General features: G+C 54.8%; 65 protein-coding genes, 1 tRNA gene and 1 pseudogene (2 of these 67 cut by a window edge). 17 read left to right on the top strand and 50 right to left on the bottom strand.

All coding sequences use genetic code 11. The features are described 5' to 3' along the window. Window positions 1-1106 carry the beginning of a phenylalanine--tRNA ligase subunit beta gene (locus IPJ96_12200; GenBank protein ID MBK7911090.1) on the bottom strand. 1333 nt of this gene lie to the left of the window's left edge, so 1106 of the gene's 2439 nt are visible here — the first part of the coding sequence; the start codon lies at window positions 1104-1106; the stop codon falls past the left edge of the window. 49 nt (window positions 1107-1155) lie between these two features. Further along, window positions 1156-3258 (bottom strand): ATP-dependent DNA helicase RecG, encoded by a 2103-nt coding sequence (recG, locus tag IPJ96_12205; GenBank protein MBK7911091.1) that lies wholly within the window; start codon window positions 3256-3258, stop codon window positions 1156-1158. Between the two features lie 117 nt (window positions 3259-3375). On the opposite strand from recG, the gene IPJ96_12210 reads away from it, so the two are divergent. The 3 genes from IPJ96_12210 to IPJ96_12220 all read left to right on the top strand — a co-directional run bounded on the left by IPJ96_12210 (window position 3376) and on the right by IPJ96_12220 (window position 9259). Next, a complete protein-coding gene (locus IPJ96_12210; protein ID MBK7911092.1) occupies window positions 3376-4107 on the top strand; it encodes a rhomboid family intramembrane serine protease in 732 nt (243 codons plus the stop codon). Between the two features lie 141 nt (window positions 4108-4248). After that, window positions 4249-7782 carry a T9SS type A sorting domain-containing protein gene (locus IPJ96_12215; GenBank protein MBK7911093.1) on the top strand — a complete coding sequence of 1178 codons (3534 nt, stop codon included), beginning with the start codon at window positions 4249-4251 and terminating at the stop codon, window positions 7780-7782. A gap of 76 nt (window positions 7783-7858) precedes the next feature. Beyond that, window positions 7859-9259 (top strand): T9SS type A sorting domain-containing protein, encoded by a 1401-nt coding sequence (locus IPJ96_12220; protein ID MBK7911094.1) that lies wholly within the window; start codon window positions 7859-7861, stop codon window positions 9257-9259. A 52-nt stretch (window positions 9260-9311) separates the two neighbouring features. On the opposite strand, the gene IPJ96_12225 is transcribed toward IPJ96_12220, so the two are convergent. Beyond that, window positions 9312-10607, bottom strand: coding sequence for a pyruvate dehydrogenase complex dihydrolipoamide acetyltransferase (locus tag IPJ96_12225; protein ID MBK7911095.1), 1296 nt, complete (start codon window positions 10605-10607; stop codon window positions 9312-9314). A gap of 52 nt (window positions 10608-10659) precedes the next feature. After that, window positions 10660-11655: a pyruvate dehydrogenase (acetyl-transferring) E1 component subunit alpha gene (pdhA, locus tag IPJ96_12230; protein MBK7911096.1), complete on the bottom strand. Its 996-nt coding sequence runs from the start codon at window positions 11653-11655 to the stop codon at window positions 10660-10662. A gap of 161 nt (window positions 11656-11816) precedes the next feature. On the opposite strand from pdhA, the gene IPJ96_12235 reads away from it, so the two are divergent. From IPJ96_12235 to IPJ96_12280, 10 genes and pseudogenes are all read left to right on the top strand, one after another. After that, the gene (locus tag IPJ96_12235; protein MBK7911097.1) at window positions 11817-12950 is read left to right on the top strand and encodes a DegT/DnrJ/EryC1/StrS family aminotransferase; all 1134 of its coding nucleotides are present in this window, start codon (window positions 11817-11819) and stop codon (window positions 12948-12950) included. 37 nt (window positions 12951-12987) lie between these two features. Beyond that, entirely contained in the window at window positions 12988-14298 is a 1311-nt protein-coding gene (locus IPJ96_12240; protein MBK7911098.1) for a UDP-glucose/GDP-mannose dehydrogenase family protein, read from the top strand. A gap of 10 nt (window positions 14299-14308) precedes the next feature. Further along, on the top strand, window positions 14309-15277 hold the full coding sequence (locus tag IPJ96_12245) for an SDR family oxidoreductase (GenBank protein MBK7911099.1): 969 nt from the start codon (window positions 14309-14311) through the stop codon (window positions 15275-15277). A gap of 74 nt (window positions 15278-15351) precedes the next feature. Next, window positions 15352-15930: an N-acetyltransferase gene (locus tag IPJ96_12250; protein ID MBK7911100.1), complete on the top strand. Its 579-nt coding sequence runs from the start codon at window positions 15352-15354 to the stop codon at window positions 15928-15930. 2 nt (window positions 15931-15932) lie between these two features. Then, the gene (locus IPJ96_12255) at window positions 15933-16970 is read left to right on the top strand and encodes a Gfo/Idh/MocA family oxidoreductase (GenBank protein MBK7911101.1); all 1038 of its coding nucleotides are present in this window, start codon (window positions 15933-15935) and stop codon (window positions 16968-16970) included. A gap of 34 nt (window positions 16971-17004) precedes the next feature. Continuing rightward, window positions 17005-18294: a nucleotide sugar dehydrogenase gene (locus tag IPJ96_12260; protein ID MBK7911102.1), complete on the top strand. Its 1290-nt coding sequence runs from the start codon at window positions 17005-17007 to the stop codon at window positions 18292-18294. Window position 18295: 1 nt separating this feature from the next. After that, window positions 18296-19327, top strand: coding sequence for a UDP-glucose 4-epimerase GalE (galE, locus tag IPJ96_12265; GenBank protein ID MBK7911103.1), 1032 nt, complete (start codon window positions 18296-18298; stop codon window positions 19325-19327). Further along, window positions 19324-20398: pseudogene (rfbB, locus tag IPJ96_12270) on the top strand (dTDP-glucose 4,6-dehydratase). The gene galE and the pseudogene rfbB overlap by 4 nt, the downstream one beginning before the upstream one ends. 23 nt (window positions 20399-20421) lie before the next feature. Next, on the top strand, window positions 20422-21414 hold the full coding sequence (locus IPJ96_12275) for an SDR family oxidoreductase (GenBank protein MBK7911104.1): 993 nt from the start codon (window positions 20422-20424) through the stop codon (window positions 21412-21414). A 68-nt stretch (window positions 21415-21482) separates the two neighbouring features. Further along, window positions 21483-22166 carry a capsular biosynthesis protein gene (locus tag IPJ96_12280; protein MBK7911105.1) on the top strand — a complete coding sequence of 228 codons (684 nt, stop codon included), beginning with the start codon at window positions 21483-21485 and terminating at the stop codon, window positions 22164-22166. Window positions 22167-22171: 5 nt separating this feature from the next. On the opposite strand, the gene IPJ96_12285 is transcribed toward IPJ96_12280, so the two are convergent. From IPJ96_12285 to IPJ96_12480, 40 genes are all read right to left on the bottom strand, one after another. After that, window positions 22172-22789 carry a hypothetical protein gene (locus IPJ96_12285; GenBank protein MBK7911106.1) on the bottom strand — a complete coding sequence of 206 codons (618 nt, stop codon included), beginning with the start codon at window positions 22787-22789 and terminating at the stop codon, window positions 22172-22174. A gap of 1 nt (window position 22790) precedes the next feature. Further along, complete coding sequence (locus IPJ96_12290; protein ID MBK7911107.1) at window positions 22791-23417, bottom strand: DUF4136 domain-containing protein; 627 nt, start codon at window positions 23415-23417, stop codon at window positions 22791-22793. Between the two features lie 20 nt (window positions 23418-23437). Next, on the bottom strand, window positions 23438-24553 hold the full coding sequence (carA, locus tag IPJ96_12295) for a glutamine-hydrolyzing carbamoyl-phosphate synthase small subunit (protein MBK7911108.1): 1116 nt from the start codon (window positions 24551-24553) through the stop codon (window positions 23438-23440). Between the two features lie 110 nt (window positions 24554-24663). After that, window positions 24664-25212: a 50S ribosomal protein L17 gene (gene rplQ, locus IPJ96_12300; GenBank protein ID MBK7911109.1), complete on the bottom strand. Its 549-nt coding sequence runs from the start codon at window positions 25210-25212 to the stop codon at window positions 24664-24666. A 57-nt stretch (window positions 25213-25269) separates the two neighbouring features. After that, window positions 25270-26271, bottom strand: coding sequence for a DNA-directed RNA polymerase subunit alpha (locus IPJ96_12305; protein ID MBK7911110.1), 1002 nt, complete (start codon window positions 26269-26271; stop codon window positions 25270-25272). Between the two features lie 64 nt (window positions 26272-26335). After that, the gene (gene rpsD, locus IPJ96_12310; GenBank protein MBK7911111.1) at window positions 26336-26941 is read right to left on the bottom strand and encodes a 30S ribosomal protein S4; all 606 of its coding nucleotides are present in this window, start codon (window positions 26939-26941) and stop codon (window positions 26336-26338) included. A 44-nt stretch (window positions 26942-26985) separates the two neighbouring features. Beyond that, window positions 26986-27393, bottom strand: a complete 408-nt coding sequence (gene rpsK / locus IPJ96_12315; protein ID MBK7911112.1) for a 30S ribosomal protein S11 — start codon at window positions 27391-27393, stop codon at window positions 26986-26988. A 9-nt stretch (window positions 27394-27402) separates the two neighbouring features. Continuing rightward, window positions 27403-27780, bottom strand: a complete 378-nt coding sequence (gene rpsM / locus IPJ96_12320) for a 30S ribosomal protein S13 (GenBank protein ID MBK7911113.1) — start codon at window positions 27778-27780, stop codon at window positions 27403-27405. Between the two features lie 36 nt (window positions 27781-27816). Beyond that, window positions 27817-27933, bottom strand: a complete 117-nt coding sequence (gene rpmJ / locus IPJ96_12325) for a 50S ribosomal protein L36 (GenBank protein ID MBK7911114.1) — start codon at window positions 27931-27933, stop codon at window positions 27817-27819. 39 nt (window positions 27934-27972) lie between these two features. After that, a complete protein-coding gene (gene infA / locus IPJ96_12330; GenBank protein ID MBK7911115.1) occupies window positions 27973-28194 on the bottom strand; it encodes a translation initiation factor IF-1 in 222 nt (73 codons plus the stop codon). A 4-nt stretch (window positions 28195-28198) separates the two neighbouring features. After that, window positions 28199-28996 carry a type I methionyl aminopeptidase gene (gene map / locus IPJ96_12335; GenBank protein ID MBK7911116.1) on the bottom strand — a complete coding sequence of 266 codons (798 nt, stop codon included), beginning with the start codon at window positions 28994-28996 and terminating at the stop codon, window positions 28199-28201. Window positions 28997-29046: 50 nt separating this feature from the next. Further along, window positions 29047-30405: a preprotein translocase subunit SecY gene (secY, locus tag IPJ96_12340; protein ID MBK7911117.1), complete on the bottom strand. Its 1359-nt coding sequence runs from the start codon at window positions 30403-30405 to the stop codon at window positions 29047-29049. Then, a complete protein-coding gene (rplO, locus tag IPJ96_12345) occupies window positions 30402-30854 on the bottom strand; it encodes a 50S ribosomal protein L15 (GenBank protein ID MBK7911118.1) in 453 nt (150 codons plus the stop codon). The genes secY and rplO overlap by 4 nt, the downstream gene beginning before the upstream one ends. A gap of 29 nt (window positions 30855-30883) precedes the next feature. Continuing rightward, complete coding sequence (gene rpmD, locus IPJ96_12350) at window positions 30884-31063, bottom strand: 50S ribosomal protein L30 (protein MBK7911119.1); 180 nt, start codon at window positions 31061-31063, stop codon at window positions 30884-30886. A 20-nt stretch (window positions 31064-31083) separates the two neighbouring features. Continuing rightward, a complete protein-coding gene (gene rpsE, locus IPJ96_12355) occupies window positions 31084-31602 on the bottom strand; it encodes a 30S ribosomal protein S5 (protein ID MBK7911120.1) in 519 nt (172 codons plus the stop codon). 33 nt (window positions 31603-31635) lie between these two features. Further along, window positions 31636-31989, bottom strand: coding sequence for a 50S ribosomal protein L18 (locus IPJ96_12360; GenBank protein ID MBK7911121.1), 354 nt, complete (start codon window positions 31987-31989; stop codon window positions 31636-31638). Between the two features lie 8 nt (window positions 31990-31997). Then, window positions 31998-32552, bottom strand: coding sequence for a 50S ribosomal protein L6 (gene rplF / locus IPJ96_12365; protein ID MBK7911122.1), 555 nt, complete (start codon window positions 32550-32552; stop codon window positions 31998-32000). A gap of 21 nt (window positions 32553-32573) precedes the next feature. Then, the gene (gene rpsH / locus IPJ96_12370) at window positions 32574-32969 is read right to left on the bottom strand and encodes a 30S ribosomal protein S8 (GenBank protein MBK7911123.1); all 396 of its coding nucleotides are present in this window, start codon (window positions 32967-32969) and stop codon (window positions 32574-32576) included. 41 nt (window positions 32970-33010) lie between these two features. Continuing rightward, a complete protein-coding gene (gene rpsN / locus IPJ96_12375) occupies window positions 33011-33280 on the bottom strand; it encodes a 30S ribosomal protein S14 (protein ID MBK7911124.1) in 270 nt (89 codons plus the stop codon). A 33-nt stretch (window positions 33281-33313) separates the two neighbouring features. Then, window positions 33314-33865: a 50S ribosomal protein L5 gene (rplE, locus tag IPJ96_12380; GenBank protein ID MBK7911125.1), complete on the bottom strand. Its 552-nt coding sequence runs from the start codon at window positions 33863-33865 to the stop codon at window positions 33314-33316. After that, window positions 33862-34170 (bottom strand): 50S ribosomal protein L24, encoded by a 309-nt coding sequence (gene rplX / locus IPJ96_12385; protein ID MBK7911126.1) that lies wholly within the window; start codon window positions 34168-34170, stop codon window positions 33862-33864. The genes rplE and rplX overlap by 4 nt, the downstream gene beginning before the upstream one ends. 55 nt (window positions 34171-34225) lie before the next feature. Continuing rightward, window positions 34226-34594: a 50S ribosomal protein L14 gene (rplN, locus tag IPJ96_12390; GenBank protein MBK7911127.1), complete on the bottom strand. Its 369-nt coding sequence runs from the start codon at window positions 34592-34594 to the stop codon at window positions 34226-34228. Window positions 34595-34639: 45 nt separating this feature from the next. Beyond that, window positions 34640-34912: a 30S ribosomal protein S17 gene (rpsQ, locus tag IPJ96_12395; GenBank protein ID MBK7911128.1), complete on the bottom strand. Its 273-nt coding sequence runs from the start codon at window positions 34910-34912 to the stop codon at window positions 34640-34642. A gap of 18 nt (window positions 34913-34930) precedes the next feature. Next, the gene (gene rpmC, locus IPJ96_12400) at window positions 34931-35134 is read right to left on the bottom strand and encodes a 50S ribosomal protein L29 (GenBank protein MBK7911129.1); all 204 of its coding nucleotides are present in this window, start codon (window positions 35132-35134) and stop codon (window positions 34931-34933) included. Between the two features lie 31 nt (window positions 35135-35165). Beyond that, a complete protein-coding gene (gene rplP, locus IPJ96_12405; protein MBK7911130.1) occupies window positions 35166-35585 on the bottom strand; it encodes a 50S ribosomal protein L16 in 420 nt (139 codons plus the stop codon). Window positions 35586-35626: 41 nt separating this feature from the next. Then, the gene (gene rpsC, locus IPJ96_12410) at window positions 35627-36418 is read right to left on the bottom strand and encodes a 30S ribosomal protein S3 (GenBank protein ID MBK7911131.1); all 792 of its coding nucleotides are present in this window, start codon (window positions 36416-36418) and stop codon (window positions 35627-35629) included. Between the two features lie 61 nt (window positions 36419-36479). Beyond that, complete coding sequence (rplV, locus tag IPJ96_12415) at window positions 36480-36914, bottom strand: 50S ribosomal protein L22 (protein ID MBK7911132.1); 435 nt, start codon at window positions 36912-36914, stop codon at window positions 36480-36482. A 26-nt stretch (window positions 36915-36940) separates the two neighbouring features. Beyond that, entirely contained in the window at window positions 36941-37219 is a 279-nt protein-coding gene (gene rpsS, locus IPJ96_12420) for a 30S ribosomal protein S19 (protein MBK7911133.1), read from the bottom strand. A gap of 58 nt (window positions 37220-37277) precedes the next feature. Further along, on the bottom strand, window positions 37278-38102 hold the full coding sequence (rplB, locus tag IPJ96_12425; protein MBK7911134.1) for a 50S ribosomal protein L2: 825 nt from the start codon (window positions 38100-38102) through the stop codon (window positions 37278-37280). Window positions 38103-38128: 26 nt separating this feature from the next. Further along, window positions 38129-38419, bottom strand: a complete 291-nt coding sequence (gene rplW / locus IPJ96_12430; GenBank protein ID MBK7911135.1) for a 50S ribosomal protein L23 — start codon at window positions 38417-38419, stop codon at window positions 38129-38131. Then, complete coding sequence (gene rplD, locus IPJ96_12435) at window positions 38416-39045, bottom strand: 50S ribosomal protein L4 (GenBank protein MBK7911136.1); 630 nt, start codon at window positions 39043-39045, stop codon at window positions 38416-38418. The genes rplW and rplD overlap by 4 nt, the downstream gene beginning before the upstream one ends. A gap of 1 nt (window position 39046) precedes the next feature. Continuing rightward, window positions 39047-39664, bottom strand: a complete 618-nt coding sequence (gene rplC / locus IPJ96_12440) for a 50S ribosomal protein L3 (GenBank protein ID MBK7911137.1) — start codon at window positions 39662-39664, stop codon at window positions 39047-39049. A 63-nt stretch (window positions 39665-39727) separates the two neighbouring features. Further along, on the bottom strand, window positions 39728-40036 hold the full coding sequence (rpsJ, locus tag IPJ96_12445; protein ID MBK7911138.1) for a 30S ribosomal protein S10: 309 nt from the start codon (window positions 40034-40036) through the stop codon (window positions 39728-39730). A 42-nt stretch (window positions 40037-40078) separates the two neighbouring features. Further along, the gene (gene fusA, locus IPJ96_12450) at window positions 40079-42208 is read right to left on the bottom strand and encodes an elongation factor G (protein MBK7911139.1); all 2130 of its coding nucleotides are present in this window, start codon (window positions 42206-42208) and stop codon (window positions 40079-40081) included. A gap of 210 nt (window positions 42209-42418) precedes the next feature. Then, window positions 42419-42886, bottom strand: a complete 468-nt coding sequence (gene rpsG, locus IPJ96_12455; GenBank protein ID MBK7911140.1) for a 30S ribosomal protein S7 — start codon at window positions 42884-42886, stop codon at window positions 42419-42421. Window positions 42887-42922: 36 nt separating this feature from the next. Then, window positions 42923-43321: a 30S ribosomal protein S12 gene (locus IPJ96_12460; protein ID MBK7911141.1), complete on the bottom strand. Its 399-nt coding sequence runs from the start codon at window positions 43319-43321 to the stop codon at window positions 42923-42925. 256 nt (window positions 43322-43577) lie between these two features. Then, window positions 43578-44819: an ATP-dependent Clp protease ATP-binding subunit ClpX gene (gene clpX, locus IPJ96_12465; GenBank protein ID MBK7911142.1), complete on the bottom strand. Its 1242-nt coding sequence runs from the start codon at window positions 44817-44819 to the stop codon at window positions 43578-43580. A gap of 107 nt (window positions 44820-44926) precedes the next feature. Then, window positions 44927-45604, bottom strand: coding sequence for an ATP-dependent Clp endopeptidase proteolytic subunit ClpP (clpP, locus tag IPJ96_12470; protein MBK7911143.1), 678 nt, complete (start codon window positions 45602-45604; stop codon window positions 44927-44929). A 225-nt stretch (window positions 45605-45829) separates the two neighbouring features. After that, entirely contained in the window at window positions 45830-47203 is a 1374-nt protein-coding gene (gene tig, locus IPJ96_12475) for a trigger factor (GenBank protein MBK7911144.1), read from the bottom strand. A gap of 36 nt (window positions 47204-47239) precedes the next feature. Next, window positions 47240-47321, bottom strand: a tRNA-Leu gene (locus IPJ96_12480). A 203-nt stretch (window positions 47322-47524) separates the two neighbouring features. Between IPJ96_12480 and IPJ96_12485 the strand changes: the two genes are divergently transcribed. From IPJ96_12485 to IPJ96_12495, 3 genes are read left to right on the top strand one after another with little or no spacing between them, the layout of a single operon-like run. Further along, window positions 47525-48100, top strand: coding sequence for a sigma-70 family RNA polymerase sigma factor (locus IPJ96_12485; GenBank protein MBK7911145.1), 576 nt, complete (start codon window positions 47525-47527; stop codon window positions 48098-48100). Continuing rightward, the gene (locus IPJ96_12490; GenBank protein MBK7911146.1) at window positions 48087-48431 is read left to right on the top strand and encodes a hypothetical protein; all 345 of its coding nucleotides are present in this window, start codon (window positions 48087-48089) and stop codon (window positions 48429-48431) included. Before IPJ96_12485 ends, IPJ96_12490 begins: the two co-directional genes overlap by 14 nt. Window positions 48432-48484: 53 nt before the next feature. After that, a complete protein-coding gene (locus IPJ96_12495; GenBank protein ID MBK7911147.1) occupies window positions 48485-49384 on the top strand; it encodes a flavin reductase family protein in 900 nt (299 codons plus the stop codon). Between the two features lie 4 nt (window positions 49385-49388). Here the strand turns inward: IPJ96_12495 and IPJ96_12500 are convergent, their stop codons facing one another. Continuing rightward, entirely contained in the window at window positions 49389-50066 is a 678-nt protein-coding gene (locus IPJ96_12500) for a TetR family transcriptional regulator (GenBank protein MBK7911148.1), read from the bottom strand. A 369-nt stretch (window positions 50067-50435) separates the two neighbouring features. On the opposite strand from IPJ96_12500, the gene IPJ96_12505 reads away from it, so the two are divergent. Further along, window positions 50436-51152 carry a DUF4476 domain-containing protein gene (locus tag IPJ96_12505; protein ID MBK7911149.1) on the top strand — a complete coding sequence of 239 codons (717 nt, stop codon included), beginning with the start codon at window positions 50436-50438 and terminating at the stop codon, window positions 51150-51152. Window positions 51153-51289: 137 nt separating this feature from the next. Here the strand turns inward: IPJ96_12505 and IPJ96_12510 are convergent, their stop codons facing one another. The 5 genes from IPJ96_12510 to IPJ96_12530 all read right to left on the bottom strand — a co-directional run. After that, on the bottom strand, window positions 51290-52048 hold the full coding sequence (locus IPJ96_12510; protein MBK7911150.1) for a deoxynucleoside kinase: 759 nt from the start codon (window positions 52046-52048) through the stop codon (window positions 51290-51292). A 40-nt stretch (window positions 52049-52088) separates the two neighbouring features. After that, complete coding sequence (locus IPJ96_12515) at window positions 52089-52883, bottom strand: hypothetical protein (GenBank protein ID MBK7911151.1); 795 nt, start codon at window positions 52881-52883, stop codon at window positions 52089-52091. Next, a complete protein-coding gene (locus tag IPJ96_12520) occupies window positions 52880-54415 on the bottom strand; it encodes a GH3 auxin-responsive promoter family protein (protein ID MBK7911152.1) in 1536 nt (511 codons plus the stop codon). Before IPJ96_12520 ends, IPJ96_12515 begins: the two co-directional genes overlap by 4 nt. A 26-nt stretch (window positions 54416-54441) precedes the next feature. Next, entirely contained in the window at window positions 54442-55329 is an 888-nt protein-coding gene (fabD, locus tag IPJ96_12525) for an ACP S-malonyltransferase (protein ID MBK7911153.1), read from the bottom strand. A gap of 127 nt (window positions 55330-55456) precedes the next feature. Then, window positions 55457-56108 carry the 3' portion of a Bax inhibitor-1/YccA family protein gene (locus IPJ96_12530; GenBank protein MBK7911154.1) on the bottom strand. The gene runs 80 nt beyond the window's last position, so the window shows 652 of its 732 coding nt (coding positions 81-732); the start codon falls outside the window, past its right edge; the stop codon is at window positions 55457-55459.

The raw sequence follows: 56108 nt of genomic DNA on the forward strand, positions 1-56108 counted from the left end.
TTCAGGCCGTGCTCCTTCGCCGTCTTCCGCACGCTGCCCGGCGCGAAGTAGGCGCTCTCGAGGAATACGTTCGTAGTCTTTTCGCTGATCCCCGAATGCAATCCACCGAACACCCCGGCCATGCAGAGGGGCTTTTCGGTATCGCAGATCATGAGGTTGTCGGTGCTCAGCGTGCGCTCCACGCCGTCGAGGGTGACGAACTTCTCGCCGGCATTCGCCCTGCGTACGACGATCGTGCCGCCCCGGATCGTATCGGCATCGAAGGCGTGCAGGGGCTGACCGCATTCGTGCAAAACGAAATTGGTCACGTCCACCACGTTGTTGATGGGTCCCACGCCGATCGCCTTCAGGCGCGTCTTCAGCCAGTCGGGCGATTCGGTCACGGTGACGCCTTCGATGGTCAGTCCGCTGTAGCGCGGACAAGCCGCCGCGTCGCGTACGTCCACGCGGATCGGTCCGGCGGCCGCCACCTGCGGGAAGCCGTCGTGCGAAGGCAACTCGACTGCCAGTTCGAGGCCGGGATGCTCCGTGCGCAGTACCGCCGCGAGGTCGCGGGCCACGCCGATGTGCGAAGCGGCATCGACACGGTTCGGTGTCAGGCCGATCTCGAACACGACGTCGTCGGTCACCCCGAAGTATTCGCGTACGCTCTTGCCCACCGGCGTATCGGCGGGCAACACGAGGATGCCCGCATGCGAGGCGCCCATCCCGATCTCGTCCTCCGCGCAGATCATCCCTTCGGACACTTCTCCGCGGATCTTGGATTTCTTAATCTCGAACGGCTCGCCCGAGAGCGGATACACGGTGGCACCCACGATCGCGACGATCACTTTTTGTCCGGCCGCCACGTTGGGCGCGCCGCAGACGATGGACAGGGGCGTTTCGCCGCCGACGTCCACCGTGGTCAGGCTCAGCTTGTCGGCGTTGGGATGCCGGACGCAGGTCTTCACCTCGCCCACCACCAGGCCGCGCAGGCCGCCCTTGACCGATTCCACGGTTTCGACGCCCTCGACTTCGAGCCCGCAAAAGGTCAGGTGACGGGCAACGGTATCGGCGGGTAAATCGATGTTAAGGTAGCTTTTCAGCCAGTTGTACGAGATCTTCATAAACCGTGGATTCGCGGCCAAAGATACGATTCCGCCCCGAAGGCCGGGCTCAACTGATCCGGCCCCAGTTGCCCGATCGCTTGCGGATCGCGTCGAGCTGCCGGTGCACGACCGCGTGCTCCGGTTTTTCCAGGTGCGGGTCCTGCTCGAGCAGTTTAAGCGCCGCTTCCCGCGCCACCTGCAGGATCTGCTGGTCCTTCGCCAGGTCGGCAAGCTTGAGGTCCACGATGCCGCTCTGCCGGGTGCCTTCCGCGTCGCCCGGACCGCGCAACTGCAGGTCCGTTTCTGCGATCCGGAAACCGTCGTTCGTCTCGACCATGGTCTTGAGCCGCAGGCGCGCGTCGTTGCCCAGCTTGGGGCCGGTCATCAGGATGCAGTACGACTGATCGGCCCCGCGTCCGACCCGGCCGCGCAACTGGTGCAACTGCGAAAGGCCGAAGCGCTCGGCGTTCTCGATGACCATCACCGAAGCGTTGGGCACGTTGACGCCGACCTCGATCACCGTCGTGGCGACCATGATGTGGGTCTCGCCTTTCACGAAGCGCTGCATCTCGAAATCCTTGTCGGCGTTCTTCTGCTTGCCGTGTACGATGGACACGCGGTACTGGGGCGCGGGGAAGTCCCGGCAGATGGCGTTATACCCGTCCTCCAGGTTCTTCATGTCCGACTTTTCCGATTCTTTGATGAGCGGATAGACGATGTACACTTGTCGCCCAAGCGCGATCTCCTTTTTCAAAAAGTTCCAGACCTGCAGGCGGTGCGCGTCGGTGCGGTGAACGGTGCTGATGGGTTTTCGTCCGGGCGGGAGTTCGTCGATCACGGAGACGTCGAGGTCGCCGTAGATGGTCATCGCCAGCGTGCGCGGGATCGGCGTGGCGGTCATGACCAGGATGTGCGGGGGCGTGTCGCTCTTAGCCCAGAGACGGGCGCGCTGCTCGACACCGAAGCGGTGCTGTTCATCGATGACCACGAAGCCCAACGCCTTGAACTGCACCGGGTCTTCGATCAGGGCGTGCGTACCGATCAGGATCTTGATGCTGCCGTCCTGCAGTCCCTCGTGGATCTTCCTCCGCGCGGCCGTCTTGGTGGAGCCGGTCAGCAAGGCTACGGGCACATCGAGCTCGCCGAGCATCTTGCTGATCGTCTCGGCATGCTGGTTGGCCAGGATCTCCGTTGGCGCCATGAGGCAGGCCTGGAAGCCGTTGTCGATCGCCAGCAGCATCGACATGAGCGCGACCACCGTCTTCCCCGAGCCGACATCGCCCTGCAACAGGCGGTTCATCTGCCTGCCACTGCCGCAGTCGGTGCGGATTTCCTTGATGACGCGCTTTTGCGCGTTGGTCAGCGGGAACGGCAGGCATTCCTTGAAGAAGCGGTTGAAATAGTCGCCGACCGTGGAGAAGACGCGGCCACGAAATTTCTCGAGCCGGGCCTGCTTCATGCTGAGCAGGCGGAGCTGGATATAAAACAGCTCCTCGAACTTGAGCCGGAACTCGGCTTTCTTTTGCGCCTCCGGTGAATCGGGAAAGTGGATCGCGGCAAAGGCGTCGCGGCGGTTCATCAGCCTAAGCGACTGCACCGAATTATCCGGAAGCGTCTCGGAAAACCGGGGCGGCAGTTGGATCTGCAATTGCTTCTGCAGTCGCAGGATGCCGCGGCTGTCGAGTCCTCGGGTCTTGAGCTTTTCGGTCGTGGCGTAGATGGCCTGCAGGCTGCTGGCGAGCGCGGGGTTGACTTCGGCGGCAAGTTCCAGCTCGGGATGCACGACGCTGATCGCGCCGTTCCATTCACTCGGTTTTCCGAAGAGGATGTACTCCTGGTTCAGTTGCAGCGTCGATTGGAGCCACTTCAATCCCTGAAACCAACGGAGCTCAATGCTGCCGGTGCCATCGTCGAAACGGCCGGCCATGAACTTCTTGCGCTTATCGCCTTTGACGACAAGCGAGACGATCCTGCCCCGAACCTGGATGTAGGGCAGGTCGGCGTTCAACTCGCGGATCGAATAGAACCGCGTGCGGTCGACGTACCGGAACGGGAAATGGAAGAGCAGGTCGCCGAAGGTGAAAATCCCCAATTCCTTCTTGAGCAGGTCGCCGCGTTGCGGCCCCACGCCTTTGAGGTATTCGATGGGTTGTGAGAAGAAATCCTGCACCACGGACAAAGGTAATCCGCGGAAACGCTACGACACATCCAATGCATGCGGAGTTTTATCGGTACTTTTGAGGAAATGATGCCGGAGCAATTACCGAACGTTGACGGGACTTTTCCGATGCCGGGTCCTCCGCCTCCCCCCGTCCGGAGCGAGGTGAACTGGAAGCAGGCCGTTGCTCCTCCCCTGGTGTTTGTTGTCGTACTCTGGATCATCGAGCTGATCACCGACCTCCGGTGGATCAGCCGTCCGGTCGAATGGGGCATCCTTCCGCGCAGCCTCGAAGGGCTGGTAGGGATCCTGACCGCTCCGTTCATCCATGCCGATACCGATCACTTGCTCGCCAACACCCTGCCCTTGCTGGTGGTCGGCACAGGCTTGTTCTACTTTTACCGTGAGCTGGCGTTCCGGGTGATCTCGCTGGTTTGGACGTTCTCCGGCGCCTGGGTGTGGATGATTGCCCGGGGCGAATACCACATCGGCGCGAGCGGACTCATTTACGGTTTTGTCACCTTCCTGTTCCTCAGCGGCGTGTTGCGGCGCGACACCCGGTTGATGGCGATCTCGCTGCTGGTCGTTTTCCTCTACGGCAGCATGGTGTGGGGCATCCTGCCGATCGACCAGCGCATTTCCTGGGAGTCGCACCTGCTTGGCTCGGTGGCCGGCATCATCGCCGCGCTGTACTTTCGGAAGGACGGTCCGCAAAAGCCCAAACCCCAATGGCAACTGGACGAAGAACAGGGTTTGACACCGGAAGCCGAGGCGGAACAAGTTGCAGCGGAACAGCAACCTGACCGCCCTACTTTTCGTTACGACTACCGCCCGTCCGATGAGACGGAGGAACGGGATTAAATCCCTCTGAAAATCCGGGGTTATCAACACACTTTTTGTCGAAAGATTGCACCTGTTTTAACCCGGCCTCCGAACGGTGCGGGGTACCTTTACCCGGTTAGCTCACAAGAATCAAACTTCAACCCTCCAATAATCCAATCCATGAGACAAAACTTGACAAGGATTTCAGCTTTCCTGCTGTTGCTCCTGACGGTGTTCGCATCATCACAGCGGGCATCCGCGCAAGGTGACGCGGGCGTGATCGACATCACAGCGCCCTCGGCCAGCCTTTGCGCGGGAGCGAATGATGTGAAAGCCGTCGTGACGAACTACGGCGCCGGACCGATCACCCTGATGACGATCGGCTGGAGCGTGAATGGCGTTGCGCAGACACCGTTCAACTACACGAACACCCTGCTGCCGGGCGACAACGACACGGTCACCGTAGGCTCGTTCAACTTCCCCGGCGGCTCGACCTTCACGATCGATGCCTTTACGGCCGATCCGAACGGTTTGCCGGACACCGACGCCTCGAACGACTCCTTGTCGAAGAGCGGCTTCACCTCCGCCCTCTCGGGAACCTACACCATCGGCGGTACGACACCCGACTTCGCACGCTTCACCGACGCGGTGACGGCGCTGACGACTTACGGCGTTTGTGGCCCGGTGACGTTCAACATCCGTCCGGGTGTGGACACGATGCAGACCGTGATTCCGGAGATCGCCGGCGCTGACTCGACGAACAACATCCGCTTCCAGAGCGAATCGGGTGACAGCTCCTCCGTGGTACTGACCTACCCGACACAGCCGTCCTTCACCCCGACCAACTACCTGATCCAACTGGATGGCGCTGACTACCTGACCTTCCACCAGCTCACGCTTCAGCGTACCGGCATTGAGCCGTACGGCCGCATCCTCGAATTCCGCAACACCGCTACGCACATCACGGTCTCGAACTGTCACCTGATCGGTTCGACCACCACGGCGGTAACGAATTCACTCGCGGCGCTTGTTTACTCCTCGGCCGGAACTTCCTCCAACGACTCCTCGAACGTCTTTACCAACAGCCGCTTCGAGCGAGGCACGCTGGGTATTTACATGAACGGCATCAACACCCTTCAGCTCGAGCAGGACATCCACATCACGAACAACACCTTCGTTGACCAGTATTCGAAGGGTATCCAGATGAGCAACATCGGTGTTGCCATCATCCGCAACAACGACATCACCACGAACTCGACCTACAGCGGTTATGCCGGTATGTACCTCGATCGTTGCCAGCGCAACCACGTGATCTCGCACAACACGATCATCGGCGTTCCCGGTACCGGTCTTTACATGATCGACTGTACCGGTCTGGCCGGCATCCGCGGCATCATCGCCAACAACTTCATCACCGTGACCGACTCGGCCGGTATCTCGATGATCAACGGCGACTATCAGGACATCGTGTACAACTCCGTACTCGTGACCGGCCCGATCAGCTCCTATTCGGCCATCTTCATGCGCGGCTCGGGCCTGGGCAAGACCGTTAAGAACAACATCTTCGCCAACATCGGCAGCGGTTATGCTTATGTCGTGACCGACTCTGCCGTCTTCGGCATCGAAGCTTCCGACTACAACGACCTTTACTCGAACGGCACCAACGTCGGTAACTACGACGGCACCATCGCCGCCGATCTGGCTGCCTGGGTTGCGGCTTCCTTGAAAGACTCCAACTCCGTGAGCGGCGATCCACGCTTCATCTCGAACTCCGATCTGCACGCAACGGCTGGTATCTGCGACAACGCCGGTCAGCCCCGCGCCAACGTCACCGACGACATCGACGGGGAGACCCGCAGCCTGACTACCCCGGATATCGGCGCCGACGAATTCGTGGCCGTACGTCGTGACCTGGGTGCGGTAGCCTTAATAGCTCCTGCCAACGGCGACTGCGGTTCTTCGAACGCGGTCATCACGGTACTGGTCACCAACTACGGCGACATCGCCGAAAGCAACTTTGACGTTACCACCGACCTCTCCGGCGGCGGCAGCGGTTCACTGACCGAGACCTACACCGGCACGCTGAATGCCGGCGATACCGACACCCTCTTCTACACCGGTACCCTCAACACCTCCGCCGGTGGCGCGATGACCTTTACCATCTCGACCAACCTTTCGGGCGATGACGACACCAGCAACGATACAGTAGTGGTGAACATCACCCTGAACGCGGAACCGGCTGCACCTACCGCGAGCGGCGACAGCATCTGCGCCGGCGAGACCGCCAGCCTGACCGCTACGGGAACCGGAACCCTGAACTGGTACGACGCAGTAACCGGCGGCACCCTGCTGGGAACCGGAAGCCCCTTCGCGGTCACGCCTTCCGCTACCACTACGTACTATGTGAGCGATAGCGACGGCACTTGCGAAAGCTCCCGCACCGCTGCTACGGTTACGGTACTCCCGGCACCGAGCGTAACCCTGGGCAATGACACTTCCATCATCGATGGCGACACCTTTACCTTCGATGCCGGCCCCGGCTTCTTCTCCTACCAGTGGAACACCGGAGCAACAACCCAGACCATCACGGTAGGCACCGAGGGCTGCTATACCGTCACCGTCACCAATACTTCCGGTTGTACCGCTTCGGATGAGGTTTGTCTGGACGTGGTATTCCCGACCGATGTGGCCATTACTTCCATCATCTCCCCGGCTGACGGCGATTGCGAAAACGCCAGCGCCAACGTGGAGATCGAAGTATCCAACCTCGGCACCAACGACGTTTCGAACGTTGACGTGACGGTCGATATCACCGGATTCGCATCGGGAACCTTCACGGCCAACATCGCCGGACCGATCGTTGCCGGCACCTCGCAAACCATCGTGCTGGGTACCATCAACACCCTTGGCGGTGGCACGTTGGACATCACGGCCTACCACAGCTTCAATGCCGACCAGGACGCCAGCAATGATACCCTGCGCGCTTCGAACGATATCGTGGTGGTTCCTCCTCCCCCGACCGGTCTCGGCGGCTCGCGCTGCGGTCCTGGCCCGATCGTGATTACCGCGATCGCTTCCGATACGGTTTACTGGTACGATGCTCCGACCGGCGGTAATCTGTTGTTTGTCGGCAACACCTTCAGCATTCCGTTCCTCTCCGCTACCACGACCTACTATGCACAGACCGGCAATGTTTGTCCGAGCCAGTCGCGTACGCCGGTAATCGCCACGATCACCCCGCTTCCGCTGGTCGACCTCGGCCCGGATGTAATTGCCAACGACAGCACCATCCTCGACGCGGGTGCAGGCTTCGTCATTTACTCCTGGAGCACGAGCGAAACGACTCAGACCATCACGGTCTACAGCACGGGTCAGTATATCGTGACCGTACAGGACAATAACGGTTGCTTCAACTCCGACACGATCGAAGTCACGATCTTCACCGGTATCGAAGCCACCGCCTACCGTGGCGTACAGTTGTTCCCGAACCCTGCTGCCGACCGCATCACGCTCGACGGCATGACGGGCAACGACAACGATCTGACGGTGCGCTTCCTCGATATCCGCGGACAAGTGGTGCGTACCGATCGCTTCCGCAATGCTTCCAACCGCATCAGCCGCACCTACGACATTGAAACGCTCGCTCCGGGTGTTTACTTCGTCGAAATGTCGGGCGATTCCGGTCGTCGCGTATTCCGCCTGATCGTGGAATAATCCAATAGCGATAAAGTATGTTAAAGAAGGCCCGTCCATTGGACGGGCCTTTTACTTTTACGGAAAATCCTCTGCCATGAAACATCTTCTCCTCTGCCTGCTGCTCGTTGCAAGCGTTCTGCCCGCCCGATCACAATGGATCGGCGCGGTGGAAGACACCATCACCCATAACGCCCTGCGCGAAGAGACGCGTCGACAATCGCTCGCCATCGACGACAACAACACGATTCATCTACTATACGTACGCGACACAGGCGGCGCCTGGGAACTGGTCTATCACAAACGTCCCAATAACAGTGCCTGGGGACCGGAAGAATCGGTCACCACCGCTACGGTTGCTAACGCAGCCTTGGCGGTGGACCGCGCAAGTGGTCATGCCTATGCCGTATGGGAACAACCAGGAATTACGGGTACCGATATCCTGTTGGGAGAAGAAACGGGGGGTGTTTGGTCCAACCAACCGGTGACCTTTGGCCTGCATCAGAACATGGATCCAGCCATCTCCGTGGATGGACAGGGTAAGGTGCATGTTGCCTGGGTCCGGCAAGATTCAAACGGCGACTATTACATTGCTTATGCCACAAACCGAAGCGGCTTTTGGGAAGAATCGATCCTCAGCGCCAGTACACTCGGACCGTTCGGCAGTGGCGCAACGCCCGCCATCGTTGCCGATCAGATCGGTCGGGTACACATCGCGTACCGCGGAGGAAACTTCGGCACCTACCGCATCCATGTGGCCTATAACACCGCCCCGGGCGACACCAACTGGCAGTACCGCATTCTCACCACACCGAACGCCGAGGACCTGAGTTGCAGCCTGGCGATCGACCGCGATACGACCATTCACCTGTTGTCAAGCGGCAACGACGGCTTCGGGTTTCCAACGCATGCACATTATATGACCAAGGCTGCCGGTGCGCCCAGTTTCAATCCGGCAACTCCGGTAGCGACCGGCTTCAGTGCCGGGGTTGGCGATTTGTTTGTGACCCCGACCGGTGACGCGCATGCGGTGCTCGACGAGATCTCCGGCAACATCTACACCGGCAATGTACTCTACGCCAATGCCGCAGGAGGCTGGAATGCCTCCTATCTTCTGCAGAACGCCGGCAACTATGGCTGCAACCTCGTGCTTGATGAACAAGGATTCGGGTACTGTGCCGTGTACGCGGGCAATACCTTTAACGATCAGGAAATCGTGGTGTATGGACGAAACTTCGGTACCGGCATCAAGGATCCGGACGACCTCGGCACACGACTACAGGCCAGCCTGACTCACGGAGAGCTGAAAATCCGGTTGGAACAAGGCACCTTAAGCCGCGTCAGCCTCATCGGCCTGAATGGACAGCGAATTTTCACGGAGGACACAAGTCCAGACGCATCCTTTAGCAAATCACTCCCAGAGCTTGCAAGCGGGGTGTACATGATCGAAGTCCGGGTCGACAATCAGACTATCCGACGAAAACTGATCAACGAATAAAAAAAGAGCCGGTCAAATCGACCGGCTCTTTCGTTTCAACGCGTGGGTTTGATCAGATGGAGGCTTGTCCGAGCAGCACGACCGGATTCTCCATCAGGCCTTTGAACGTACGCAGGAAGTCGGAACCCGTAGCACCGTCGACTACACGGTGGTCACAACTGAGAGTGACCTTCATGACATTGCCCGGAACGACCGCTCCGTTCTTGACAACCGGCACCTGGCTGATACCACCCACCGCCAGGATGCAGGCATCCGGGGGATTGATGATGGCGGTAAACTCCTCGATGCCGAACATCCCGAGGTTGGAGATGGTAAAGGTGCTTCCTTCCCAATCCGCGGGCTGCAGTTTCTTCTCCTTGGCGCGTTGCGCATAGGCTTTCACTTCCGTGTTGATCTGGCGGAGCGTCTTGCTGTCGGCAAAACGAACAACCGGTACCAGTAGGCCTTCCTCGACGGCAACGGCAACACCGATATTCACATGATGATTGATCCGGATGGTATCGCCCAGCCAGGAAGAATTGACTTTCGGGTGCTGGCGCAAGGCCGCTGCCGCAGCCTTGATGACGAAATCGTTGAACGATACCTTCGAGCCGGTTACCGCATTGATGCTCTCGCGTGCGGAGATCGCGGCATCCATGTCGATGGAAATCGTGAGATAGAAATGCGGGGCAGTGAACTTGCTTTCACCGAGACGACGTGCGATCGTCTTCCGCATTTGCGAAACAGCGATCTCTTCGAAACTTTCCTGTGTCAATGCTCCGACAGCGGCAGCGCCGCTGGCAACGAACGGTCCCGGCTTGAACCAGTCGATGTCGCGCTTGACAATGCGGCCGTGTTCGCCGGATCCCTGCACCTGGGAAAGGTCGATACCACGCTCATTCGCCAGTCGCTTCGCAAGCGGAGAAACTTTCATGCGCTGGTCGCCATTCGAGCTTGCGGCAACAGGAGCAACCGGACGTGCCGGTTGCGGAGCAGGTGCGGGTGCCGGTGTGCTGACAGGAGCCGGTTTCGGCGCAGGAGCGGCGGCGGCAGGAGCAGCCGGTTGGGCTACCGGAGCCTTGACGACCGCTTTGGCCGCTTCGGCATCGAGCAGTGATTGGTATTCTTCGCCCGCTTTGCCCAGTACGGCAAGTACGCTATCGACCGGTGCGGCCTTCCCTTCGGAAACGCCCTGGTACAATAACACACCTTCCTGGTAAGACTCGAATTCCATCGTAGCCTTATCGGTCTCAATCTCGGCAACCACGTCGCCGGGTTTAATGGAATCCCCTACTTTTTTAAGCCACTTGGCGACCACGCCTTCGGTCATCGTGTCGCTCATCTTGGGCATCCGTACGATCTCTGCCATCGTTTGCTTTAGCTTGCTGGTGGTCATTCGTCAGTAACGAACGACACGTGAATCATTCTTTGATATAAGGATAATCAGCCTGAACGTAAACGTCCGTATACAATTCCGCCGGGTCCGGCCAGGGCGATTCCTCCGCAAATTTTACCGAATCCTCTACCGTATCGCGCACGCGGGTGTTGATCGTTTCGATCTCCGCTTCGGTCGCGTACTTCTTGGAACGGATCGTGATCAACACCTGTTCGATCGGATCTTTCGCCTTGTACTCTTCTACCTCTTCCTTCGTCCGGTACTTGGCGGGATCGCTCATCGAATGACCCTTGTAACGGTAGGTATTGATCTCAAGCAGGTAAGGACCCTTTCCTGAACGCGCGTGATTCACGGCGCGTTCCATGGCTTCGTGAACCGCTTCCACACTCATTCCGTCGACCGGCTCGGAGGGCATATCGTACGAAAGACCGAGCTTATACAGTTCCTGCACGTTGCTGGTCCGTTCGACGGACGTACCCATCGCGTAGTTGTTGTTCTCGATAATATACACGACCGGAAGCAACCAGGTCATGGCCATGTTGAAGGCTTCGTGCAAGGCACCCTGGCGCGTGGCGCCGTCGCCCATATAGCAAACGGTGACGTTTTTCGTTCCCAGGTATTTTTCTGCGAAAGCGATACCGGCGCCCAGCGGGATCTGTCCGCCCACGATGCCGTGTCCACCGAAGAAACGGTTCTTGGCGTCGAACATGTGCATGGAGCCGCCCTTCCCTTTGGAACATCCGGTGGCCTTGCCGTACAGTTCGGCCATGACCGCCCGTGCACTCGTGCCTTTGCCCAGTGCATGCGCATGGTCGCGGTAGGCGGTGATCATGTTATCGTCGGGTTGCAGCACACTCATCGCACCCGCTACCACGGCTTCCTGCCCGATGTAGAGGTGACAGAATCCTTTGATCTTCTGCATGCCGTACAGTTGTCCTGCACGCTCCTCGAATCGTCTCATGAGCAACAGCTCTTCGTACCACTTCAGGTATTGCTCTTTGGTGAATTTGCTTTTCGCCATAATCGGGTCTGGACAGTCGGCAAAGATAATCGGAAATCAAACTAAAAAGCGGCCTTTCTCCATTCGAAAAAGCGTGCAACTTGAATGTTAACTCTTGACATTCAACATAATACAGGGAGGGCCGAACATTCCGTATATTCGGCCTCCTTTTATATCGGCGAATGAAAAAAATTCAAATGGTCGACCTGATCGGCCAATACGAGAAGATCCAACAGGAGATCGATAAAGCGGTGCTGGATGTCATCCGTTCCTCGGCATACATCAACGGGCCGGAGGTAAAGGCGTTCCAGGCTGAGCTGGAACAATACCTCGGCGCGAAGCATGTGATCAATTGCGCCAACGGCACCGACGCCCTCCAGATCGCCATGATGGCGCTGGACCTCCAGCCCGGCGATGAAGTCATCACCGCCGATTTCACCTATGTGGCAACCGCCGAAGTCATCGCGTTGCTCAAGCTCAAACCAGTACTGGTCGATGTGAACCCCGATACATTCACCCTTGATCCGGCGGCGGTGGAACGTGCGATCACGCCGAAGACCAAGGCGATTGTGCCGGTTCACCTGTTCGGCCAGTGCGCGCCCATGGAGGCGATCATGGATATCGCCCGTAAATACAAGCTGTACGTCATTGAAGATACCGCGCAAGCCATCGGTGCAGATTATTATTTCAAAGATGGCTCAAAGCAAAAAGCGGGTACCATCGGAACCATCGGCTGTACTTCATTCTTCCCGTCTAAAAATCTGGGTTGTTACGGCGACGGCGGCGCGCTCTTCACCAACGATGACGAACTCGCGAAGAAGATCCGCATGATTGCCAACCACGGTCAGTCGGTACTCTATTACCACGATGTGGTCGGCGTCAATTCACGACTCGACTCCATCCAGGCGGCCATCCTGCGCATTAAGTTGCGTCATCTCGACGAATATGCTGCCGCACGTCGCGCGGTGGCCGATCGTTATGATCTGGCTTTTGCGAACAACCCGAAAGTGAAAACTCCGGTACGGGCTCAATGGTCCGACCACGTTTTCCATCAGTACACACTCGTTCTGAACGGTGTCGATCGCACGAAACTTCGTGAATACCTAGCCTCGAAGGATATCCCCGCCATGATCTATTACCCGGTTCCGCTGCACCTGCAGAAGGCGTATGTTGACCCGCGGTACAAGGCCGGCGATTTTCCGGTTACCGAACATTTGTGCGCGAATGTGATCTCGCTGCCGATACACACCGAGTTGAGTGCTGAAACACAGGACCTTATCATTCAGGAAGTCCGCTCTTTTTTAGCAACTTCCTGATCGGAATCGAGTAAAAAAGGCTTTTAAATAGCTACCCATGAAAATTGCCGTCGTTGGTACCGGTTATGTCGGCTTAGTCACCGGCACGTGCTTCGCGGAAACCGGTAACCACGTGGTATGCGTCGATATCGACGCATCGAAAGTCGCGCGTATGCAGCGTGGCGAAATCCCGATTTACGAACCGCACCTGGATGTCTTGTTCGAACGTAACATCAAACAAGGCCGACTCAGCTTCACCACGGACTTGTCGGAAGGTATCCGCGATGCGCAGATCATCTTCCTGGCTCTTCCTACACCTCCCGGCGAGGACGGCTCGGCCGACTTGAAATACGTTCTCCAGGTCGCCGGGCAACTCGGCGGACTCATGCGCGATTATAAAATCATCGTAAACAAGAGCACCGTTCCGGTCGGGACCGCCGAAAAGGTCCGAACAGCTATCGCGGAAAAAGCTACTACGGAATTCGATGTCGTATCCAACCCTGAATTTCTCCGGGAAGGGTTCGCCGTCGATGATTTCATGAAACCGGATCGTGTCGTGATCGGGACCAGCTCGGAACGCGCACGCAAGCTGATGGCGGAATTGTATGCCCCTTTCGTTCGACAGGGTAACCCGATCTACTTCATGGACGAACGCTCGTCCGAACTGACGAAGTACGCTGCCAATGCATTCCTCGCCATGAAGATCACCTTCATGAACGAGATCGCGAACCTTTGCGAAAAAGTCGGCGCGAACGTGGACGCTGTTCGCATCGGAATCGGCGCCGACGACCGGATCGGGAAACGCTTCCTCTTTGCCGGCATCGGCTATGGCGGCAGTTGTTTTCCGAAGGACGTGCAGGCCCTCGAGAAGATCGCCGAAGACGCGCGCTACGACTTCCGCAGCCTCGATGCGGTGATGGCCGTGAACGAAGACCAGAAATTATCCCTCATCCGAAAGGTGAAAGGACTCTTTCCGGAAGGTCTGCGGGGAAAGAAGGTGGCCATGTGGGGACTCGCCTTCAAACCGGATACCGACGATATACGCGAAGCTCCTTCTCTTTATATGATCGAAGCGCTGCTCAGGGAAGGCGCAAGCGTATCGGCGTTCGATCCGGAAGCGATGGAGAATGTGCGCAAACAGATCGGAGATAAGATTCAATACGGTAAGGATGAATACGACGTACTTGACGGCGCGGATTTTCTCATCATCGCGACGGAATGGGCGGTCTTCCGTACACCCGACTTCGAACGCATGGCCCGGTCGATGAAAGCCAAACTCATCTTCGACGGACGCAATCTCTACGACCTGAACAGCATCCGCGAACGCGGATTCACCTACTACAGCATCGGCCGGGAACCGGTGCTGTGACCGATCCACCATGAAACGCGTACTCATCACCGGCGCGGCCGGTTTTCTCGGTTCACATCTGTGTGACCGTTTTTTGAAAGAAGGATACTTCGTGATCGGGATGGACAACCTGATCACCGGCGACCTGAAGAACATCGAGCATCTGTTCAAGGAAAAGAACTTCGAGTTCTACCACCACGATGTTTCAAAATTCGTCTTCGTCCCCGGTCAGCTCGATTACATCCTGCACTTCGCCTCACCGGCCAGTCCGATCGACTACCTCAAGATCCCGATCCAAACGCTGAAAGTCGGTTCGCTGGGTACGCACAACCTCCTCGGACTCGCACGGGTGAAGAATGCCCGTATCCTGGTAGCCTCCACATCGGAAGTGTATGGCGATCCACTCGTCCATCCGCAACACGAAGATTACTGGGGACACGTCAACCCGATCGGTCCGCGAGGCGTCTACGACGAAGCGAAGCGCTTTCAGGAAGCGATCACGATGGCGTACCATACCTTTCACGGAGTCGAGACGCGCATCGTTCGCATCTTCAATACCTATGGCCCGCGCATGCGCCTGAACGACGGGCGTGTACTCCCCGCTTTCATCGGACAAGCCTTACGGGGTGAAGATCTGACGATCTTCGGCGATGGCAGCCAGACCCGTTCGTTCTGCTATGTGGACGATCTGGTCGAAGGCATTTATCGTTTACTACTCAGCGACTATCACCTCCCGGTCAACATCGGAAACCCCGACGAGATCACAATCCGCGACTTCGCCGAAGAGATCATCCGCCTTACCGGAACCAATCAGAAGGTAGTCAATCACCCGCTTCCACAGGACGATCCCAAACAACGTCAACCGGACATCACCCGTGCCCGGGAAGTGCTCGGATGGGAGCCCGGGATCGACCGTTCTGAAGGCCTGCGCCGGACTTATGAGTACTTCCGCGGGCTGAGTCCGGAAGAACTCCGGAATAGCGCCCACAGGTTCGCTTGATCATATTTACATAATTGATTATCAGAATAATACATTCCTTCCCGATTTCGTAACTTAGCGGGAATAAGCAGACTATGGATAAGAACTACTTCGCTCACGCGACTGCGGTGGTCGACGACAAAGCGGTAATTGGCACCGGAACGAAGATCTGGCACTTTTCGCACATCATGGATGGAGCCACAATAGGCGAGAACTGCAACATCGGACAGAACGTGGTGATCTCACCCGACGTCACGCTCGGAAAGAATGTCAAGGTTCAGAACAACGTATCAATCTATACCGGCGTGACCTGTGCCGACGATGTATTCCTTGGCCCATCCATGGTCTTCACAAACGTCAACAATCCGCGCAGCGCCATCACGCGCCGAAACCAATTCCTCAAAACGCATGTGGGTACAGGCGCGACCATTGGGGCCAATGCGACGGTCGTGTGCGGACACAACATCGGTGAGTTCGCGTTCATCGGTGCGGGAGCCGTGGTAACGAAGGATGTTCCTGCCTACGCGCTGGTAGTCGGCAACCCCGCCCGGCAACTGGGCTGGATGAGTGAATACGGTCATCGCCTGAAGTTCGATGCCAACGGCATTGCCGTTTGTCCCGAAAGCAAACAGGAATATAAATTGGAAGGCAATAAGGTTCGTCGCATCAAGTGAGCATCATCGATTCAAACAAACGCGTCCGCTTCGGAGTAGTCGGTGCCGGCCACATCGGAAAACGGCATGCGGAAATGATCCGCAGGAACGGCGAATCCGAACTTGTCGCCATGTGCGACGTTCGACCACAGTCGGAGGTTCAGCTGGATCCTTCCATCCCGCTCTACCCCTCGCTCGAGGCCATGCTCGAAGCCCATCCGGATCTGGATGTCATCAATGTATGTACCCCGAACGGTCTTCACGGCGAACACACGCTGAAAGCGCTCGAAGCGCGCAAGCATGTCGTTATTGAGAAACCGATGGCGCTCACGGTAGCTGAATGTGAGAAGATCATCTTCAAAGCACTGCAGGTTTCCCGGCAAGTGTTCTGCGTCATGCAGAATCGCTATTCCCCTCCCTCTGTCTGGATCAAGGAACTGGTTGAGGCGGGCACGCTCGGTCGCATCTTCATGGTACAATTGAATTGTTACTGGAACCGCGACAACCGCTACTACACCGGAAAGAACTGGAAAGGAACACCCGACCTTGACGGCGGGACGCTCTTTACCCAGTTTTCACATTTCATCGACATCATGTACTGGCTGTTCGGCGATATCACGGAGATCCAGGCACGATTCGACGATTTCACGCACGAGAACCTCACCGCCTTTGAAGATTCCGGTCTGGTGAACTTCCGTTTCGTCAACGGCGGCATGGGCAGCATCAACTACTCGACCGCGGTTTGGGACAAAAACCTTGAATCGAGCATTACCATCATCGGCGAAAAAGGCAGCGTCAAGATCGGTGGACAATACATGAATGAAGTGGAGCGTTGTCATATCGACGGTTACACCATGCCGGAATTACCACCGGCAAGCCCCGCCAATGATTACGGAGCCTATAAGGGTTCTGCCGCCAATCACCACTTCGTCATCGAAAACGTTATCGACACCTTGAAAGGCCGCACGAGCGCCACGACCAACGCACTGGAAGGCCTGAAAGTGGTCGACATCATCGAGCGCATTTACGCTTTGCGCAAACTACCAAAACTCAATCGCTAAATACCTTTCGGAATTTTCCGGAAGAAGCATCCATATGGTTCAGGAATTACTCAAGAAAGAAAAAAAACTTGCCATTCTGGGACTCGGCTATGTCGGGCTCCCGATCGCGCTGGAGTTCGCCAAAAAGATCAAGGTCATCGGCTTCGACATCAACGAAGCCCGGTTGGATAAGATGCGCAATAGCATTGACCCGAGCGGCGAACTGGACACGGAAGCTTTCAACGGATGTGATATAGAATTCACCTCATCCATCGATAAACTCCGCGAGGCAAGTTTTTTCATCGTAACGGTACCAACGCCGATTGATGAGCACAACCTGCCCGACCTGAAACCACTTCTGGGAGCCACACGCTTTATCGGCAAAGTGCTCAAGAAAGGTGATTTCGTGGTGTATGAATCCACCGTCTATCCCGGATGCACCGAAGAGGATTGCCTGCCGATTCTTGAGGATGAATCAGGCCTGAAGGTCAACGCTGATTTCAAATTGGGATACTCTCCGGAACGTATCAATCCGGGCGACAAGGAACATACGATCACCAGGATCCTCAAAGTGGTTTCGGGATCCGACAAGGAAGCGCTCGATACGATCGCCTCCGTTTATGAGATCATCGTAAAGGCCGGAGTATTTCGGGCATCCTCCATCAAGGTCGCAGAAGCCGCCAAGATCATCGAGAACACGCAACGCGACGTGAACATCGCGCTGATGAACGAATTGTCCATCATCTTCAACAAGATGGGCATCAATACCTACGACGTACTTCAAGCCGCCGGGACCAAGTGGAATTTCATCCGCATGCAACCCGGACTCGTCGGCGGTCATTGCATCGGCGTCGATCCCTACTACCTGACCTACAAAGCGCAGGAACTCGGCTACCACGCCCAGGTCATCAACAGCGGCCGCTACGTGAACGACAGCATGGGTTTCTATGTGGCAAAGCAAACGGTCAAGAAGATCATCGCCGCGGGGAAAGATGTCTCCAAGGCCCGCGCCCTGGTCATGGGCGCCACCTTCAAGGAAAACGTAGACGATATCCGTAACAGTAAAGTCGCCGATGTGGTCAAGGAACTCCAATCCTACGGGGTGCAGACCGATGTAGTCGACCCGCGTGCCGATTCGAATGAACTTCAACACGAATACGGATTTGGATTACTGGAGAAACCTGGCACTGGATACGACGCCGTGATCGTAGCCGTTAACCATTCCGAATACCAACAACTCGACGAAGCCTACTTCCGCAGCCTCTTGCAACCGGACGGCCTGGTCGTCGATATCAAAGGCATGTACAAAGGAAAGATCCAATCCATCAACTACTGGAGTCTCTGACATGAACATCCTGGTTACAGGCGGAACCGGTTACATCGGCTCGCACACCGCGGTCGAATTGATCCAACGAGGGTACAATGCCATCCTACTCGACAACCTCAGCAATTCCCGCGAAGAGGTGGTGCACGCCATTGGAGAAATTACAGGAAAAAAAATCGATTTCTTTAACATCGACCTCTGCGACAAAAAGGAACTCGACAAGTTCTTTTCGGTTTATAAGATCGATGCGGTGATCCACTTTGCCGCCTTCAAAGCGGTAGGCGAATCCGTCGAAGATCCGCTGCGGTACTACCGCAACAACCTGGAATCGCTGATCAATCTGCTGGAGATCTACCGCGATCGCGGACTTGATAATTTCCTCTTCTCGTCTTCCTGTTCCGTGTACGGTCAGGCATCCAAGCTGCCTGTTTCTGAAGATGCCCCCCTGCTGAAAGCGGAATCACCTTACGGCAACACTAAACAAATCGGAGAAGAGATCTTGGCCGACACGATACGGGTCAGCAAATTCCGTGGCATCGCCCTCCGCTATTTCAATCCCGCGGGTGCCCACCCCAGCGCATTGATTGGTGAATATCCGCTTCAGGCACCGAACAATCTGGTGCCCGTCATTACTCAGACCGCAATCGGTAAACGACCCGGCATGACCGTTTTCGGAAGCGACTACGATACTCCGGATGGCACCTGCGTCCGGGATTATATACATGTGGTGGATATCGCCCGTGCGCATATCGCCGCTATGGAACGTCTCATCCAGCGCAAGAATAAAGTACCGTTTGAGATCTTCAACCTGGGCACAGGAACCGGATTTACCGTTCTGCAAACCATCCAGGCCTTCGAAAAAGTGACCGGGAAACCACTCAACTACACCCTGGGGCCGCGTCGCCCTGGCGATGTGGAGAAAGTCTGGGCCGACACGACGCTTGTTAGCAAAGAACTTGGCTGGAAAGCGGAGCTCGGCATCGAAGAGATCATGCGTTCCGCCTGGGCGTGGGAGCTTCGTTTGCAGGAAGAGTCAAAAAAACAATTGGCATGAAGAATTTCCAACGACAGGTGCTCGTCACGGGCGGAGCAGGATTTATCGGCTCCCACGTTGTCAGACTGCTGGTAAACAACTACCCACAGTACCGGATCATCAATCTGGACAAGCTGACCTATGCGGGCAACCTGGCCAATCTCCGCGATGTAGAAGATCTTCCAAACTATTCGTTTGTCCGGGGCGATATCGTCGACGGGGATTTCATCCAATCCCTATTCGATCGCGAACAGATCGATGCGGTTATTCACCTCGCAGCGGAATCGCATGTCGACCGCAGCATTGCCAATCCGATGGACTTCGTGATGACCAACGTGGTCGGAACCGTCAACTTACTGAATGCCGCCCGACACGCCTGGAAGGATGCTCCGGAGTCAAATGATCGCAGGATATTCTATCACGTTTCCACCGATGAAGTGTACGGCACGCTCGGCGAATCCGGAATGTTCACGGAAACGACTCCGTACGATCCGCATAGTCCATACTCGGCTTCCAAAGCCGGCTCCGACCACCTGGTCCGGGCCTACCACGACACCTTTGGACTTCCGGTGGTGATTTCCAATTGTTCGAACAATTACGGCCCCTTTCAATTCCCGGAGAAACTCATCCCACTGGCCATCCACAATATCAAGAACAACCGGTCCATACCGGTTTACGGAAAAGGGGAGAATATCCGCGACTGGCTCTTCGTGGAAGACCACGCTCGGGCAATCGACCTCATTCTCCACAAAGCGGCCATCGGATCCACCTACAACATCGGTGGGCACAATGAATGGAAGAACATCGATCTCATCCGCCTGCTCTGCAGGATCATGGATAAACAACTGAAGCGCCCCGACGGCACCTCGGAAAAACTGATCACCTTTGTGAAGGACCGTGCGGGTCACGATCTGCGATACGCGATCGACGCATCCAAATTGAAACACGATTTGGGTTGGATGCCCTCCCTTCAGTTTGAAGAAGGATTGGAAAAAAACCGTAGCCTGGTACCTGGCCAATGAAAACTGGATGGAACAAGTCACGTCCGGAGACTACCTGCATTATTACGAACAACAATACGCCGGCCGCTAACGGTTTATCCGCCCTCCCACTCCATGTATTCATCTCCTTTCCATCCCGGTTCGTTGCGCGATACCAGCTTTCTGGTCACCGGAGGCTCCGGCTTTATCGGTTCGAATATCGTCCATTACCTGGTTCGACATCAGGCGGGAAAGATCCGCATCCTCGACAACCTGCTGACGAGTTCCATAGCCAACCTTGAACCCTATCTGAATCTTCCCAACGTGGAATTCATCGAAGGCGACATCCGGGATCTCGATACCTGCCACAAAGCCTGCAAGGGAATCGACCTGGTCACACACCAGGCTGCCCTCGGTTCCGTCCCTCGTTCCGTCCGGGATCCGCTGGCCACCCATGCGATCAATGCAACCGGATTCCTCAACATGCTCATAGCCGCGCGTGACGCCGGCGTGAAACGCTTCGTTTATGCCAGCAGCAGTTCCGTGTACGGTGATCATCCGGTCTTACCAAAGCGGGAAGATGAAACGGGAAATCCGTTATCACCTTATGCTGTCAGCAAGAAGACGAACGAGCTCTATGCCCGGGTCTTCGCCGAAACCTACGGTATGCAGATCATGGGGCTGCGCTACTTCAACGTCTTTGGCCCTAACCAGAGCCCCGACGGTCCCTACGCGGCGGTCATCCCGCTTTTCATGAAAGCCGCCTTGGATAAGACCGCTCCGAACATCGACGGCGACGGGGAACAAACACGTGATTTCACCTTCGTGGAAAATGCCGTACAAGCTAACATCCGTGCGCTGTTCACCCCTGATCCGGAGGCCAATAACCGGGTGTACAATGTAGCGATCGGTGAACGCATTACGGTGAACGAACTATACGACATTATCGCGGAACTGACCGGCAGTGAAGTCCGTCCGACCTACCGGGAACGTCGCGCCGGCGATATTCGCGATTCGCTCGCAGACATTTCGCTCGCTAAAAAACACCTGGGATACCAACCCACCGTCCGGATCCGCGAAGGCCTTCAACAGACACTGGCCTGGTTCCGTCAAACCGTCGGACAATGAGTCTCTGGAATCGGCTGACCGGTAAATCACGCACTCCCGAATTTCCGGAACTCACGGATTTCGCTTCAATCGGAACCGATATCCATTCCCACCTCATTCCCGGAATCGACGATGGTGTCCAGAACCTCGAAGAGTCCATCTCCATGATCCGACAATTGCGGGAATTGGGGTTTAAAAAGTTGGTCACCACCCCGCACATCATGAGTGATTATTTCCGGAACACACCGGAAACGATCCTGGGTGGTCTCGAAACCGTACGATCCGCCATTGTGCAGGAAGGCATCGACCTCACCATCGACGCCGCTGCGGAATACTATCTCGATGAAGTCTTCGTCCAACGCATCGAAGGCAATGAGCCGCTGCTGAAGTTCGCGGGCAACTACATCCTCTTTGAAGTATCTTATGTCAATCCGCCGGATAATCTCCACCGGATCGCTTTTGAACTGAAGATTCGCGGGTATTCACCCATTCTCGCCCACCCTGAACGTTATCCCTACTGGTACAATCGCCTGACCGAATTCGAGAAACTGAAAGAAGCCGGACTCCTGTTCCAACTCAACGCGAACTCATTGGCGGGATACTATGGCCCAGGGGCTAAAAGAATTGGCGAATGGATGATCGATCAGAACATGATTGACTTCATCGGCACTGACCTCCACGGAGAACGACACCTGGAAGCGCTCCGACGAGTTGTTCGGGAACGTTACTTCTGGAAACTGGCTTCGAACGGCGTAAAGAACAGCTTGCTCTAAGCTTTTCAGAATTGGCGGAATACAAAACCCAGTTGTACATCCCAGGACATCCAGTCCTTGTCACCGAGCTCCGCAGCTCCATTGGTTGCGTACAAGATTCCACTCGACAAGCTGATCATCAGCGGAAGATGTTGGGAGACCAATAAGCTCATACCGGCCTCGCCCTTGGCGGCAAATCCCCAGGATTTATATTCCTCCAGGAAGTCACCGTAATACAATTGTTGCAAGCTGTATTGCCCGCCCATGGAAGCGCGGGTCCAGGGAAAAAATCGGTTGCTTTTTCCAAAGTACCACTGCGCACAGGCCAGTAGCGGCAAATTGTATTGATAAGCGTAATAATCGGTCGTGATCGCGCTGTTACCGTTATCGAAATAATAGGTGGCGGTAGGCGTATAGGTATCGTAGGTTGACCATTCAATTTGCAGGCCGACCATCAGTGGTTTCTTACCGGGCTTTACCAGAAACTCGACTTGCCCGCCCGACACTGTAGTCCCCTCCACGAAGTCTCTCCCGATCGGTGTCGCGATATTCCAGGAAAGTCCGTACTGAGCGATCCAGTCGGATTGTCCCATGGAACGCGGTCCGGATAATATCAGCAATAGAAGAAGCAGGAAGCGCTGCATATCACTTCTTCAAATAGGGTGATTGACGAAAAGCCTGCTGGAAGCCGGCAATCGAGCGGTTGATGTTATAATTCTCGCTCCCCTCGAATGCGCCCAACAGTGTCGCTTCCCAAATGATCCGCAAAGCTTGCTGCTGATTCGCGTTTTTCAGATCGATCAGTTCGCAGATCACGGCCCCGCTGCTGACGGAATAATTCTGTACATAGTATCCGTACGTGTATGGATAATTGTAACCGTAATAGAAAGGATCAAAGTAACCGGGTGCACCCCACCAATAACCTACGGGGTAAACTGCGGAGTAATAATCGGTATTCTCGATGATCGTCAATTGCACAGCAAGGTCAGGGCTGGAATCGAGCGGCACCGATGAAAATCCACGGCTGATCAATTCGTTTCTGACACTCGATGCCAGATTCCCGGCGCCCGGTCCGGTCAGGATGCTGTCGTACGGATTGTCGTTGATATACGTGATCGTATCCGAAAGGAAGAAAGTTGAATAGGAACTGAAATCCGCGCCCGGATCCCGGTTCGTGAGGACCGTAAAGGTCTCTGCCAGTTGATCAGTCGCTGGTTCTTTTCTGCAGGAGGTAAAAAGTGCTAGTACCAGCGAAAAGAAGATCGCCGGCAAGATCCCGGAGTTACCGGGTATCAGGACTCGACCACGGCCTTGTCGATGCATTGGATAAAATCATCGAATAGATAAGAGCTGTCGTGAGGTCCGGGCGCGGCTTCCGGGTGATATTGTACACTGGACGCAACGCGGTCTTTCACACGGATCCCTTCGATCGTCCCATCATTCAGATTGACGTGCGTGATGTCGAGGTGTTTGGCAGCTTTGACGTCTTCGGCATTCACACTGAAGCCGTGATTCTGCGACGTGATTTCAGAACGACCGGTGATCAGGTTCTTGACGGGATGGTTGATACCCCGGTGCCCGTTGAACATCTTAAAGGTAGAGATACCGCAAGCCTCCGCCAGCAATTGGTGGCCCAGACAGATACCGAAGATGGGGGCATTATCTTCCAACATCAACTTGATCTCGGCGACCTGTTTCGGCATCACGGAAGGATCGCCAGGGCCGTTGGATAGCAGTATGCCATCGGGATTCCACGAACGGATCTCGCGGAAACTGGTATCGGCAGGAAATACCTGCAGGAAACTGTCACGCTCGACAAGATTACGTAGGATATTCTTCTTTACTCCGTAATCCATGACTGCAATGCGACGACGTGCGGAAGGGTTACCCAACGTATAGGGCTTCTTGGTCGTCACCAGACTCGACAATTCCAAGCCGGCCATGGAAGGTACCCCGGATAGTTGCTCCTTCAAGGCGTCAAGGTCCAGCACCGAGGAAGAGATGATACAGTTCATCGCTCCTTTATTGCGGATGTGACGGACGACTGCACGGGTATCGATATCACAAATGGCTACGACGGATTGACGGTCGAAATACTGCTGAATACTCTCGCTCGCACTCTTCCGGGAAGGCGTAACATTGAATCCACGACAGACCAGCCCGCTGATCTTGATCCCGTCACTTTCCACCTCGTCCGCATGGATGCCGTAGTTGCCGATATGGACATGCGTGGCCACGAGCACCTGTCGGAAATAGGATGGATCCGTAAAGATCTCCTGGTACCCGGTCATGCCGGTGTTAAAGCAAATTTCCCCAGTGGTGGTTCCGATGGCCCCGGCAGCATGGCCATAAAAAACGGTACCGTCCTCAAGGAGCAGTACCGCCGGTTTTCTTTCGATGTATCCCATCGGAATACAAAAGTACGGAATCCCGCGTCAAGCACGGCTCGTGTTAACAACTTCAAATAATGAAAAAAGGCCGGAATTCGCATTCCGGCCTTTTACAGGAGTTGATTCCCTTATTCTTCAGACTTCTTGTCGTCGGATTTCTTGGCGCGGCTGCGGGTAGCCGCCTTCTTGGCCGGAGCCTTCTTTTCCTCAGCGGCAGGAGCATCTCCTTCCGCGGTCGCCTTCTTCTTGGCACCGCCGCTACGACGGGTTCCTTTGGATTTCTTGGCAGGTGCTTCCTTGCCTTTGCCACCCAGGAGGGTGTTGAAATCCACCAGTTCCATCATGCACACTTCGGCATTATCGCCAGGACGGTTTTCCAGTTTGATGATGCGGGTATAACCACCTGCACGTTCAGCCACGCGGGGAGCGATCTCGCGAAACAGTTCAGCGACAGCCGACTTGTTCTGGAGATAACGGAACACCATACGACGGGAATGGGTGGTGTCGTCTTTCGAACGGGAGATGATCGGTTCCACATAGGAACGAAGGGCCTTCGCCTTCGCCAGGGTCGTATTGATCCGCTTGTGCAGGATCAGGGACGCAGCGAGGTTGGACATCAACGCATGGCGGTGACTGCTCTTCCGTCCAAGGTGGTTGATCTTGCGGTTATGTCTCATTTCAGTAGGGTCATTACGGCCTGTGGTTACGCAGGCGGATCGGTATTCGGTAAACGATTAGTCTTTCTTCTCTTTCTTCTCGAGGTACTTCGAGACATTCATGCCGAAGGTGAGATTCTTGGAACGGACCAGCTCTTCCAGTTCAGTGAGCGACTTCTTACCGAAGTTGCGGAACTTGAGGAGGTCGGCCTTGTTGTAGGAAACCAGGTCGCCCAGCGTCTCTACATCGGCTGCCTTCAGGCAGTTCAGCGCGCGAACCGAGAGGTCGAGGTCGACCAGCTTGGTGTTCAGCAACTGACGCATGTGAAGCGTATTCTCGTCGAGCTCTTCGGTCGGGGTCTTCTCCTTCGTCTCCAGCGTGATCTTCTCATCCGAGAAGAGCATGAAGTGGTGAATGAGGATCTCGGCCGCTTCCTTCAGGGCTTCTTTCGGATGGATCGAACCATCGGTCATGATCTCCATAACGAGTTTCTCGTAGTCGGTCTTCTGTTCGACACGATAGTTCTCGATGGCATACTTCACGTTTCGGATCGGCGTGAAGATGGAATCGACGAAGATGGTCCCGATCGGAGCGCTGTTGGTCTTGTTCTCCTCTGAAGGAACATAACCGCGCCCCTTGGCGATCTGGATGTCGATGGTGAGTTTCACCGAAGGTTCCATGTTGCAGATCACCAGCTCCGGATTGAGCACCTGGAACGCCGTGGTGAACTTGCTGATGTCGCCTGCCGTGAACTGGCTCTTGCCACTGACGGTAACCGTGACACGCTCGGTGTCGGTTCCGGAGATCTGCTGCTTGAAGCGAACCTGCTTCAGGCTGAGCACGATCTCGGTCATATCCTCGACAACACCTTTGATCGTCGAGAACTCGTGATCCACACCGGAGATCTTCACCGAAGTGATGGCGAAACCTTCCAGCGAGGAAAGGAGGATGCGACGAAGAGCGTTGCCGACGGTAATTCCATAACCCGGCTCAAGCGGGCGGAACTCAAACACGCCGGAGCGGTCGTCCGAGTTTACCATGATCACTTTGTCCGGTTTCTGAAACGCGAGGATGGCCATTGTATCGTTGGGGAGTTAAGTATTGTTTGATTGAACAGGTTGGATCGGATGCCCGATCGTCAGATTACTTCGAGTACAATTCGACGATGAGCTGTTCCTTGATGTTCTCCGGGATCTGGTCGCGTGCCGGCAGGTTCAACACCTTGCCGCTCATCGTCGACTTGTCCCAGTCAAGCCAGGAATGCTTGTTCACGTGACCCGTCACAGCTCCGGTAATGGCTTCCAGCGCCTTCGACTTCTCGCGAACCGCGACGACGTCGCCGGCCTTGCAGTTGAACGAAGCGATGTTAACCACCTTGCCGTTGACGGTGATGTGACGGTGTCCGACCAACTGGCGAGCGGCCCGACGGGTCGGGGCGATACCCAGGCGATATACGACGTTGTCAAGACGGGTCTCCATCAACTGGAGCAGGTTCTCACCCGTGATGCCCGTACGGCGGGATGCGCGATCGAAGATCTTCGCGAACTGGCGCTCGAGGATGCCATAGAGGAATTTAACCTTTTGCTTCTCCTGGAGCTGAACTGCGTATTCCGATTGCTTCGCACGCTTCTTGGTCTGGCCGTGCTGGCCGGGAGCGTAATTCTTGCGTTCGAGTGCCTTGTCCGGGCCGAAGATCGGCTCGCGGAATCGACGGGATACTTTGGATTTGGGTCCGGTATAACGTGCCATGAATCTTTGTTGTCAGGTGTTAGAGGATTGTACTTCCGGTCGGGTTAGACGCGACGACGGCCGGGAGCGCGACATCCGTTGTGAGGGATCGGGGTGATATCCATGATCTCGGTCACCTCAATTCCATTCTGGTGGAGGCTACGCATCGCTGCTTCACGTCCTGCACCCGGTCCGCGAACGAACACTTTCACTTTGCGGAGACCCATGTCGTGGGCCACCTTCGAAGCGTCCGCTGCTGCCATCTGGGCGGCGTACGGCGTGTTCTTCTTGGATCCTTTGAAGCCCATCTTGCCGGCGGAACTCCAGGAAATCACCTGGCCCGACTCGTTGGTCAACGAGATGATGATGTTGTTGAAGGTAGCGGTCACATAGGCGCGACCCGTGGCCTCCACTTTCACCACTTTTTTCTTGGCCGTCTTGGCGGCCTTCGCTGCGTTGGTTTGCGTTGCCATGATGATCAATTACATTTTAGATGCCTTCTTCTTGTTGGCAATGGTCTTACGTTTACCCTTACGGGTACGACAGTTGGTACGGGTGCGCTGACCACGAACGGGCAGACCGTTCCGGTGCCGCATGCCGCGGTAGCTGTTGATATCCACCAGACGCTTGATGTTCAGTTGCGTCTCCGAACGGAGCGCACCTTCCACCTTCATCTCGTTGATGATCGATCGGATCTTGTTGAGTTGGTCGTCGTTCCACTCCGACACCTTGGTGTTGAAGTCGATACCGGCTTCCCGGAGGATCCGTTGTGCAGAGGTGTGACCGATCCCGTAGATGTAGGTCAGCCCGATCTCTCCGCGTTTGTTTTTTGGTAAATCGATACCAGCAATACGTGCCATTATCTTGAGGAGTGTTTAGTTGTTGAAGTACAGGAATCAGCCCTGGCGCTGTTTGAAACGCGGGTTCTTCTTGTTAATGACATACAAGCGGCCCTTGCGTCGCACAATGATGCAGTCTACGCTGCGCTTCTTGATGGCGGGTTTTACTTTCATCGCTTTGTTTGCTCTTCATGATCCCGGATTAGGGGATCGTTATCGTTTATAGCGGTAAGTGATTCTTCCTTTCGTCAGGTCGTAAGGCGACATTTCCACCTTGACTTTATCCCCGGGCAGGATCTTGATATAGTGCATTCTCATCTTACCGGAAATATGGGCGATGATCTCGTGACCGTTCTCCAATTCCACGCGGAACATGGCGTTGGAGAGGGCTTCGGTGATCTTCCCGTCCTGTTCGATATTTGCTTGTTTGGCCAACTTGTCAGTTGATAACCTTAATGTTAGTATTCGTTTTGAGCGCTTCCTCCACGTAGTCGAAAGAACTCAGTATGTCTGCTTTTTCCTTGCCAATCGCGACCGTGTGCTCGAAGTGCGCCGACGGTTTGTTGTCCGCCGTCCGGATGGTCCAGCCATCCCGCTCGTGCACCACCCCCTTCGTTCCCATATTGATCATGGGTTCGATGGCGATGACCAGCCCTTCGCGCAACACCAGCCCACTCCCCCGCTTGCCGTAATTCGGCACCTCGGGTTTCTCGTGCAGGTGGCGGCCGATCCCGTGACCGACCAGTTCGCGCACTACGGAGTAACCGTTTGATTCAGCATACTCCTGAATGGCGGAGCTGATATCCCCGAGCCGGTTTCCCGCGACTGCTTTCGCGATCCCTTCGTACAGGCATTCCCGCGTGATGCGCAACAGGTTCAGGGTCGATGCCGCTACATCCCCTACCGGAAATGTATAAGCGGAATCTCCATAGAACCCATCTTTCAACACACCACAATCGACCGAGCAGATATCACCATCCTTCAATTCCGCCTTTCCCGGAATGCCATGTACCACCTGCGAATTCACAGAGATACAAAGGCTGTTGGGAAAGCCATTGTAATTGAGAAAGGCTGGAACGGCACCCTGGTCACGAATAAACGTTTCCGCGATCCGGTCCAACTCAATCGTCGTTATGCCCGGCCGGATGGATTTCGCCACCTCGGCAAGGGTCTTGGCAACAAGTAAAGAACTCTGCCTGATCAGTTCGATCTCTTCGAGCGTCTTATAGTACAGCATCGCTCTTGGTCGGCTCCCCGGATTTTTGACGCCCGGGAAACCTGATCAGGTTAAACAGCGGAAGCAACGGTCGAACGACCCTTGATCCGCCCACTCTTCATGAGCCCGTCGTAATGACGCATCAGCAGGTGGCTCTCAATCTGCTGAAGTGTATCCAGTACTACACCCACCATGATCAGCAGGGAGGTCCCGCCGTAAAAGTGAGCGAAGTTGTTGTTGACATTCAATAACATCGCAAAGGTCGGCAAAATCGCGATGAGGGCAAGGAAGATCGCACCCGGAAGCGTGATCTTCGACATGACGTCATCAATGAAATCCGCCGTGCTTCGACCCGGCTTCACACCCGGAATGAATCCGTTGTTCCGCTTCATGTCATCCGCCATCTGGTTCGGGTTGACGGCGATTGCCGTGTAGAAGTAGGTGAACAGGATGATCAGCGTAGCGAATACGAAGTTGTACCAGAACGAAGTGTAGTTTCCGAAGGTGGTCAGAATTCCCTGCGAAGCAGAGGACTCCGGGAAATACTGGGCGATCGTTGCCGGGATGAACATGATCGCCTGCGCGAAGATGATCGGCATGACACCGGCTGCATTCACTTTCAAGGGGATATACTGACGTACACCGCCGTATTGCTTATTGCCGACAATCTTCTTGGCGAAATTCACCGGAATGCGCCGCGTACCCTGCACCAGCAGGATCACGAAGGCAATCACGGCAGCAAGCGCTACCAGTTCGATCAGGAGCACGACCAATCCGCCACCCTGGTTCATGCGCGATGCGAATTCGTCGCGGAACGACGCGGGCAGTCGGGCGATGATGCCGATCATGATGATCAGGGAAATACCGTTGCCGATACCCTTATCCGTGATCCGCTCACCCAGCCACATCACGAAGATGGTCCCGGCCGTCAGAATGACGATGGAGGTCAGCCAGAACTGGAACGGCGACACCAATTCCGGATTGGATACGGAGATGATGGCCGAAGGAACCTGAGCCTGCAGGTTAACGATGTAACCAGGGGCCTGGAAGCCGGTGATGATCACCGTCAGCCAACGGGTGATATTGTTGATCTTTTTACGACCGCTTTCGCCTTCCTTCTGGAGCTTCTGGAAGTACGGAACTGCCATACTCAACAGCTGGATCACGATCGAAGCGGAGATGTACGGCATGATACCGAGCGCGAAGATCGACGAGTGCGAGAACGCGCCGCCGGAGAACATGTCGAGAAGACCCAAGACACCGCCGGACGTCTGCTGACGCAGGGCATCCAGTTGCAACGGATCCACACCCGGAAGCACAATGTGCGAACCGAGGCGGTATACCAGCAGGAACAGCAGGGTGTTCAGGATCCGGACCCGGAGGTCTTCGATCTTGAAGATATTCTTAATCGTCTGGATCAGGTTCTTCATGCCTCGATGATGGTCGTGGTTCCTCCTTTAGCTTCAATGGCGGCCTTTGCGGTAGCGGAGAAGGCGTGCGCCTTGACATCCAGCTTGGACTTCAACTCTCCGCGACCGAGGATCTTTACACGGTCACGCTTGCTGACCAATCCGCTCTCCAACAGGGAGGCGAAATCAATCGAACTGAGTTTCTTGGCTTCAGCCAGCTTCTGGAGCGTGTCCAGGTTGATGCCGTTGTATTCCTTGCGGAACGGATTCTTGAAACCGAACTTCGGAACACGACGCTGCAAGGGCATCTGGCCACCTTCAAATCCGCGCTTCGCGCTGTAGCCGGAGCGGGACTGGGCGCCTTTGTGACCGCGTGTAGCGGTACCGCCCATACCGGAACCGGTACCACGGCCGCGGCGTACGTTGTTTCGAACGGAACCTTTCGCAGGTTTAAGGGACGACAAATTCATGAGAAGGTCTTTCTTCGGATTGTTAGTGATTAGGCTTCCTTCACCTCTACCAGGTGCTGGACCTTGTTGATCATGCCCCGGATCTGGGCGGTGGCTTCCACCTCGACGCTGCGGTGCATCTTCGTCAGGCCAAGTGCCTTCAGCGTACGCTTCTGGCTCTCGGGACGGTCAATGCCGCTACGGACAAGGGTGATTTTAACTTTTGCCATGGGATTCGTATAGAGGGTTCTTAACCGTTGAATACTCGGGCCATCTTGATGCCACGTTGCTGAGCAACCGTAGCCGGATCACGCATCTGCGCCAGCGCGTCGATCGTAGCTTTCACCACGTTGTGCGGGTTGGAACTACCCTTCGACTTCGCCAGTACGTTGTGGATGCCTACGCTCTCCAGAACGGCACGCATTGCACCGCCGGCGATTACTCCGGTACCGGGTGCTGCCGGCTTCAGGAACACGTATGCGCCACCAAACTTACCGTGCGCTTCATGCGGAATGGTGCCTTTCATGACCGGCACTTTTACCAGGTTCTTCTTCGCGTCGTCGATGCCTTTCTGTACAGCATCGGATACTTCTTTCGCTTTGCCAAGGCCGTGACCGACTACACCGGACTCGTCTCCTACCACCACGATGGCGGCAAAGGTGAAGGCGCGGCCACCTTTGGTCACCTTGGTGACCCGGTTCACGCCGACCAGGCGGTCCTTCAGTTCGATTTCGCTCGACTTGACGCGTTTAACGTTTGTTTCAGACATGGTTTGTCTTCCTAATGAGAATGATCGTATCGTTTAGAATTGGAGTCCGGCTTCGCGGGCCCCTTCGGCCAGGGCTTTCACCCGGCCATGGTACAGGTAACCGCCACGGTCGAACACGCAGGTCTTGATGCCGCTCTGGACAGCCTTCTCGGCGATCTTCTTGCCGACTTCGCGGGCCAGATCGACCTTCGGTCCTTTGGTTGCAGTCATCTCCTTCGCTGCCGATGATACGGCTGCCAGGGTTACCCCCTGCACGTCATCGATCAACTGGGCGTAGATCTGCTTGTTGCTGCGGAACACCGACAGGCGGGGACGCTCGGCGGTGCCTTTAACCGTCTTGCGGATGCGGTAGCGGATATTGCTCCGGCGTTGTTGCTTCTTCAACATGGCTTCAATTATTTTTTAGCGGCCGACTTACCGGCTTTCCGTCTGAGGACTTCATTCACAAATTTGACACCCTTGCCCTTGTAAGGTTCCGGCTCGCGCAGCGAACGGATCTTCGCGGCAACAGCACCCAACAACTGCTTGTCGGCGCTCTCGAGAATGATCATGGGGTTCTGGCCCTTATCCTGCTTCGTCGAGACTTTCACCTCAGCCGGGATGTCGAAAATCACGTGGTGCGAATAACCGAGGACGAGATCGAGCAATTGACCCTGGTTGCTGGCCTTGTAGCCGACACCCACGAGTTCCTGCTCTTTCTTGAAGCCCTGGGACACACCGATCACCATGTTGTTGATCAGCGAGCGATACAAGCCGTGCTGGGCACGATGCTCTTTCGATTCGGTTGCACGCTCGACGGTCAACGTGGTTCCGTCGATCTTGACGGTGATACCGTCGTTCAGCTTCTGCGTCAGCTCGCCCTTCGGACCTTTCACTTGAACGGTTCCGTCGGCGACCTTGATCTCCACCTTAGCAGGCAGGGTGATCGGAAGTTTACCTATGCGGGACATTGTAGTTGGATGCTTGTTGAATTAATAAACGTAGCAGAGTACTTCTCCGCCTACACCGGCCGTGCGGGCCTCTTTATCGGTCATCACGCCCTTCGAGGTCGAGAGGATCGCAATGCCCAGCCCGTTGAGCACGCGCGGCATGCGCTCCAGACCCGCGTATTTGCGGAGACCCGGTTTGCTGATGCGCGAGAGGTTCCGGATGGCCGGAGCCTTGGTCACGGGATGGTACTTCAGGGCGATTTTAATAAGGCCCTGCTTGGAATCGTCTTCGAACTTGAAGTCCAGGATGTACCCCTTCTCCTTCAGGATCTTGGTCATCTCCTTCTTGAGATTCGAAGCCGGGATCTCCACGACACGGTGGTTGGCCCGTACGGCATTGCGAATCCGGGTGATGAAGTCTGCGATCGGATCAGTCATCGTATTAAGGGTGTTGTAGTCCGTTAGTCTATTGTTATGAATTACCAGCTGGCTTTGGTTACGCCAGGAATCTTGCCTTCCAACGCAAGTTTGCGGAAGGTCACGCGGGAAACGCCGAAGATGCGCATGTATCCGCGGGGACGACCCGTGAGCTTGCAGCGGTTGTGCTGACGTACCGGAGAAGCGTTCTTCGGGAGTTTGTCCAGAGCGATGTAATCGCCAGACTGCTTCAGCGCCTCACGCTTGGCTGCATACTTCGCGGCCATTTGCTGACGCTTTACTTCCCGTGCTTTCATTGATTCTTTTGCCATGTCGATATCCGTGTTGGATGTTATTGTCTGCGATTAATTGGTCCGGAACGGCAGTCCGAATTCACGGAGCAGCTCGATCGCCTCTTCGTCCGTCTTTGCCGACGTAACGAATGTGATGTCCATACCCTGGATCTTGTTCACCTTGTCGATGTCGATCTCCGGGAAAATGATCTGTTCGGTCACTCCCAGTGTATAGTTGCCGCTGCCGTCGAATCCTTTCGGGTTGATGCCGCGGAAATCACGGATGCGGGGAAGCGCAACAGAGATCAAACGGTCCAGGAATTCGTACATGTTCGTCTCCCGAAGGGTGACGCGCACGCCGACCGGTACTCCGGCACGCAGCTTGAAGTTCGCAATGTCCTTGCGCGATTTGGTCGCTACGGCTTTCTGACCCGTGATCATCGACATCTCGGCTACGGCGGAGTCGATGAGCTTCTTGTCGCTCACAGCATCGCCGACACCCTGGTTAACGCTGATCTTGAGCAGACGCGGAACCTGCATCACGCTGTCGTAATTGAATTTCTTCATCAGTGCCGGAACGATGTCATTCCGGTACTTGTCTTTCAGGCGCGGTACGTAACTCATTTCTTGATTACCTCCCCGGACTTTTTAGAGTATCGAACTAGTTTTCCACCCTCTTCACGGCGTCCTACGCGGGTCGTGTTACCCTTGCCGTCGACGACCATCACATTCGAGATGTGAATCGGCGCTTCCTGCTTCACAATGCCGCCCTGGGTGTTCTTGGCGTTGGGCTTGGTGTGCTTGGTCACCAGGTTCACACCTTCGACCAGCACGCGGCGCTCGCTCACGAGCACCTCCAGCACGCGTCCCTGTGCGCCTTTGGAGTCACCGGCAATCACTTTCACGGTGTCCCCTTTGCGGACGTTCAGCTTCGCTTGCTTGTTGTTTTTTCTTTCCATCGTTTCTTGTCTAAAACGGTTGAGATCAGAGTACTTCCGGAGCCAGGGAGACGATCTTCATGAACTGCTTATCACGAAGTTCACGTGCTACCGGGCCGAAGATGCGGGTTCCGCGCAATTCGTCCTGTGCATTCAGCAACACGACGGCGTTGTCGTCGAAACGGATGTACGACCCGTCAGAACGCTTCACTTCTTTCTTGGTGCGGACCACGACGGCTTTCGAAACCGTACCCTTTTTGATATTACCGGAGGGCAGCGCGTGCTTTACCGTGACGACGATCTTGTCGCCCAACGAAGCATAGCGCTTCTTGGTGCCGCCCAACACGCGAATGCAGAGTACTTCCTTGGCACCGCTGTTGTCGGCTACTACGCACCGGGATTCCTGCTGGATCATGACTTTCCTTGGTTAACTGATTAATGATTCTGCTGTCCTACGGGATTACTTAGCCCGCTCCAGGATCTGGGCGAGGCGCCAGCATTTGTTCTTACTCATCGGACGGGTCTCGGTGATCTTCACCAGGTCGCCGACGTTCGATTCGTTCTTTTCATCATGCGCCATGAACGTGGTCGTCTTCTTGATGAACTTCCCGTACATCGGGTGCTTCACCTTACGCTCGACAGCCACCACGATGCTCTTGTTCATCTTGTTGCTGACAACGACGCCGATTCGCTCTTTGCGCAGGCCGCGCTGCGGGGTTGCGGTTTGTTCCATGATTCTCCTTCGCGGTTATTATTTCGACTGTTCTGCTTTGGCGCGCTTCGTTAGCTCGGTATGGATCCGGGCGATGCCGCGGCGCATGTCGCGCATCTTCATCGGGTTGTCGACCGGCGATACCGCATGGTTCATGCGATACTTCACGTAGTTCGCCTTCTCCTCCTGCAAACGCAGCTGAAGCTCCTCAGACGTTAATTCCTTGATATCCTCTTTTTTCATGACAATCTTCCTTAGATGGTCCGTTATGGATTTATGCTTCGAAATCGCGGCGGACGATGAACTTGGTCGTTACCTGCAGCTTCTGGGAGGCCAGACGCAAGGCTTCACGTGCCGTTGCTTCCGATACACCCTCGGCTTCGAAGATGATGGTACCGGGCTTCACGACGGCCACCCAAAATTCCGGGTTACCTTTTCCTTTACCCATACGTACCTCGGCAGGCTTGCGGGTGATCGGCTTGTCCGGGAAAATCCGGCACCACACCTGACCTTCACGCTTCATGTAACGCGTCAGCGCGACACGAGCTGCCTCGATCTGCTTGGACGGCAACCAGCCGGTCTCCAACGCCTTGATTCCAAAGGAACCGAAGGCCAGGGAATAACCGCGGGTCGCGTTGCCCTTCGGCACCATTTTATGCTGTTTGCGGAATTTGGTCTTTTTCGGTTGTAACATGATTGCTACTGCTTATTCGTTATTTAATGCCGCGATCAATATTAGTTCTTACGCTGTCCGCCACGTCCGCCTTGTCCTCCGCGGCCGCCACGGTCACCACCGCGTCCACCCCGTCCTCCACGATCTCCACGGTCACGACCGGTTGCGGTCAGACCCTTGGGAGCCGGCGAAGATGCGCCTGAACCGATGTTCGGAGAGAGATCACGCTTGCCATAGATCTCGCCTTTGCAGATCCACACTTTCGCGCCGATCTTTCCATACGAGGTCTGTGCTTCCGCGATAGCGAAGTCGATATCGGCACGGAAGGTGTGCAGCGGAATACGACCGTCCTTGTACTGCTCGGTACGTGCGATTTCAGCACCGCCCAGACGACCGGCTACCATGACACGGACACCCTCGGCGCCCATGCGCATCGTCGACGCGATGGCCATCTTGGCTGCGCGACGGAACGAGATACGGGCCTCGATCTGACGACAGATGCTGTCGGCAACCAGCTGCGCATCCAGTTCAGGACGCTTGATCTCAAAGATGTTGATCTGGACGTCCTTCTTGGTGAGCTTCTTCAACTCTTCCTTCAGTTTGTCCACTTCCTGACCACCTTTACCGATCACGATACCCGGACGTGCCGTGTGGATCGTTACGGTGATGAGCTTCAGGGTACGCTCGATCACGATCTTGGCAACGCCGCCTTTGGATAGGCGTGCAAGGAGGTATTTACGGATCTTCTCGTCCTCTACCAGCTTGTCAGCATACTTCTTGCCGCCAAACCAGTTGGAGTCCCAACCGCGGATGATCCCCAGACGGTTGCCGATCGGATTTGCCTTTTGTCCCATGAGTTGTTTCTTCAGACGCTTCGCTGTTGGAAGCGGATTATCGTGATGATGGTTTTACGAATTAGGCTGCTTCTTCCTGTTGCTTCTTACCCTTTGCCGGCGCCGCAACCATGCGGTCCAGGATAATGGTCACGTGGTTCGAACGCTTGCGTACACGGTAGCCGCGACCCTGCGGGGCCGGACGAAGACGCTTCAACATACGGGCGCTGTCCACCTGTACCATCTTGACGCAAACGGTACCCTCGTCGATCTTGTCGCCGGTCTTGGCTTCCCAGTTTGCAATGGCCGATTGCAACAGCTTTTCCAGGCGGGCTGCAGGCGCCTTCGCGTTATAACGCAGGATGTTCATCGCCTGCATCACTTCTTTTCCACGGATCAGGTCCGCTACGATGCGCATCTTGCGCGGAGACGTCGGCACATTCACCAGGCGGGCGATGGCCGTGCTCTTCATCACTTCTTTGCGCTTATCAGCGGATTCACGTTTTCTTACTCCCATGACGTATCAGGATCGTTAATGAGGGTTTATTTCTTGTCGTCCTTACGGTTTCCGCTATGACCACGGTAGGTGCGGGTCGGAGCGAATTCACCGAGTTTGTGACCCACCATGTTTTCCGTCACATACACCGGGATGAACTTGTTCCCGTTGTGAACCGCGAAGGTGTGACCGACGAATTCCGGTGCGATCATCGAAGCACGTGACCAGGTCTTGATCACCGTCTTCTTCTTGCTTTCATTCATCTTCGTCACCTTCTGTTCGAGGTAATGAGCGATGTAAGGACCTTTCTTAAGCGAACGAGCCATAGTATTGCTGTGTTGTTCGCCGCGGCTTCCCGATACTCAGGCTGCCGCCGGCAACATATTATTTCTTGCGTCTTTCGATGATGTATTTATTCGTCGGATGATTCTTGCGACGGGTCTTGCGTCCCTTCGCGTACAAGCCCTTGCGGGAGCGCGGGTGTCCACCCGAAGCGCGGCCTTCGCCACCACCCATGGGGTGATCAACCGGGTTCATGGCCACACCACGAACACGCGGACGACGACCCGCCCAACGGTTACGGCCGGCTTTACCCAGGCTCTCTTTGTTGTGGTCCGGATTCGATACGGTACCGATCGTCGCGAGGCAGGAAGCCAGTACCTTACGGGTTTCGCCGGAAGGCATCTTGATGATGGCGTAATTACCATCGCGGGCCGCGAGCTGAGCGAATGATCCGGCGCTGCGCGCCATGACCGCTCCCTGTCCAGGACGCAACTCGATGTTATGGATCAACGTACCCAGCGGAATGTCCTTCAGGAAAAGGGCGTTCCCGATCTCCGGGGTGGCATTGGTACCGGAAAGGACTTTCTGACCAACCTTCAGACCTACCGGCGCTACGATGTAACGCTTGTCACCGTTCTTGTAATTCACAAGAGCGATACGGGCCGTACGGTTCGGATCGTATTCAATGGTCTTGACCGTGCCTTCGATACCGTGGTTATCGCGCTTGAAATCGATCAGACGGTACATCTTGCGATGACCGCCACCGATGTAGCGCATGGTCATCTTACCGTCGCTGTTACGGCCACCGGAACGCTTGATGCGTACAACCAGTGACTGCTCCGGACGGGAAGCTGTGATATCTTCAAACGAGTCCACCGTCGTGTGACGCTGGGTCGGGGTCATCGGGCGGAGTTTCTTGACTGCCATGATTCAGATGCTTGCTGGACTCCAGGTTAGATGTTACTGTAGAAATCGATGGCGTCGCCCTTCTTCAGGGTCACGACTGCCTTCTTGAACGAACCGCTGCTGCCGGATACGACTCCGGTTTTGGTGTAACGGGTCTTCGCCTTGCCGGGAGCGACCATCGTGTTCACGCTTTCAACGGTGACATTGTACATTTTCTCGACGGCCTGCTTGATCTGGATCTTGTTCGCCGTACGATCGACGAGAAAACCGTATTGACCCAGCTTCTCGCTGGTCTTCGTCATCTTCTCGGTGATGAGGGGTTTCTTCAGGACGCTCATGATAAGAATCGGGTTTCGAGTGCGGGAACAGAGCCCTCAACCAACACCAGGTGCTGGGCGTTGAGGACGTCGTAGGTATTCAGTTCACCGGCGGTGACCACCTTGTTGCTCTGCAGGTTGCGCGCCGACAGGTAGATGTTGTGGTCGTGTTGCGGAAGTACGACCAGAGCCTTCTTGTTCTCCAGTTGGAGATTCTTCAGGATATCCGCGTATTGCTTCGTCTTCGGCTTGTCGAAGTTGAAGTTTTCGAGGATCGTTACGCTCTTACCCTTGGCTTTGTACGTCAGAGCCGAGAGGCACGCGAGGCGCTTCAGCTTCTTGTTCAGCTTGAAGGAATAATCGCGCGGACGAGGACCGAATACGCGTCCACCACCCACGAAGAGCGGGGATTTCATCGAACCGGCACGGGCGCCGCCCGTACCCTTCTGACGCTTCAGTTTCTTGGTCGTGCGGGCGATCTCTGCGCGCTCCTTCGACTTGTGCGTTCCCTGGCGCTGGTTGGCGAGGTATTGCTTCACGTCGAGATAGATCGCGTGATCGTTCGGCTCGATCCCGAAGATCTGGTCGTTCAACCGGACCTTCTTGCCGGTCTCTTTACCGGCGGTGTTTACCACTACTGCTTCCATCTTATTTCTCCACAATTACAATGGAACCTTTATGTCCCGGAACAGCACCCTTCACAACGAGGATGTTCTGCTCAGGAACCACTTTTACTACCTGCAGGTTCTGCATCTTCACACGCGCTACGCCCATGTGACCGGCAGTACGCTGGCCCGGCCATACGCGGGATGGGAACGAGGACGCTCCACGCGAACCCGGGGCACGAAGACGGTTGTGCTGACCGTGGGTCTGCATACCGACACCGCTGAAGCCGTGACGCTTCACAACGCCCTGGAAACCGCGGCCCTTCGAGGTGCCAACGACATCCACGAAATCGCCTTCTGCAAAGAGATCGGCTTTGATCTCGCTGCCCACTTCCGGAAGCTGTTCGAAGTGACGGAACTCCATCACGTTACGCTTCGGGCTGGTGCCTGATTTCTTGAAATGACCGGCTTCCGCCTTGGTCGTGTGCTTTTCTTTCTTGTCGCCGAAAGCCAGCTGAACAGCCGTGTAGCCGTCCTTCTCCTTGGTCTTCACCTGGGTGACGACGCAAGGACCCGCTTCAATCACGGTACACGGGATGTAAGTCCCGTCCGCGCTGAAGACGCTGGTCATTCCGATCTTCTTTCCGATGATTCCTGACATGGTGTTAGTACTGTTGTGCCAGCGGTTTGGAGCACGTTCCAAACATAGCCGTTGTTGAATTGCTTAGGATGCTTTGATCTCTACTTCCACACCGCTCGGAAGCTCCAGCTTCATCAACGCGTCGACGGTCTTGGCAGTCGAGTTGTAGATGTCGAGCAGGCGCTTGTATGAGCACAATTGGAACTGCTCGCGAGCCTTCTTGTTGACGTGCGGGGAACGCAGCACGGTGAAGATCTTCTTGCCGGTCGGCAGCGGAATGGGTCCGTTGACGACTGCGCCGGTGACTTTCACCGTCTTCACGATCTTCTCGGCCGATTTGTCAACCAGATTGTGATCGTAGGACTTGAGCTTAATGCGGATGCGCTGAGACATGTTGAAAGAACGTTGGTAGGATATGTCTTGTTGAGGTATTGCTTAGTTGACTTTCTCGGCTTTAGCTTTGCCTTTCGCCTTGGCGATGACTTCCTCGGCCAGGGTACGCGGGCATTCGCTGTAGTGTGAGAACTCCATGCTGGAGGAAGCACGACCGGAGGTGATGGTACGCAACGAGGTCACGTAACCGAACATTTCCGACAGCGGAACTTTCGCTTTGATCACCTGCGCGCCGGCACGGGTATCCATGCCTTCGAGCTGTCCACGACGCTTGTTCAAGTCGCCCATGACGTCACCCATGTACAAGTCTGGGGTAACGACTTCCACTTTCATGATCGGCTCCATGAGGACCGGCTTCGCTTTCGCGGCGGCTTCACGATAACCCATCTTGGCGCAGATTTCGAACGAGAGTGAGTCGGAGTCGACCGCGTGGAACGAACCGTCGTAGATCCGGACCTTCATTGACTCGAGCGGATAACCGGCAAGAACACCGGTACCCATGGCGGCATCGAATCCTTTCTGGATCGCCGGGATGAATTCACGCGGAATAGAACCACCGGTGATCTCGTTCACGAACTGGAGGCCGGTATGACCTTTGGCCAGCCAATCGGCATCAGCCGGAGAAATCTCGAACTGGATGTCGGCGAACTTACCGCGACCACCCGTCTGCTTCTTATACGTCTCACGGTGCGAAGCACTGCCCATGATGGCTTCTTTGTAAGCCACCTGCGGTGCACCCTGATTACATTCTACTTTGAACTCGCGCTTCAGACGGTCCACGATGATCTCCAGGTGGAGTTCACCCATACCGGAGATAACGGTCTGACCGGTCTCTTCGTCGGTGTGTACGCGGAACGTCGGATCTTCTTCGGCAAGTTTGGCAAGCGCCATACCCAGCTTGTCTACGTCGGCCTGGGTCTTCGGCTCGATGGCGAGTCCGATAACCGGGGTCGGGAAGCTCATCGATTCGAGGATGATCGGCGCGTTGACATCGCACAGCGTGTCACCGGTCTTGATTTCCTTGAAACCAACGGCAGCACCGATATCACCGGCTTCGATGAAGTCGATCGGGTTCTGCTTGTTGGCGTGCATGCGGATGATACGCGAGATACGCTCGTTCTTGCCGGTACGTGCGTTGAGCACATACGAACCTGCATCCAGGCGACCGGAATACACACGGAAGAACGCGAGACGACCTACGAACGGATCGGTCATGATCTTGAACGCAAGTGCTGCGAATTTGTCCTTCGGATCAGCCTTACGCTCTTCCTCCTGGTCGGTGTTGGGGTTGACACCCTTCACGTTCTCGATCTCGTTCGGAGCCGGGAGGTACTGGATCACTGCGTCCAACATCGCCTGAACACCCTTGTTCTTGAAGGCGGAACCGCACATCATCGGGGTGATCTTCATGGCAATAACCGCCTTACGGATAGCCGTACGGAGCTCGTCTTCGGTGATGCTGTTCGGATCTTCGAAGAACTTCTCCATCAGGTGGTCGTCGAATTCAGCCACGGCTTCAACCAGGTTGGCGCGCCAGTGGTTCACATCGGCTTGCATGTCGACCGGGATCGGTACTACGTCGAACGTAGCGCCTTTGGTCTCTTCATGCCAGATGATGGCTTTGTTGGTGATCAGGTCGACCACGCCTTTGAACATGTCTTCGGCGCCGATCGGGAGCTGCAGGGGAACGGGATTACCGCTGAGGCGCTCTTTTACCTGAGCGACAACGTTCAAAAAGTTCGCGCCGGCACGGTCCATCTTGTTCACGAAACCGATCCGGGGAACGCGGTATTTGTTCATCTGACGCCAAACGGTCTCCGACTGGGGCTCCACACCACCAACGGCACAGAAAAGGGCGACAGCTCCGTCGAGTACGCGCAGGGAGCGCTCTACTTCAACGGTAAAGTCAACGTGACCAGGTGTATCAATGATATTGATCTTATACTGGTCATTCAGGTAATTCCAATAAGTCGTGGTGGCTGCGGATGTAATGGTGATACCACGCTCCTGCTCCTGAACCATCCAGTCCATGGTAGCAGCGCCTTCGTGTACCTCACCGATCTTGTGCACCTTACCGGTGTAATACAAGACACGTTCCGTAGTAGTCGTCTTCCCGGCGTCAATGTGTGCCGAGATGCCGATGTTGCGGGTATTTGTTAGCTCTTTGCTCATTTGATTACTTATCCGTTAATCATAACGATAGTTGTTTCTATTCCGCGATAACCGGACACTTTGAGCGGCGCCTGCGCGCTTGTCGGAGACGTCCTCCGCTCAGTTATCCAGTCTGTTACCTTGCCATGCTGGGCAAGTCAGGGGGTTATCCCGTTAAAGAAAGAACTATCCGAGTTGGACCGACCGTTGTCGGCCCGGGCATTCGTATTATCAGGCACGGAAGTGCGAGAAAGCCTTGTTGGCTTCTGCCATCCGGTGCGTGTCTTCTTTTTTCTTAACAGCTGCACCTTCACCCTTTGCAGCGGCGATGATTTCACCGGCCAGACGATCCGACATGGTCTTCTCGTTGCGCAGGCGGGAGTAGTTGATCATCCACTTGATCGAAAGACTGATGCGGCGGTCCGGACGAATTTCCGTCGGGATCTGGAAGGTAGCTCCGCCGACACGACGGCTCTTTACTTCTACCGTCGGCATCACGTTCGCCATGGCTTTTTTCCAGGTGTCCAGTCCGTTCTCCTTCGTCTTGTCTTCTACCTTCTGGACGGCGTCGTAGAAAATGGCGAATGCCGTGTTCTTCTTACCGGATAACATCATCATGTTCACGAAACGGGTTACTGCCGTGTCGTTGAACTTGGGATCCGGTAACAGGATGCGTTTTTTCGGTTTTGTCTTCCGCATGGGATGATGCAGCTATACGCTATTCGTTATTTCTGATTACTTCTTACCTGCAGGTGCAGCACCCGGCTTCGGACGCTTGGTTCCGTATTTCGAACGCTGCTGCTTGCGACCCTCAACACCAGCCGTGTCCAAAGAACCACGAACGATGTGGTAGCGAACACCCGGAAGATCCTTCACACGACCGCCGCGGATCAACACGATGGAGTGCTCCTGGAGGTTGTGACCCTCACCCGGGATGTAGGCCGTCACTTCATACTTGTTGGTCAGACGAACACGCGCCACCTTACGCATGGCGGAATTCGGCTTCTTGGGAGTGGTGGTATACACGCGGGTGCAAACACCACGACGCTGCGGACACGAGGTAAGAGCAGGTGATTTACTCTTATCGATCAATTTTTCGCGTCCCTTACGGACCAACTGTGAAATTGTCGGCATTCGGGTAACTGGCTTTCGGGTTAACGTTCAGTCTATTAGGCGCTTTTCGCCTGATTTTGAGGAATGCAAAGGTACCACAAACTCCCTATTTACCAAATGCTGTTCATAAAATATTTCACACATTTTCACGGCTCAACACAAGGCCGCCGCTGACTGGCTACCCGGCTATCCCCCAGTCAATCTGCAAATCGCTCATTATCAATAAAATAAAAAGGGCCCCGGCATGCGGAGCCCTTTTCTGTTGATTTTCAGCTATTTAAGCTACTTTCAGGCGGTTGATGTTCGCTTTGGAGAATTTCTCCTTGGCATAGGCCAAAGTGAGCGTAAATTCCTTGATTCCCTGCTTGTTAGAAGGAACTTCAAACATGGCGTCCAAAAGAATGGCTTCGCAGATTGACCGCAGGCCGCGGGCTCCCAGTTTGAATTCGAACGCTTTTTCAACAATGAAGTCAAGTACACCCTTCTCAACCGATAGGCTTACACCCTCTAATTGGAACAGTTTCTCGTATTGCTTGATGAGCGCATTCTTGGGCTCGGTCAGGATCGCCTTCAAGGCGGGCTTGTCAAGCGGATCCAGGTGGGTCAATACCGGCACGCGCCCGATCAGCTCCGGAATGAGTCCGAAGGCCTTCAGGTCGGTCGGACTGATATATTGAAGATAATTCGACCGGTCGATTTTTTCAGCGTCTTTGGACGATTTATAGCCGATCGCGTGCGTCTCCAAACGCCGGGCGATCTTTTTGTCAATCCCGTCAAAGGCGCCTCCACAGATGAACAGGATATTGGAGGTATCCATCGAGATCATCTTCTGCTCCGGATGCTTGCGGCCTCCTTGCGGGGGGACATTCACCACGGAACCTTCCAGGAGTTTCAACAAGGCTTGCTGCACCCCTTCCCCGCTTACATCCCGGGTAATGGACGGATTGTCGCCTTTCCGGGCGATTTTATCGATCTCGTCGATGTACACCACGCCCCGCTCCGCCGATGGTACGTCATAATCGGCTGCCTGCAATAAACGGGTAAGAATGCTTTCTACGTCTTCCCCGACATAGCCCGCCTCTGTCAATACGGTGGCATCCGCGATGCAGAAAGGCACATTCAGCATTTTAGCGATCGTACGGGCCAGGAGGGTCTTGCCGGTACCCGTTTCACCGACGAGTAATATGTTCGATTTCTCGATCTCTACTTCGTCCTGCTTCTTGATCTTGCTGGAAATGCGCTTGTAGTGGTTGTAAACGGCGACGGCTAACACCTTCTTGGCTTCGTCCTGACCGATCACGTATTGATCCAGGAACTTCTTTATTTCGACAGGTTTCAGCAGCGTGAGATGGGAATTCAGCGAAGTTTTCAACTTGCTGTTCATCTCGTCATTCAGAATATTCTGAGCCTGCTGGATGCACTGGTCGCAAATATGACCCGTTATGCCCGCAATCAGCACATAGGTCTCACTCTTGTCCCTGCCGCAGAAGGAACATTTGATCTCTTTTGGATTCTTCATGTTGGATGGAGAGCCGCGAAAAATTAAACGCAAGCTAAGGAATTTTGTTCGACCGGGTCAAACAAGAACACCTTAAAACTTGCGTTTAAAAAATGCGGTTTTACCGCTTATTTCTTTCGCGTCAGTACTTCATCGACCATGCCGTAAGCCTTGGCTTCTTCGGCGGTCATCCAGTAATCGCGGTCGGAATCTTTCCACACTTTCTCGTACTCCTGACCCGAATGCGAAGCGATGATCTCGTACAGTTCTTTCTTCAGCTTCTGGATCTCCCGTGCCGTGATTTCGATATCGGATGCCTGACCTTCGGCGCCGCCCAGCGGCTGGTGGATCATGATCCGGGAGTGCTTCAACGCTGCCCGCTTGCCTTTATCGCCGGCACACATCAATACCGCGGCCATCGATGCGGCCATGCCGGTGCAAATGGTACCAATGCTCGGCTGTACCAACTGCATGGTATCATAGATGCCCAAACCTGCATAAACGGATCCGCCCGGACTGTTCATGTAGATCTGAATATCCTTCTTGGCATCCACCGACTCCAGAAACAGGAGCTGCGCCTGGATGATGTTCGAAACATAATCGTTGATCCCGACGCCCAGGAAGATGATGCGATCCATCATCAGACGGGAAAAGACGTCCATCGTCGCGATGTTGAGCTGACGTTCTTCGATAATCGTCGGTGAGATATAATCGTTGCGCACAGCGGAAACAAAACTGTCGACGCTCAGGCTGCTGATGCCCTGGTGCTTGACCGCATACTTGCGGAACTCGTTGGTGTAATTCATGATGTGTTCGTTACTGTTGAAAGACGGGAACTCCACGGAAATATTGCCGGGAAGTCCAAAATTACTGGACGGAGCGGGGCGCTATGCCACACGATTCCGAACTTTTCAACAGCGGAAACCGATCCAGGGTTACCTGACCCTAAAAAAGAAATTGGAAACCCGATCGGAACTTACTGGCTGTTTCGGCCAATCCGCTGGTTTCCAATTCCTGCCGGAAAATCCGGATCAATGGTGGTGCTCCAACTCGTGCTGGGTCTTCTCCTGCAGGCGGGCTACGTATTCCTGATAAGGCAATTCGATCATGTCCAGCTTGACGACGCCTTTGAGGTGCGCGAAGACCTTGTTTTCACGGATACTGCGATCGAGTCGCTCACGGTTTCCGTCTTCGTTCAGGTAACGCTCCGACACTTCTTCCAGCTTGGCATCATCAATATCGTAGTAGCCGTATTGAGCAAACTGTTGACGAACCAATCCCCGCGCCAGTTCTTTCAATTCATCTTCCGTCACATCGAATCCTTGATCCGTTGCCAGTTTGGTCACCATCAGGTTCCAGCGGAGGTCTTCGGCCAAATGATAGTACTGATGATCGAATTCTGAATCCGCCATCGGTTTCTCCGCATTCGCCTTCAACATACGCTTCAGAAAATCATCCGGTAACGGAAGATTATTCTGATTGAGCAATTCATTGCGCAGGTCCTTCCGCATCTTCCGGTCGCTTTCCCGCTCAAAGTAAGCGAGGATGCCTTCACGGATCTTAGCGCGGAACTCCTCCTCGTTGGTCACATTTCCTTCGCCGTAGATCTTGTCGAAAAACTCCTGGTTCAGATCCGCCAATTCGATCCGTGAAATGGTCAAGACCGTCAGTCGGTAGTTCGATTGCATTGCCGGCGACTGCTTCTCGAGGCGCAGCATGGCGGCAACTTCGGGTTCATTTCCGATGACCGTCATCGGATGGAAATCGATGGTATCGCCTTTGGCAAGCCCAATAAAGGGCTTGCGGTCATTCGCTTGCGGGATGCGCTCAATGCTGAGCGTGGTGGTGGTCTTGTTACCGCCTTCCTTCACGTTGCCAGCCTCGTCGAGTTCGTTGAACTCGCCGTAGAGGATCGAGTTCTCTTCGGACTTCTCGGGATTCGAGAACTTTCCGTAACGGCGGCGCAGGTCATCCGCGTCGTCGTTGATCATCTTCTCATCGACCTTGACCAGGTAATACGGGATTTTTCCGGTCGGAATCTGAACGCTGAACTTCGGCGCAAGACCTACTTCGTAACTGAATTCGAACGTGTTCCCGTCTTCCAGCGACTGTTGATCCAATCCGTTTTTGGGCATCGGGGAACCGATGACCTCCAACTTTTGCTCGAATACATAATTGCTGATCGACTCGGAAACCAGTTTGTTGAGCTCATCCAACAATACCGGCTGTCCGTATTGCTTCTTGATCAGACCTGCCGGAACATGTCCCGGACGAAAACCGGGTATCTGGGCCGATTTCTGATAACGCTTCAGGATGTCCTTAACCCGGGTCTGATAGTCTTCCGGTTGCAAACGGATCTTCAATACCGTAAGAAGTTCGCTCTGTTGTTCTTGGCTGATCTGCATGGTCGTTTATTTGAGAAGATTCCGGTAAGAATTATGTGCGGTCGAAGGGACTCGAACCCCCACGGATTGCTCCACCAGATCCTAAGTCTGGCGCGGCTACCAATTACGCCACGACCGCTTTTCCCGGAATTTGGGAGCGCAAAGGTAGGTTTTTCCCCGCTTTCCGCCTAATGGGATTCCTTCTAAATTGCTGAACTCGAAGAGATAGCCGGGCTTGCGGCAGAATTGTACGGAGTTTGTGAAATGTCGTGCTTCCTGGGCTCGTTAGCTGGAAAGGAAAGCATCCGCAAAACAGCGAGCCCGCTAAAGCGACAACGATCTGTGCGATTCCTCAAATCCAGAAACCAAGACCCAGCCACCGACGAGGAGCTCATCCTGGCCTATCGACAGGATCGTGACCCGGCCCGTATTGGTTTGCTGTTCGATCGCTATTCGTCTCTTCTGTTCGGCGTTTGCATGCAATACCTGCGGGATGAGGATGAAAGCAAAGATGCCGTCGTCCACTTGTTTGAACGGTTCCAACATGACTTATTGAAGTACGAAGTCCGGAACTTCGGTTCCTGGGCCTACCGGGTTAGCAGGAACTACTGCGTTCGGTTACTGGCAAAACGCAAGGAGGTCCACGATGAGTGGGCCTTGAAAAACCTGGTGGCGGACGAGATTAACAAGGAAGAGCAACTCTACACCGAACTCAGAATCGAAGAATTGGAGCGCGCCATGGGCATGCTACAAGTGCATCAACGCAGGTGCATTGAAATGTTCTTCATACAGGAGTTAAGCTACCAGCAGATCAGCGATCAAACGGGCTTTTCGCTGAAGCAGGTAAAAAGCTATATTCAAAACGGTAAACGAAATCTCAGGATCCGTCTGGGAGGTACTGGCCATGACGAGGATTGACCTGCACAAAATTAAGCCCGGCGAACACCTGACCGGTGACCGCTTGCAGCGCTATCGCTCCGGACGCATGAGTTCCGAAGAGCGTGCTGCAGCCGATCGTCACCTGCAATCGTGTCAGTTCTGCAACGAAGCGGTGGAAGGCATCGGCAGGCTCGATACGCCGGAACAATTGGACCGCATCCGGCGCGACCTACACCGCAGGGTCGCCGAGCGATTGCGCAATCCGAGGCGCCTCTTTCCGGAACACTACCTGCCGATTCTCCTGATCACCATGGTCGTCCTGGCGATCATCGTCTTGCTCGGATTCTACATGACGACTCGCCTTCACTGATGCTTCGCCGAATGCCCGAAGGGCGTTACCTTTGCGGTGAATAATTCAGCTGCATGCGTACCATTGATCCCGGTTCCGTCAAGACCAGTGTATTCCACAGTTATATGCTGGGCGCCATCGCTCCGCGTCCCATCGCGTTCGCGAGCACGGTCGATAAAGACGGAAAGGTGAACCTTTCTCCCTTCTCTTTTTTTAACGCTTTTGGCAGTAAGCCGCCGGTTATCGTCTTCTCCCCTGCCCGACGCGTGCGCGACAACAGCATCAAGCATACACTCGAGAATGTTTATGAAACCATGGAAGTGGTGATCAACGTGGTCAACTATGCCATGGTCCAGCAGATGTCGCTCGCTTCCACGGAATATCCAAAAGGTGTCGATGAATTCGTCAAGGCCGGGTTCACGCCGGTGGCGTCCGAACTGATCCGTCCTCCGCGGGTAAAGGAATCACCGGTGCAAATGGAATGCAAGGTCCTTCAGGTCATCGAAACCGGAACGGAAGGCGGTGCCGCGAACCTGATCGTTTGCGAAATCCTTCGCATGCACATCGATGAATCCGTGATGGCCGACGACAAGATCGACCCGTTCAAGATCGACCTGGTTGCCCGTATGGGCGGCGACTGGTACTGCCGCGCGTCGGGAGCCGCGCTGTTCGAGGTTCCTAAACCGAATGTGAAGCTGGGCATCGGCTACGATCAGATTCCCGAACCCATTCGCAACAGCAAAGTGCTGAGTGGAAACGACCTGGGACAACTCGGCAATATCGAAGCGCTGCCTCTGGAAGAAGCGGTGCGCACCTACCGCCAGCGTGACTTCATGAAAGAACTCGAATCGAAATTCGGTCACCATCCGGAAATGCTGGAAGAGAAACTACACGCGTTGGCAAAGGCCCTGCTACAGCAGAAAGCCCTGGAAGAAGCCTGGTTGACCTTGTTGGTTTCGCTTCAGGTACGCTGAGCAGTCACTTTTTGGCGATCGCAGAAAACAAGAGCGACTCCAGAAAGTTCCGTATTCCTTCCGGCGTTTTCGCGTCACCGAAATCAGTCAACGACGGTAGGTGCAGCATGAAAAAATACTGGAAATGGGACATCTCCAGTAAGGTGGTCGCCATAGAGTGCGGGTAACGATACCGGGAATTATATTCCAGGATCGCGTCGGAAATTCGTGCACACAAATCCTTGTACGGTTTGAACAACTTGTGCTTGTTCAGTTGATCGACGTCCTTGGTCAGATACGATTTACTGCCTTCTGAAATGACGATTTGAAACAAGGCGTTGAAGTCGATCTCACTTGCATCGGACATGAGTTCCGGTCGACGCGTAAGAAGATCGATGATCTTCCGTAATTTCTTTTCAGGCTCGCTCAGGTTGTTGGTATGAAACACCACCTGGTACTCGAGCCAACTCCAGTACCACGCCAACAGGTACAGGAGCAACTTGTGCTTGTTCTCAAAATAGCGATAGACGCTGGCTTCCGTAGTGTCGATCGCTTCGGCGAGTTTCTTGAACGTGAACTGTTCGAAACCCATTTTGTTGATCATGCCGATACTTTGCCGGACCATTTTTCTGCCGATGACCGACAACTCCGGATCGCGGAGATACAACTTCTCGTTGTGCTTGATCTGAAACTGGACTTCCATGTGGTGGTGGTGGGAAATTCGATCAAAACTAGAGAATTCGACTACCACCACCAATAAATTAATAACCCTTTAATGAATAGTAGTATTACTATTATTCAGTAAGTTTGCAGGATATCCATTCGGTTGAACAAATGGACACCCCCGCAGGTGTGGTGCGCTACCGGGTACGTCAATGCGCATTTCGGGTTTTGGTGATGCGTGTTAATGGGTTAGGGAAACTATTCCGGTAGCGCACCACGCCTTTTTTCTGACCAAACGGTCGGTTTCCGCTCATCTTCCGCCCTCTTCATAAAGGATTCATCCTTTCCCGGCCGGCTTGGCACGGATTTGGAAATAGCCCGGGTACATTAAAACCCGGGAGGAATTCCCATGAAAAAGACCCTCTTCACTCTGTTGATCCTCACCTTTGCGCTGAGTGCAGCCGCGCAGTACGGAGGATCGGTCATCCACCTGCACCAGTACAACAACAAACGTTTCGCGCTTCGCGTCGACGGCGTGCCGTTCGGATCCGGAGAGCGCAACTATACGGTAACCGGATTACAGCCGGGCTACTATATGCTCGAAGCAACGACATGGTCAGGAAACGGCCATCATGGTCATTACCCTGTTACCAGTTTCATAGGTCAGGTGTACGTGCCCGCGATGACGGAAATGACAGCGCGCATCGAACGTTATAACAACCTCGCGATCCTGTCGTCGGTCAGCATGATCCCCGTACCGGCCTACCCTGCTCCCCACCTGCCCGTGCACAATCCCGCTCCCTGCGCTCCGGTTGTACCGGTATGCACCGGCCCGGTAGCCATGAGCGACTTTGAATTCCAGGATATGCGAGCAGCCATCGCCAGCCGCGATTTCGAAAGCACCCGCCTCAGCATGACCCGTCAATTACTGTCGCAAAGGAATCTGAGCACACGGCAGGTCATGAGCCTGATGCAATTGTTCGACTTCGAATCCAATCGACTGGAAGTGGCCAAGTTCGGGTACTCCCGAACGATCGACCGCAACAACTACTATCAGACTTTCGCGCTCTTCGACTTCGACAGCAGCGTACGGGAATTGAGCCGATTCATGGAAACGTATAGTTGAACCAGTCCCATGGTTCGTTATTGAGTGGTGTGTGTGTAAACCGGGTGCCCGTAAGCACCCGGTTTTTTATTGTACCCGTACATTAAATGAAAAAGCCAGCTTTCGGGCCGGCTTTTCCTATTGAGTTGAGTGGTTGATCAGAAGAGGCCGTTGATCTCGGCGTTGATCTTGTTAACGATCTTGCCCATGTCTTCAGGATTGTCGGCGAAATTCAGGTCGTCGACATCGATGATGAGCAACTTACCCTGCTCATAGGTGGAGATCCATGCTTCGTAGCGTTCATTCAGGCGCTTGAGGTAATCGATCCGGATCGAGTTCTCGTAATCACGTCCCCGCTTGCCGATCTGGTTGACCAGGGTCGGCACGCTGGCACGGAGGTAGATGAGCAGGTCGGGAGGACTGATGAACTTCGTCATCAGGCTGAAGAGCGATTGGTAATTGTTGAAATCGCGGGTGGTCATCAGGCCCATCGAATGCAGGTTCGGCGCGAAGATATTGGCGTCTTCGTAGATGGTGCGGTCCTGAATGACGGTCTTGCCGCTCTGACGGATCTTCATCACCTGCTCGAAACGGGCATTGAGGAAGTAAATCTGCAGGTTGAACGACCAACGCTGCATATCTTCATAAAAGTCGTTGAGGTAAGGATTATCGTCCACGTCCTCGAAATGAGGTTCCCACTTCATGGTTTTCGCCAGAAGATTGGTCAACGTGGTTTTACCTGCTCCGATGTTGCCGGCGATCGCCAGATGAAGCGGCGCAAGTTGCTTCTTGGTAGGCGCGTATTTTTCGGTGTTTTTTTCGGTAGCAGTTGCGCGTGAACCAGAGGTTTTGGTGGAGGTCACTTTCGCTTGATTTTTGGAAGCGGACTTCCGGAGTGTTATAGGCTTTGATGACATGCGAGGAAAATCCGGTTACAGTGTGTGTGTAGAGGGCAAATTAAAATGAATAGATGCTAAGCGCGTCGGTTGTTAATAAATAAAGTTCCTGTTGCTCGAACCGGAAATCCCGGACAGCGCCTTCGTGTGAAGGAAGTACAACGGGATGTTCTTCCAACGTCTTGCGGTTCACCGCGAAGACGGAATCGTTCCGCAAGTAAAGTACTTCTTCACCGATCACCTGAAACTTCCGCACACCCGGAACCGGAAGTGTCTTATCGTAATTACCAAACCGGTCGAATACGAGAATTCCCGCTTCAGGGTCAGCCAGGAAAACGCTCTCCTGCGATTCCAGCAAGGCCATCGGAACAAGGCGCTTACGTAACAACTGGTTCAGATTGCCGCTTTGAAACTGGAGTTGCAGATCCAGACCGATCTTCTTCAATTGGGCATCCTGCAAATCAAAGACCCAATAGCCATCGTTCAATGAGGAGCAGGCCAGCCAGGGCTGCTGGATGTCCAGGTTACGCAAATTAATGGTCGACTGAACCGACAATTGTGTATTCAGCAGGATGATCTGGGCGAAATCAGGATAGAACAGCAGGACCTTCAGGGGATTCAGCGCGTCAACGCCTCGCAGTTCGCCCCGATCAACTTGAGCGAAATTACTCAGCGGCTTGCCTTTCGGATCGAACTTCAACACCTGGTTGCCTACTGTCAGGTAACAATTTCCCAAGGGGTCGGTGGTCACGGTCGCATTTCCGCTCACCGGCAATTGATGCAGCAAGTGAAAATCATCCGCTGGCCGGAATGCACAAGCCGTGAACAGGAACAGGATAACTAAAAGTCGCTTCATGCCTGGATCGGACGCTCCCGTTCGCGCAACAATTGAAGAATCTCCTCTACATGCTGGCGCTCGTTACTCAACCGTGGCACCTTGTGTTGGCCGCCAAGCTTGCCTTTCATCCGCAACCACTCGTGAAAAGTCCCCTGCGGAACCTCCCGGATGACCGGAAAGCGCAAAGCCATATCCCGGTAGCGCTTCGCTTCGTAGTCGGAGTTCAGGGATTTGAGCGCATTGTCGAGAAGTTCCTTGAAATAGTCCAGGTGATCCGGAGACCGCTCGAACTCGATGAGCCATTCATGGGCGCCGTTCTCCCGCTGGTTAAAATAGACCGGCGCTACGGTGTATTCCCGCACAAGGCAGTTCGCCTTCTCGCACGCGATGCGGACGGCCATATCCGTGTTCTCAATGATCACCTCTTCTCCGAACGCATTGATGAATAATCGTGTCCTTCCGGTAATGCGGATCCGGAAGGGATCCAGGGATGTAAAACGTACCGTGTCTCCGATGACATAACGCCACAATCCCGCGTTTGTTGAAATGACCAGCGCATAGTTCCTGCCGATCTCCACGCCCTCGAGTCCGACGGTTTCCGGAAATTCCTTTCCGTACTCTTCCATCGGCATGAACTCATAGAACACTCCGTAATCAAGCATCAACAGCAACTCCTCCGAATTGCGGAGGTCCTGAATACCGAAAAAGCCCTCCGAAGCATTGTAGGTCTCGAGGTAGTGAAAGCTGTCTGCCGGACAAAGTGATCGGAACTGTTCCCGGTAGGGAGTAAAGCTTACCGCTCCGTGAATGAAGAGCTCTAGGTTAGGCCAGACTTCCAGCAAGTTCCGCTTTCCGGTAATTTCCAAAACACGATTGGCCAGCACAGCTGTCCAGGTGGGGACACCGCTGATGGACGTTACGTTCTCCTGAATCGTGGCGCGAGCCATCCGCTCGATCTTCTCTTCCCATTCGTCCATCAGGGCTATGGAAAGATCCGGCGTACGGATCATCTGCGCCCAGAACGGCATGTTCTGCATCAGGATCGCGGAGATATCGCCCGCAAACGCTTCGCTTCCATCTTTCGCAGCCCGATGGCTGCCTCCCAGGGTAAGTCCTTTGCCGGTAAAAATCAGCGTGTCAGGATAGTTCGAACAATAGATACTCAGTAGGTCTTTCCCTCCTTTGTAATGACACTCATCCAGGGCTTCCTGGCTGACGGGAATGAACTTGCTCTTTCCGGCTGTAGTTCCGGAAGATTTGGCGAACCATTTCACTTCCGAGGGCCATAGGATATTCTGCTCCCCTGCCATCAGGCGTTGAATGTAAGGCTGTAAACTGTCGTAGTTCTGAACCGGCACCCGGGATTTGAAATCTTCAAGAGTCCGGATACTTCGGTAATCAAAACGCTGACCCCATTCGGTATGCTTTGCACTGTCGACCAGCCGCCGAAACCATTCCTGCTGCACCTCGATCGGATACTTGAGGAACAGGTCGATCTGGTGCATGCGTTTCTTCATCCACCAGCTGATAAAGGAATTGATAAGCGGCATCGTTCCGGTATTTAATATTCCGAACGTCAGGCGGAAACGGCTTCCATGTCTTTATTGATCTTCTTGACCAAACCTTGCAGCACTTTCCCGGGGCCGACTTCCACGAAAGAAGTTGCGCCATCCGCGATCATGGCCTGGATGGTTTGTGTCCAGCGGACCGGGGCGGTCAATTGCGCGATGAGGTTTTCCCGGATCGCGTTCGTATCGGTAACAGCCTGTGCCGTCACGTTTTGGTAAATCGGACAGATCGGTTCACTGAACGTTGTCGTGCGGATACCTTCCGCCAGCTCGGCTCTGGCCGGCTCCATCAAGGGTGAATGGAATGCTCCTCCTACCGGCAACACCAGTGCTCGCTTGGCTCCGGCCGCTTTCAGCTTTTCGCAGGCTTCGTTGACTCCTTCGATCGTTCCGGAGATCACGAGTTGTCCGGGACAGTTGTAGTTGGCTGCCACGACAATCTGGCCGCCGGCCGATATATCCGCGCAGATCTGTTCTACGACCGCGTCCTCAAGGTTCAGAATGGCCGCCATGGTGGAGGGTCGGAGTTCACACGCCTTCTGCATCGCGAAAGCACGGGTCTTGACGAGTCGAAGGCCGTCCTGAAAGGAAAGTACTTTGTTTGCCACCAGTGCCGAAAATTCGCCCAATGAATGACCGGCTACCATATCCGGCTGGAATTCATCGCCCATGCAAAGCGCATGAACGACCGAATGCAGGAAGATGGCCGGCTGAGTGACCTTGGTTTGTTTCAAGTCTTCATCGGTACCGGAGAACATGATATCGGTAATCCTGAAACCCAGAATTTCGTTGGCTTCGTCGAACAGACGCTTTGCGAGCGCATGTTGTTCGTAGAGCTCCTTGCCCATGCCTACGAATTGAGAACCTTGTCCAGGAAAGAGATAAGCTTTTTTCATAAGGAGGAACGCTAGTGATCGTTGATTCGTCTGGATTCAAATTTAACAAATGCACCCCAAACCACTCCCGAAAAGCGGACAAAAAAAGAGGCCGGATAACCGGCCTCTTTAATAATTTCAAATGAAATCAGTCGCGGCGACCGCCGAAGATGCGGAGCAAGGCGAGGAAGAGGTTGATGAAGTCCAGGTAGAGTGTCAACGCTCCCATGATGCTCAGTTTGGCTGTTGCTTCCGTACCGGCTTCCGTCTGGGTACCGATCTGCTTCAACTTTTGAACGTCATAGGCAGTCAGACCGGTGAATACGATCACCGCAATGAAACTGATCACGTAGCTGAAACCCGGGCTGCGCAGGAACATGTTCACCAGGGAAGCGATCACGATACCGATCAGGGCCATGAACAGGAGCGATCCGAGTTTGGTCAGATCTGTTTTCGTGGTATAACCCAGGAGGGCCATTACACCAAACATGGCGGCACTGATGAAAAAGACCTGATAGATGACCGATTGCGTGTATGCCAGGAAGATGAAACTCAGACTCATGCCCATCAGCACCGAATACACCAGGAACACCCCGGTCAGGGCAGGTACGGACAGGCGGTTGATACCGAAACCCATGAGTAGGACGAGTCCGATCGGAGCGAACATCACGATATAGCCAAGGACCGAAAGACCTCCGCGTTCGGTGTTGATGAGATAGCTCATGTACGACGCGTCCGTGCCGAATACATAAGCGGTGATAGCGGAGATAGCCAGTGCAATTCCCATCCAGGAGAAAACT

It is taken from the genome of Bacteroidota bacterium (assembly GCA_016713765.1).
Classification (GTDB): domain Bacteria; phylum Bacteroidota; class Bacteroidia; order AKYH767-A; family 2013-40CM-41-45; genus Pollutiaquabacter; species Pollutiaquabacter aromativorans.

Coding starts and splice junctions, on each gene's coding strand:
- IPJ96_12210 (MBK7911092.1), top strand. CDS start 3,376: ATGCCGGGTCCTCCGCCTCCCCCCGTCCGGAGCGAGGTGAACTGGAAG.
- IPJ96_12215 (MBK7911093.1), top strand. CDS start 4,249: ATGAGACAAAACTTGACAAGGATTTCAGCTTTCCTGCTGTTGCTCCTG.
- IPJ96_12220 (MBK7911094.1), top strand. CDS start 7,859: ATGAAACATCTTCTCCTCTGCCTGCTGCTCGTTGCAAGCGTTCTGCCC.
- IPJ96_12225 (MBK7911095.1), bottom strand. CDS start 10,607: ATGGCAGAGATCGTACGGATGCCCAAGATGAGCGACACGATGACCGAA.
- pdhA (MBK7911096.1), bottom strand. CDS start 11,655: ATGGCGAAAAGCAAATTCACCAAAGAGCAATACCTGAAGTGGTACGAA.
- IPJ96_12235 (MBK7911097.1), top strand. CDS start 11,817: ATGAAAAAAATTCAAATGGTCGACCTGATCGGCCAATACGAGAAGATC.
- IPJ96_12240 (MBK7911098.1), top strand. CDS start 12,988: ATGAAAATTGCCGTCGTTGGTACCGGTTATGTCGGCTTAGTCACCGGC.
- IPJ96_12245 (MBK7911099.1), top strand. CDS start 14,309: ATGAAACGCGTACTCATCACCGGCGCGGCCGGTTTTCTCGGTTCACAT.
- IPJ96_12250 (MBK7911100.1), top strand. CDS start 15,352: ATGGATAAGAACTACTTCGCTCACGCGACTGCGGTGGTCGACGACAAA.
- IPJ96_12260 (MBK7911102.1), top strand. CDS start 17,005: ATGGTTCAGGAATTACTCAAGAAAGAAAAAAAACTTGCCATTCTGGGA.
- galE (MBK7911103.1), top strand. CDS start 18,296: ATGAACATCCTGGTTACAGGCGGAACCGGTTACATCGGCTCGCACACC.
- IPJ96_12275 (MBK7911104.1), top strand. CDS start 20,422: ATGTATTCATCTCCTTTCCATCCCGGTTCGTTGCGCGATACCAGCTTT.
- IPJ96_12285 (MBK7911106.1), bottom strand. CDS start 22,789: ATGCAGCGCTTCCTGCTTCTTCTATTGCTGATATTATCCGGACCGCGT.
- carA (MBK7911108.1), bottom strand. CDS start 24,553: ATGGGATACATCGAAAGAAAACCGGCGGTACTGCTCCTTGAGGACGGT.
- rplQ (MBK7911109.1), bottom strand. CDS start 25,212: ATGAGACATAACCGCAAGATCAACCACCTTGGACGGAAGAGCAGTCAC.
- IPJ96_12305 (MBK7911110.1), bottom strand. CDS start 26,271: ATGGCCATCCTCGCGTTTCAGAAACCGGACAAAGTGATCATGGTAAAC.
- rpsD (MBK7911111.1), bottom strand. CDS start 26,941: ATGGCACGTTATACCGGACCCAAATCCAAAGTATCCCGTCGATTCCGC.
- rpsK (MBK7911112.1), bottom strand. CDS start 27,393: ATGGCAACGCAAACCAACGCAGCGAAGGCCGCCAAGACGGCCAAGAAA.
- rpsM (MBK7911113.1), bottom strand. CDS start 27,780: ATGGCACGTATTGCTGGTATCGATTTACCAAAAAACAAACGCGGAGAG.
- rpmJ (MBK7911114.1), bottom strand. CDS start 27,933: ATGAAAGTAAAACCCGCCATCAAGAAGCGCAGCGTAGACTGCATCATT.
- map (MBK7911116.1), bottom strand. CDS start 28,996: ATGCTGTACTATAAGACGCTCGAAGAGATCGAACTGATCAGGCAGAGT.
- secY (MBK7911117.1), bottom strand. CDS start 30,405: ATGAAGAACCTGATCCAGACGATTAAGAATATCTTCAAGATCGAAGAC.
- rplO (MBK7911118.1), bottom strand. CDS start 30,854: ATGAATTTGTCGTCCCTTAAACCTGCGAAAGGTTCCGTTCGAAACAAC.
- rpmD (MBK7911119.1), bottom strand. CDS start 31,063: ATGGCAAAAGTTAAAATCACCCTTGTCCGTAGCGGCATTGACCGTCCC.
- rpsE (MBK7911120.1), bottom strand. CDS start 31,602: ATGTCTGAAACAAACGTTAAACGCGTCAAGTCGAGCGAAATCGAACTG.
- IPJ96_12360 (MBK7911121.1), bottom strand. CDS start 31,989: ATGTTGAAGAAGCAACAACGCCGGAGCAATATCCGCTACCGCATCCGC.
- rplF (MBK7911122.1), bottom strand. CDS start 32,552: ATGTCCCGCATAGGTAAACTTCCGATCACCCTGCCTGCTAAGGTGGAG.
- rpsH (MBK7911123.1), bottom strand. CDS start 32,969: ATGACTGATCCGATCGCAGACTTCATCACCCGGATTCGCAATGCCGTA.
- rpsN (MBK7911124.1), bottom strand. CDS start 33,280: ATGGCAAAAGAATCAATGAAAGCACGGGAAGTAAAGCGTCAGCAAATG.
- rplE (MBK7911125.1), bottom strand. CDS start 33,865: ATGAGTTACGTACCGCGCCTGAAAGACAAGTACCGGAATGACATCGTT.
- rplN (MBK7911127.1), bottom strand. CDS start 34,594: ATGATCCAGCAGGAATCCCGGTGCGTAGTAGCCGACAACAGCGGTGCC.
- rpsQ (MBK7911128.1), bottom strand. CDS start 34,912: ATGGAACAAACCGCAACCCCGCAGCGCGGCCTGCGCAAAGAGCGAATC.
- rpmC (MBK7911129.1), bottom strand. CDS start 35,134: ATGAAAAAAGAGGATATCAAGGAATTAACGTCTGAGGAGCTTCAGCTG.
- rplP (MBK7911130.1), bottom strand. CDS start 35,585: ATGTTACAACCGAAAAAGACCAAATTCCGCAAACAGCATAAAATGGTG.
- rpsC (MBK7911131.1), bottom strand. CDS start 36,418: ATGGGACAAAAGGCAAATCCGATCGGCAACCGTCTGGGGATCATCCGC.
- rplV (MBK7911132.1), bottom strand. CDS start 36,914: ATGGGAGTAAGAAAACGTGAATCCGCTGATAAGCGCAAAGAAGTGATG.
- rpsS (MBK7911133.1), bottom strand. CDS start 37,219: ATGGCTCGTTCGCTTAAGAAAGGTCCTTACATCGCTCATTACCTCGAA.
- rplB (MBK7911134.1), bottom strand. CDS start 38,102: ATGGCAGTCAAGAAACTCCGCCCGATGACCCCGACCCAGCGTCACACG.
- rplW (MBK7911135.1), bottom strand. CDS start 38,419: ATGAGCGTCCTGAAGAAACCCCTCATCACCGAGAAGATGACGAAGACC.
- rplD (MBK7911136.1), bottom strand. CDS start 39,045: ATGGAAGCAGTAGTGGTAAACACCGCCGGTAAAGAGACCGGCAAGAAG.
- rplC (MBK7911137.1), bottom strand. CDS start 39,664: ATGTCAGGAATCATCGGAAAGAAGATCGGAATGACCAGCGTCTTCAGC.
- rpsJ (MBK7911138.1), bottom strand. CDS start 40,036: ATGTCTCAGCGCATCCGCATTAAGCTCAAGTCCTACGATCACAATCTG.
- fusA (MBK7911139.1), bottom strand. CDS start 42,208: ATGAGCAAAGAGCTAACAAATACCCGCAACATCGGCATCTCGGCACAC.
- rpsG (MBK7911140.1), bottom strand. CDS start 42,886: ATGCGGAAGACAAAACCGAAAAAACGCATCCTGTTACCGGATCCCAAG.
- IPJ96_12460 (MBK7911141.1), bottom strand. CDS start 43,321: ATGCCGACAATTTCACAGTTGGTCCGTAAGGGACGCGAAAAATTGATC.
- clpX (MBK7911142.1), bottom strand. CDS start 44,819: ATGAAGAATCCAAAAGAGATCAAATGTTCCTTCTGCGGCAGGGACAAG.
- clpP (MBK7911143.1), bottom strand. CDS start 45,604: ATGAATTACACCAACGAGTTCCGCAAGTATGCGGTCAAGCACCAGGGC.
- tig (MBK7911144.1), bottom strand. CDS start 47,203: ATGCAGATCAGCCAAGAACAACAGAGCGAACTTCTTACGGTATTGAAG.
- IPJ96_12490 (MBK7911146.1), top strand. CDS start 48,087: ATGACGAGGATTGACCTGCACAAAATTAAGCCCGGCGAACACCTGACC.
- IPJ96_12495 (MBK7911147.1), top strand. CDS start 48,485: ATGCGTACCATTGATCCCGGTTCCGTCAAGACCAGTGTATTCCACAGT.
- IPJ96_12500 (MBK7911148.1), bottom strand. CDS start 50,066: ATGGAAGTCCAGTTTCAGATCAAGCACAACGAGAAGTTGTATCTCCGC.
- IPJ96_12505 (MBK7911149.1), top strand. CDS start 50,436: ATGAAAAAGACCCTCTTCACTCTGTTGATCCTCACCTTTGCGCTGAGT.
- IPJ96_12510 (MBK7911150.1), bottom strand. CDS start 52,048: ATGTCATCAAAGCCTATAACACTCCGGAAGTCCGCTTCCAAAAATCAA.
- IPJ96_12515 (MBK7911151.1), bottom strand. CDS start 52,883: ATGAAGCGACTTTTAGTTATCCTGTTCCTGTTCACGGCTTGTGCATTC.
- IPJ96_12520 (MBK7911152.1), bottom strand. CDS start 54,415: ATGCCGCTTATCAATTCCTTTATCAGCTGGTGGATGAAGAAACGCATG.
- fabD (MBK7911153.1), bottom strand. CDS start 55,329: ATGAAAAAAGCTTATCTCTTTCCTGGACAAGGTTCTCAATTCGTAGGC.